The 53,021-nt window shown below is 32.6% G+C and carries 47 protein-coding genes and 7 tRNA genes (1 of these 54 only partly in view); 1 reads left to right on the forward strand and 53 read right to left on the reverse strand.

The window, feature by feature from the left end; genetic code table 11:
• The 47 genes from B5D16_RS08025 to B5D16_RS08255 all read right to left on the reverse strand — a co-directional run.
• Positions 1-650 carry the beginning of a polysaccharide deacetylase family protein gene (locus B5D16_RS08025; protein ID WP_078766471.1) on the reverse strand. Its footprint begins 1,054 nt before the window's first position, so the window shows 650 of its 1,704 coding nt (coding positions 1-650); it begins with the start codon at positions 648-650; the stop codon falls past the left edge of the window.
• A 2-nt stretch (positions 651-652) separates the two neighbouring features.
• Positions 653-1,201, reverse strand: coding sequence for a DUF4364 family protein (locus B5D16_RS08030; RefSeq protein ID WP_278286376.1), 549 nt, complete (start codon positions 1,199-1,201; stop codon positions 653-655).
• Positions 1,201-1,812 carry a ribosome biogenesis GTP-binding protein YihA/YsxC gene (yihA, locus tag B5D16_RS08035; RefSeq protein WP_078766472.1) on the reverse strand — a complete coding sequence of 204 codons (612 nt, stop codon included), beginning with the start codon at positions 1,810-1,812 and terminating at the stop codon, positions 1,201-1,203. The genes B5D16_RS08030 and yihA overlap by 1 nt, the downstream gene beginning before the upstream one ends.
• A gap of 3 nt (positions 1,813-1,815) precedes the next feature.
• The gene (gene lon / locus B5D16_RS08040; RefSeq protein WP_078766473.1) at positions 1,816-4,137 is read right to left on the reverse strand and encodes an endopeptidase La; all 2,322 of its coding nucleotides are present in this window, start codon (positions 4,135-4,137) and stop codon (positions 1,816-1,818) included.
• Between the two features lie 25 nt (positions 4,138-4,162).
• A complete protein-coding gene (gene clpX, locus B5D16_RS08045; RefSeq protein WP_078766474.1) occupies positions 4,163-5,467 on the reverse strand; it encodes an ATP-dependent Clp protease ATP-binding subunit ClpX in 1,305 nt (434 codons plus the stop codon).
• A gap of 60 nt (positions 5,468-5,527) precedes the next feature.
• A complete protein-coding gene (clpP, locus tag B5D16_RS08050; RefSeq protein WP_078766475.1) occupies positions 5,528-6,109 on the reverse strand; it encodes an ATP-dependent Clp endopeptidase proteolytic subunit ClpP in 582 nt (193 codons plus the stop codon).
• A 26-nt stretch (positions 6,110-6,135) separates the two neighbouring features.
• The gene (tig, locus tag B5D16_RS08055) at positions 6,136-7,416 is read right to left on the reverse strand and encodes a trigger factor (RefSeq protein ID WP_078766476.1); all 1,281 of its coding nucleotides are present in this window, start codon (positions 7,414-7,416) and stop codon (positions 6,136-6,138) included.
• 152 nt (positions 7,417-7,568) lie between these two features.
• A complete protein-coding gene (locus tag B5D16_RS08060; RefSeq protein WP_078766477.1) occupies positions 7,569-8,645 on the reverse strand; it encodes a DUF6612 family protein in 1,077 nt (358 codons plus the stop codon).
• A 183-nt stretch (positions 8,646-8,828) separates the two neighbouring features.
• Positions 8,829-8,908 (reverse strand) — tRNA-Leu (locus tag B5D16_RS08065).
• Positions 8,909-8,964: 56 nt separating this feature from the next.
• Positions 8,965-9,037 (reverse strand) — tRNA-Lys (locus B5D16_RS08070).
• An 18-nt stretch (positions 9,038-9,055) separates the two neighbouring features.
• Positions 9,056-9,127, reverse strand: a tRNA-Gln gene (locus B5D16_RS08075).
• A 21-nt stretch (positions 9,128-9,148) separates the two neighbouring features.
• Positions 9,149-9,222: transfer RNA gene (locus B5D16_RS08080), tRNA-His, on the reverse strand.
• Positions 9,223-9,300: 78 nt separating this feature from the next.
• Positions 9,301-9,374: transfer RNA gene (locus B5D16_RS08085), tRNA-Arg, on the reverse strand.
• 23 nt (positions 9,375-9,397) lie between these two features.
• Positions 9,398-9,468, reverse strand: a tRNA-Gly gene (locus B5D16_RS08090).
• An 8-nt stretch (positions 9,469-9,476) separates the two neighbouring features.
• Positions 9,477-9,551: transfer RNA gene (locus B5D16_RS08095), tRNA-Pro, on the reverse strand.
• Between the two features lie 170 nt (positions 9,552-9,721).
• Positions 9,722-10,012, reverse strand: a complete 291-nt coding sequence (locus B5D16_RS08100) for a hypothetical protein (protein ID WP_078766478.1) — start codon at positions 10,010-10,012, stop codon at positions 9,722-9,724.
• Positions 10,013-10,093: 81 nt separating this feature from the next.
• A complete protein-coding gene (locus B5D16_RS08105; protein ID WP_078766479.1) occupies positions 10,094-10,948 on the reverse strand; it encodes an HAD family hydrolase in 855 nt (284 codons plus the stop codon).
• 100 nt (positions 10,949-11,048) lie between these two features.
• Positions 11,049-11,696: a DUF6652 family protein gene (locus B5D16_RS08110; RefSeq protein ID WP_143405084.1), complete on the reverse strand. Its 648-nt coding sequence runs from the start codon at positions 11,694-11,696 to the stop codon at positions 11,049-11,051.
• 37 nt (positions 11,697-11,733) lie between these two features.
• On the reverse strand, positions 11,734-12,624 hold the full coding sequence (locus B5D16_RS08115; RefSeq protein WP_159444342.1) for a sensor histidine kinase: 891 nt from the start codon (positions 12,622-12,624) through the stop codon (positions 11,734-11,736).
• Positions 12,625-12,759: 135 nt separating this feature from the next.
• Positions 12,760-13,542, reverse strand: a complete 783-nt coding sequence (locus tag B5D16_RS08120) for a hypothetical protein (protein WP_078766482.1) — start codon at positions 13,540-13,542, stop codon at positions 12,760-12,762.
• Positions 13,535-14,455: an ABC transporter ATP-binding protein gene (locus tag B5D16_RS08125; protein ID WP_078766483.1), complete on the reverse strand. Its 921-nt coding sequence runs from the start codon at positions 14,453-14,455 to the stop codon at positions 13,535-13,537. Before B5D16_RS08125 ends, B5D16_RS08120 begins: the two co-directional genes overlap by 8 nt.
• 282 nt (positions 14,456-14,737) lie before the next feature.
• Positions 14,738-15,433, reverse strand: coding sequence for a response regulator transcription factor (locus B5D16_RS08130; protein ID WP_078766484.1), 696 nt, complete (start codon positions 15,431-15,433; stop codon positions 14,738-14,740).
• Positions 15,434-15,705: 272 nt separating this feature from the next.
• Positions 15,706-18,450, reverse strand: coding sequence for a leucine-rich repeat protein (locus B5D16_RS08135; RefSeq protein WP_078766485.1), 2,745 nt, complete (start codon positions 18,448-18,450; stop codon positions 15,706-15,708).
• A gap of 255 nt (positions 18,451-18,705) precedes the next feature.
• The gene (locus B5D16_RS08140) at positions 18,706-19,488 is read right to left on the reverse strand and encodes a ZIP family metal transporter (RefSeq protein WP_078766486.1); all 783 of its coding nucleotides are present in this window, start codon (positions 19,486-19,488) and stop codon (positions 18,706-18,708) included.
• A 38-nt stretch (positions 19,489-19,526) separates the two neighbouring features.
• Positions 19,527-21,608 carry a heavy metal translocating P-type ATPase gene (locus B5D16_RS08145; protein ID WP_078766487.1) on the reverse strand — a complete coding sequence of 694 codons (2,082 nt, stop codon included), beginning with the start codon at positions 21,606-21,608 and terminating at the stop codon, positions 19,527-19,529.
• 25 nt (positions 21,609-21,633) lie between these two features.
• The gene (locus B5D16_RS08150) at positions 21,634-21,918 is read right to left on the reverse strand and encodes a DUF6110 family protein (protein ID WP_078766488.1); all 285 of its coding nucleotides are present in this window, start codon (positions 21,916-21,918) and stop codon (positions 21,634-21,636) included.
• 201 nt (positions 21,919-22,119) lie between these two features.
• On the reverse strand, positions 22,120-23,316 hold the full coding sequence (gene ftsZ / locus B5D16_RS08155) for a cell division protein FtsZ (RefSeq protein WP_078766489.1): 1,197 nt from the start codon (positions 23,314-23,316) through the stop codon (positions 22,120-22,122).
• Positions 23,317-23,392: 76 nt separating this feature from the next.
• A complete protein-coding gene (locus B5D16_RS08160) occupies positions 23,393-24,103 on the reverse strand; it encodes a cell division protein FtsQ/DivIB (protein ID WP_078766490.1) in 711 nt (236 codons plus the stop codon).
• A gap of 10 nt (positions 24,104-24,113) precedes the next feature.
• Positions 24,114-25,262, reverse strand: coding sequence for an FtsW/RodA/SpoVE family cell cycle protein (locus B5D16_RS08165; RefSeq protein ID WP_078766491.1), 1,149 nt, complete (start codon positions 25,260-25,262; stop codon positions 24,114-24,116).
• 51 nt (positions 25,263-25,313) lie between these two features.
• Positions 25,314-26,669 (reverse strand): UDP-N-acetylmuramoyl-L-alanine--D-glutamate ligase, encoded by a 1,356-nt coding sequence (murD, locus tag B5D16_RS08170; RefSeq protein WP_078766492.1) that lies wholly within the window; start codon positions 26,667-26,669, stop codon positions 25,314-25,316.
• A gap of 45 nt (positions 26,670-26,714) precedes the next feature.
• Positions 26,715-27,692 carry a phospho-N-acetylmuramoyl-pentapeptide-transferase gene (mraY, locus tag B5D16_RS08175; RefSeq protein WP_078766493.1) on the reverse strand — a complete coding sequence of 326 codons (978 nt, stop codon included), beginning with the start codon at positions 27,690-27,692 and terminating at the stop codon, positions 26,715-26,717.
• An 84-nt stretch (positions 27,693-27,776) separates the two neighbouring features.
• A complete protein-coding gene (locus B5D16_RS08180; RefSeq protein ID WP_159444343.1) occupies positions 27,777-29,774 on the reverse strand; it encodes a peptidoglycan D,D-transpeptidase FtsI family protein in 1,998 nt (665 codons plus the stop codon).
• A gap of 51 nt (positions 29,775-29,825) precedes the next feature.
• Positions 29,826-30,362: a septum formation initiator family protein gene (locus tag B5D16_RS08185; protein WP_078766495.1), complete on the reverse strand. Its 537-nt coding sequence runs from the start codon at positions 30,360-30,362 to the stop codon at positions 29,826-29,828.
• Between the two features lies 1 nt (position 30,363).
• Complete coding sequence (gene rsmH / locus B5D16_RS08190) at positions 30,364-31,299, reverse strand: 16S rRNA (cytosine(1402)-N(4))-methyltransferase RsmH (protein WP_078766496.1); 936 nt, start codon at positions 31,297-31,299, stop codon at positions 30,364-30,366.
• 20 nt (positions 31,300-31,319) lie between these two features.
• Positions 31,320-31,757, reverse strand: coding sequence for a division/cell wall cluster transcriptional repressor MraZ (gene mraZ / locus B5D16_RS08195; RefSeq protein ID WP_078766497.1), 438 nt, complete (start codon positions 31,755-31,757; stop codon positions 31,320-31,322).
• A gap of 380 nt (positions 31,758-32,137) precedes the next feature.
• Positions 32,138-33,106: a prolipoprotein diacylglyceryl transferase gene (gene lgt, locus B5D16_RS08200; protein ID WP_078766498.1), complete on the reverse strand. Its 969-nt coding sequence runs from the start codon at positions 33,104-33,106 to the stop codon at positions 32,138-32,140.
• A 9-nt stretch (positions 33,107-33,115) separates the two neighbouring features.
• Positions 33,116-34,213, reverse strand: a complete 1,098-nt coding sequence (ychF, locus tag B5D16_RS08205; RefSeq protein WP_078766499.1) for a redox-regulated ATPase YchF — start codon at positions 34,211-34,213, stop codon at positions 33,116-33,118.
• Between the two features lie 280 nt (positions 34,214-34,493).
• The gene (locus B5D16_RS08210; RefSeq protein ID WP_078766500.1) at positions 34,494-35,081 is read right to left on the reverse strand and encodes an NAD(P)H-dependent oxidoreductase; all 588 of its coding nucleotides are present in this window, start codon (positions 35,079-35,081) and stop codon (positions 34,494-34,496) included.
• A gap of 93 nt (positions 35,082-35,174) precedes the next feature.
• Positions 35,175-35,372, reverse strand: a complete 198-nt coding sequence (locus B5D16_RS08215; RefSeq protein WP_078766501.1) for a helix-turn-helix transcriptional regulator — start codon at positions 35,370-35,372, stop codon at positions 35,175-35,177.
• Positions 35,362-36,057, reverse strand: coding sequence for a DUF6773 family protein (locus B5D16_RS08220; protein ID WP_078766502.1), 696 nt, complete (start codon positions 36,055-36,057; stop codon positions 35,362-35,364). The genes B5D16_RS08215 and B5D16_RS08220 overlap by 11 nt, the downstream gene beginning before the upstream one ends.
• Positions 36,058-36,176: 119 nt before the next feature.
• Positions 36,177-37,244, reverse strand: coding sequence for a GNAT family N-acetyltransferase (locus B5D16_RS08225; protein WP_078766503.1), 1,068 nt, complete (start codon positions 37,242-37,244; stop codon positions 36,177-36,179).
• A 310-nt stretch (positions 37,245-37,554) separates the two neighbouring features.
• Positions 37,555-39,936 (reverse strand): diguanylate cyclase domain-containing protein, encoded by a 2,382-nt coding sequence (locus tag B5D16_RS08230; protein WP_078766504.1) that lies wholly within the window; start codon positions 39,934-39,936, stop codon positions 37,555-37,557.
• A gap of 215 nt (positions 39,937-40,151) precedes the next feature.
• On the reverse strand, positions 40,152-41,447 hold the full coding sequence (gene eno / locus B5D16_RS08235) for a phosphopyruvate hydratase (protein WP_078766505.1): 1,296 nt from the start codon (positions 41,445-41,447) through the stop codon (positions 40,152-40,154).
• Between the two features lie 243 nt (positions 41,448-41,690).
• The gene (locus B5D16_RS08240; RefSeq protein ID WP_078766506.1) at positions 41,691-41,864 is read right to left on the reverse strand and encodes a FeoB-associated Cys-rich membrane protein; all 174 of its coding nucleotides are present in this window, start codon (positions 41,862-41,864) and stop codon (positions 41,691-41,693) included.
• A gap of 18 nt (positions 41,865-41,882) precedes the next feature.
• Positions 41,883-44,285 (reverse strand): ferrous iron transport protein B, encoded by a 2,403-nt coding sequence (feoB, locus tag B5D16_RS08245; protein WP_078766507.1) that lies wholly within the window; start codon positions 44,283-44,285, stop codon positions 41,883-41,885.
• An 18-nt stretch (positions 44,286-44,303) separates the two neighbouring features.
• Positions 44,304-44,525: a FeoA family protein gene (locus B5D16_RS08250; RefSeq protein ID WP_078766508.1), complete on the reverse strand. Its 222-nt coding sequence runs from the start codon at positions 44,523-44,525 to the stop codon at positions 44,304-44,306.
• Positions 44,526-44,544: 19 nt separating this feature from the next.
• The gene (locus tag B5D16_RS08255) at positions 44,545-44,757 is read right to left on the reverse strand and encodes a FeoA family protein (protein ID WP_078766509.1); all 213 of its coding nucleotides are present in this window, start codon (positions 44,755-44,757) and stop codon (positions 44,545-44,547) included.
• Between the two features lie 205 nt (positions 44,758-44,962).
• Between B5D16_RS08255 and B5D16_RS08260 the strand changes: the two genes are divergently transcribed.
• Positions 44,963-45,337, forward strand: a complete 375-nt coding sequence (locus tag B5D16_RS08260) for a metal-dependent transcriptional regulator (RefSeq protein ID WP_078766510.1) — start codon at positions 44,963-44,965, stop codon at positions 45,335-45,337.
• Between the two features lie 73 nt (positions 45,338-45,410).
• Here B5D16_RS08260 and B5D16_RS08265 read toward each other — a convergent pair whose 3' ends face one another.
• The 6 genes from B5D16_RS08265 to B5D16_RS12470 form a co-directional block, all read right to left on the reverse strand.
• Positions 45,411-47,087, reverse strand: coding sequence for an EAL domain-containing protein (locus B5D16_RS08265; protein ID WP_078766511.1), 1,677 nt, complete (start codon positions 47,085-47,087; stop codon positions 45,411-45,413).
• Positions 47,088-47,286: 199 nt separating this feature from the next.
• On the reverse strand, positions 47,287-48,345 hold the full coding sequence (locus tag B5D16_RS08270) for an IS30 family transposase (protein WP_078766512.1): 1,059 nt from the start codon (positions 48,343-48,345) through the stop codon (positions 47,287-47,289).
• Between the two features lie 61 nt (positions 48,346-48,406).
• Positions 48,407-49,501, reverse strand: coding sequence for an ArdC family protein (locus tag B5D16_RS08275; protein WP_078766513.1), 1,095 nt, complete (start codon positions 49,499-49,501; stop codon positions 48,407-48,409).
• A gap of 13 nt (positions 49,502-49,514) precedes the next feature.
• Positions 49,515-51,749, reverse strand: a complete 2,235-nt coding sequence (locus B5D16_RS08280; RefSeq protein WP_078766514.1) for a VirD4-like conjugal transfer protein, CD1115 family — start codon at positions 51,747-51,749, stop codon at positions 49,515-49,517.
• A 4-nt stretch (positions 51,750-51,753) separates the two neighbouring features.
• Positions 51,754-52,785 carry a DUF3801 domain-containing protein gene (locus B5D16_RS08285; RefSeq protein WP_078766515.1) on the reverse strand — a complete coding sequence of 344 codons (1,032 nt, stop codon included), beginning with the start codon at positions 52,783-52,785 and terminating at the stop codon, positions 51,754-51,756.
• Positions 52,778-53,021 (reverse strand): hypothetical protein (locus B5D16_RS12470; RefSeq protein ID WP_200803966.1); only part of this gene is annotated, 244 nt, incomplete at its 5' end. The genes B5D16_RS08285 and B5D16_RS12470, both read right to left, overlap by 8 nt.

Here is a 53,021-nt window from a genome sequence, read left to right on the forward strand (position 1 = left end):
ATGTATCCATGTGCTCCTTTTATATCTTCCCAATTAATTGCAATACCCTTGCTATTAATTGTTCTAGTTTCAATATGCTTAGCCACTCCTAATGGCAAAATTTTAACTGCATCTGAAAACTTACCTGTATTTGAATCATCTTTTGCTTTAATTCTATAATATGTATACTTATTAACAGGTGCATTTTCATCAACAAATTCAAGGTCGCTTGTAGAACCAATATACTTATATTCCTGATTTCTGTCTTTTGACGCATAAATATCGTATTCATTTGCGCCTTCAACCTCGCTAAATGTAATTCTTACAACGCCTGATTCTATAACATCAACACTTGTAATAGCACTCTTTCCAATCAAATCATGCTCGCGTCCATTATCATCATAAGTTTCTTCACTAACTTCTTCTGTGGAAATTTCTGTCTCTGAAGTTGAATCATCAATATTAGAAAAAATCTTTTTTCCTGAATTCTTAACATTTGCATCTATACTCAATGAACTAACATCAATTTCTGCTTCATATTTATTATCGTTTGAAGCTACATTTTTCTTTACAATCAAGCAATATCCACCGAAAATAAGTGATGCTACTACAGCTGAAGAAATCATTCTTTTTGAAATTGTCTTTACCATTCTAGTTCTTCTTCTTCTCATAATTACTCCTTAGTTTCCGTATCTTCCTGTCCTTCATTTTTCTTCATTAATTCCCTAAAAGCTGTTTCATAAATCTTCTGACTAGCTTCCTTCCAATTACTACACATAAGTGAAGCAATTTCCTTACTAGGTGCTGAAAGATTTAATTCAATCAAAAGCGTATCCCCTTCTTTTATCTGATTATGTACTATATACTCTCCATTTGTACTCCTATAATAATCTGAAATAGTACCAACTTCGCTACGAAGCTGATATTTATTCTTTATAAGGTACATATCTACATCATCTATTATAGCATTAGTTATCTTGTTTTCAAAGAAACCTATGGTCTGCTCACCTTCAGTTGTTAAATGATAGTATGATGTATTTCTTTTTGTATCCATACTAACAAATCCTGAATCTATCAATGAATTAATAGATTCCTGAAGTGAAAAGTATGACGTATAATTTCTTTCTAAAAAGAAATTTGAAATCTGCTCATTAGTTAATGGAAAATCAACTTTGTTTAGCATATATAATATTATTAGTTTATACTGTGTTGCTGAGTCCACTACCTATTCTCACTTTCTAATATTTCATTATCATTTGCGCCCTCAATAATATCCCATATCTCATCTCTGCCCTGCTTTGTAACCGCAGAGAAAGGAATAATTTTAGTACCTGGCTTAACTTTAAGACCCTCTTTTATAGCCTTAATCTGTTTTTGTAATTGACTTCGTTTTATCTTATCTGCCTTAGTTGCTATAATTATTGGATTATAACCATTATATACAATCCAATCATACATATCCTTATCATTCTTTGAAGGATCATGTCTAATATCTATAAGAAGTAAAACTTCCTTTAAGCACTCAGACTTCTTAAGATAATTTTCAACCATCTTTCCCCATTTAGCCTTAACTGACTCTGAAACCTGCGCATACCCGTAACCTGGTAAATCTACAAAATAAAGTTCATCATTAATATTATAAAAATTTATAGTCTGTGTCTTTCCAGGTTTTTGCGAAGTTCTCGCTAAATTTTTTCTATTTAATAACCCATTAATAAGGGATGACTTACCAACATTTGACTTTCCAGCAAATGCAAACTCTGATTTATCATTCTCCGGCAATTTACTTGTAATTCCACAAACTGTCTCTAGTTCAACTGATTTAATAATCATTTATCAATCCTCTATTAACGCATTATTTAATACTTCATCCATATTATGAACATAAACAATTTCAAGACCTCCTGTTATTTCCCTAGAAATCTCAGAAACATCTGTTTTGTTCTTATAAGGTACCAATACCTTTGTAATTCCTGCGACCTTAGCAGCAAGAAGTTTTTCCTTCAATCCACCAATTGGAAGAACTCTACCTCTAAGAGTTATTTCACCAGTCATGGCGATATTAGCTCTAACAAGCTTACCTGTAATAGCTGAAATCATGGCTGTTGCCATAGTAATACCAGCTGATGGACCATCCTTAGGAACAGCACCTTCTGGAATATGAATATGTATATCGTGTTTTTCAAAGTAATCCTCAGGAATATCATATCTTTCTGAGATACTTCTAATAAAACTTAAGCCCGTAGTTGCTGATTCCTTCATTACATCTCCAAGCTTACCAGTTAACATAATGTTACCTTTGCCAGGCATAACATTAACTTCAATCTGAAGAGTCTCACCACCAACTGATGTCCAGGCAAGACCTCTTACAATACCAATCTCATCAGTTAAATTAGCCGGATCAATATCATAAATTTCATTACCTAAGTACTTAGTTAAATTATCAGTAGTTACTTCAACACTTTCTTTATGATTCTCTACAATCTCTCTTGCAGCCTTTCTACAAATCTGTGCAATCTTACGCTCAAGCGTACGAACACCTGATTCTCTTGTATAATGAACTATAATTTTCTTAATAGCATCATCATCAATAAATAGCTGCTCTGATTTAATTCCATTAATCTTCTTCTGCTTTTCAATCAAATGCTCTTTAGCAATATGATCTTTTTCATTAGCAGTATAACTATTAACATCAATAATTTCCATTCTGTCAAGAAGTGGTCTTGGAATGGTTCTTACATCATTAGCAGTTGCAATGAATAAAACTGCAGATAAATCAATTGGAATCTCTATATAATGATCTCTGAACTTAGAGTTCTGCTCAGGGTCTAAAACCTCAAGCAGTGCAGCAGATGGATCTCCCTTATAATCACCACCTAACTTATCAATTTCATCAAGAAGCATAAGTGGATTCTTAAAGCCCGCCTGTCTTAAACCATTTGCAATACGACCTGGCATGGCACCAACATATGTCTTTCTATGACCTCTAATTTCAGCTTCATCTCTAACACCACCAAGACTGATACGTACATACTCCTTATCAAGAGCCTCCGCAACAGACTTAGCTATGGAAGTTTTACCTGTACCTGGAGGACCAATAAGACAAAGGATTGGACTATAACCGCCCTCTGGCTGAAGTGCTCTAACAGCAAGGTATTCCATAATTCTTTCCTTTACTTTTTCAAGACCATAATGATTACTATCAAGTACCTTCTTAGTATTTGTAAGATCAATACTATCCTTTGATGTCTTATCCCATGGAAGTTCAAGTAAAGTTTCTATATAACTTCTAATAACGCTCGCTTCTGAAGGGTTATTAGACTGAGTTCTAAATCTGTTAATTTCCTTGTTAATTCTTTCCTTAACTTCATCACTTGCTTTAAGCTTACTTACTTCCTCAGCAAATGCATCCGCATCAGAAACAACATCAGTTTCGCCAAGTTCTTCTCTTATAAGTTTCATCTGCTCACGAAGAACATACTCTCTCTGATTGTCATCAATCTGTTTCTTAACTCTCTCCTGAAACTGATTCTTAATAGTAATAACCTGAATTTCATTTGAAAGAGTTTTATTAATAACCTCATACTGTGTTGAAATATCCTCAGCTTCAAGGAATTCCTGCTTTACAGCGTAATTAATCGGAAGATTAATTGCTGTCTGAAGTAATAATTGTGATAAATCATTAGTATCTACAAGGCTTTTAACTGTCTCCTGTGTAATCTTTTCATTAACCTTGGCATAATCTGCTATAAGTTCCTTAATAAGCCTCTTCATTGCTTCTAAAACCACAGAATCAACATTATTCGAAACATCTGCAAGTTCACATACTTCTGCCCTGATAAATGGATCATCTAAAATGATTTCAAGAAGTTCAGCACGAAGTTTAACCTCAACTAAAACTCTTGTCATCTTATTAGGCATTTTAATAACCTGCTTAACTTTAGCTAATACACCTACTTTATACAAATCATCAAACTCAGGAGTATCATCAACCTGATTTTTTAAAGTCACAATGAAAAGATCTACATTTTTCATCATGGCATTCTCCGCAGCCTTAACTGATTTATTATCACTAATATCAAAATGAACAAGCATTCCTGGTAAAAGTGTAGTATTATTAAGAACCGCAGTACCTACAATTTCTCTCTTATCTTCCATACAATCCCCCTAGACAGCTCCTGTCTTAAGAAGCAGTATTCTTAGTACGCTTCTTCTTTGTAACATCCTTAATTTTAGCTTCTAAATCAAGTTCAAGTTCAGGCTCCTTACCTTCTGTAACTGTTTCCTTTGTGATTACACAACGACTAATCTGATCATTAGATGGAACTTCATACATAATTTCCATCATAGTTTCCTCTAAAATAGATCTAAGACCTCTAGCACCAGTCTTTCTCTCAAGTGCCTTCTTAGCAATTGCTCTTAATGCTTCATCAGTAAAATCAAGTTCAACATCTTCAAGTTTGAACAATGCCTGATACTGTTTAACAATCGCATTCTTAGGCTCAACTAAGATTCTTACAAGTGCTTCCTCGTCAAGGCTGTCAAGTGAAACTACTACAGGTACACGACCAACAAATTCAGGAATAATACCAAATTTAACCAAATCCTCTGGCTGAACATCCTTAAATCTGTCAGTATTAAGTCCGTCCTTGCTTTCGTTAATATCTGCAAGGAAACCAATTGACTTCTGGTCCTGACGTGTCTCAATAATCTTTTCAAGTCCAGCAAATGCTCCACCACAAATAAACAAGATATTAGTAGTATCAATATGATACATCTCTTGCTGTGGATGCTTTCTTCCACCCTGAGGTGGCACTGAAGCAACAGTACCTTCTAAGATTTTTAGAAGTGCCTGCTGAACGCCTTCACCTGAAACATCTCTTGTAATTGAAACATTCTCTGATTTCTTTGTAATCTTATCTATTTCATCGATATAAACTATACCGTATTCTGCTTTTTCAATATCACCATCAGCTGCCTGAATAAGCTTAAGTAAAATATTCTCAACATCTTCACCAACGTAACCTGCTTCCGTAAGTGTTGTAGCATCTGCAATAGCAAATGGTACATTAAGCATACGTGCAAGTGTTTCAGCTAAAAATGTCTTACCTGAACCTGTAGGTCCAAGCATTAAGATATTTGACTTTTGTAATTCAACATCAACCTCTGATGCTCTGTTAATTCTCTTATAATGATTATATACAGCAACAGCTAATGCTCTTTTAGCATCTTCCTGTCCAATAACATATTCATCAAGAAATGCTTTTATCTCCTTTGGCTTTCTTGATAAATCTGGTTTGTAATCTTCCTTCTCATCGAATTTAGCATCTTCAAACTCTTCTTCAATAATCTCTGCACATAACTCAACACATTCATCACAAATGTACAGATTACCAGGTCCAGCGATAAGCTTTCTTACCTGACTCTGTGTCTTTCCACAGAATGAGCATGAGTATGAAACATAGTCATTTCCTCTTTTATTAGCCATATTTTCCTTCCTTCTTATATAGCACTTTAAGGGGTACGAAAAGTACCCCTTAAAATAATATTATCTTTCAATTATAACCTTATCAATAAGACCATATTCTGCTGCTTCTGCTGCATCCATGAAATTATCTCTATCAGTATCTTTTTCGATAACTTCTAATGGCTTACCAGTATTAGAAGCTAGAATCTCATTTAACTTTTTCTTTGTCTTTAAAATATGTTCTGCAGCAATCTGAATTTCTGTAGCCTGGCCCTGTGCTCCACCAAGTGGCTGATGAATCATAATTTCAGCATTAGGAAGAGCCATTCTCTTTCCTTTAGCACCACCAGATAATAAAAATGCACCCATACTAGCTGCCATACCAACACAGATTGTTGATACATCACACTTTATGTAATTCATTGTATCATAAATAGCCATACCTGCAGTAACTGATCCTCCTGGACTATTAATATATAAATGAATGTCCTTTGAAGGATCTTCTGATTCGAGGAAAAGAAGCTGTGCAACTATTACGCTTGCTGAAGCATCATTAACCTCTCCATCAAGAAAGATAATTCTTTCTTTAAGCAGTCTTGAATAGATATCATATGATCTCTCTCCTCTGCTTGTCTGTTCTATGACATAAGGTATTAAACTCATTTTAATTCCCCCGTTCTTCTAGTTATTTATTTTGCCTGTTCAACGATTAAATCTACAGCCTTCTGAACAGCCAAATCAGACTTCATCTGTTTGATTTCGTTTTCACCCATATAACCTTTAAGTGTTTCAAATTCCATCTGATAGTTTTCAGCCATCTTCTGTAACTGTTCATCAACATTTTCATCTGAAATTTCAATCTTTTCAGCTGCAGCAATTGCTTCAAGAACAAGTCTTGACTGAATTCTCTTAAGAGCCTGTGGCTTCATCTGTTCAGCCATTGTTTCAGCTGTAAGGCCTGTCATCTGCATATACTGCTGAATTGTGAATCCCTGTGCCTGCATGTTCTGAGCCATCTCGTTAACCATCATACGAGCCTGTTCATCAACCATAGCATCTGGAATTTCCATCTTAGAATCTTCGATAATCTTTTCGATAATCTTGTTTTCCTTTTCAACCTTAGCAGCGTTTTCCTTACGCTCTGTGATTGTCTTCTTAACGTCTTCCTTATATTCATCAACTGTATCAAATTCTGAAATATCCTGAACGAAGTCTTCATCAACTTCTGGAAGTTCTTTCTTCTTGATACTTAAAATTTCAACTTTAAATGTAGCTGGCTTACCAGCAAGTTCAGCTGCCTGATACTGCTCTGGGAATGTAACGTTAACATCAACTTTATCTCCTACATTCTTTCCAATAAGCTGTTCTTCAAATGTATCGATGAATGAATGTGATCCAATTGTAAGTGCATAATCTTCACCCTTACCACCATCAAATGCAACTCCATCGATGAATCCTTCGAAGTTAATATTAGCAATATCACCATCTTCAATTGCTCTATCTTCTACAGGAACGATTCTTGAATTCTGTTCTCTAACTTTATTAATTTCAGCTTCAATATCTTCATCTGTAACTTCAACAGGTGATGTTTCAACTTCAACGCCCTTATATTCACCAAGTTCAACTTCTGGTTTTAATGCAACTGTTGCAGTAAAGATAAAATCTTTACCTTTCTCAATCTGTGTAACATCTACTTCTGGACGAGAAACAATTTCTAATCCACTTTCAGTAGCAGCCTCATCATAAGCCTCTGGCATACAAATGTTTGCAGCCTCCTCATAGAAAACCCCAGCGCCATACATCTTTTCAACCATGTTCTGTGGAACTTTTCCTTTTCTAAATCCTGGTACGCTAAATTCGCCCTTCTTCTTTTCATATGCTTTTTTAATAGCATCCTCAAATTTAGCTGCATCTACTGTAATAGTAAATTTTGCGGTATTGTTTTCTAATGTTTCAACTGTGAAACTCATCGGTAATATCCTCCTTGATTTTAAATACGGCATTTATGCCCTCGCCTTATGGTCTACGGCAATAAACAATTATATCATATATTTGTTATTATGTCGACTAAAAGCAAGTATTTATTTTAATTATTATTTTGTACATATGTTACATAAACATCTTATTCTTCACTACTATCAGTGATACCATAAAAATCATAAAGTGCATCTTTTGCATCCTGCCAATCTTCATCAGTCCAATTGTCCATATCTTCTACATCAAGACCAATTGACTTAAGATCAATATTCTCCAAATACTTTTTCATAGCTTCGTTTGATGGAGTCTTTTCAATGTTCTCCACAGCACTTTCTATAACTTCATCTGGTACAGAAATGATACCAACTTTATTGAATTTACTATATCGTATATCAATAATATATTTATTTACCTTGTATGTAGAACTATTATCAGCACTCTCGCTAATAAGCATCTTCTCCATAAGTTTTGATAAATCCATAGTAATTCTTACCGGTCTGCTGCTCTTCTTGCTAAACCATGCTGTAATTTCGATATCTACTGGTTCTTCCTTATCAGCATTTGCTACGGAAATAATACTGTTCACATCTTCATTACCCATACCTTTTAGAGCTTCATTTAAAAGATCACTAGAAAGGATTCCGCTAACTTTAGTACATCTAATCTTGCCAACTTTCTCCATCTTCTTAACTCTAAACTTTTCACGGTTATTTGAAAATGTTGAAACTAAAGACATCTGTGCCTTAAGCTGTCCGCCATTAGCCGCAGAAACATTTTTATACCATTCCTGTTTTGATTCATCATCTTCTTTAAGTGGAGTATTTCTTGAATATACTATATTATTATCAGCATTTTCCATAGAATATACTTCTACTTCATTTTGACTTTCTTCACCATCAAAATCTAATTTATCAATACCCTTCATGTGAGTAATTACAGGATTACTTGTTGTCTCAATATTACAATCCATATGTTCAATAATATTTTTTTCTTCATCATCAACTGATGTAACCAAATCATATGTAATTCCCATATGAATTTTTGCAGATTTTATATCAGAAACTGCAAGCTTAGCATTATCCAAAATAGCTCCAGCTTCAAGATTCTCCGTACTACCACAAGAAGTAATATAAAAAACAATAAACAAAATCAAACAAATAATTGAAATAATAATTAACAAACATCTTGTATTTAATTCAACCAATTTTTCTCTCAAGCTCATCTTTTTCCCATCTACTTTCTTTTATTCTTTATATATTATATTACCCTATATTATTTCCTATCAATAGGCATACATACCTACTTTTATTTTAAATAAAAATGCAGAAAATTTCAACCTATTATCGAACTATTATTAAAAAAACAGCAAGCAAGAAGCCCGCTGTTTTTTCTCAATAGACTTAAATGCGGATGACAGGAATCGAACCTGCACGGTCTCCCACTAGAACCTAAATCTAGCGCGTCTGCCAGTTCCGCCACATCCGCATGTGTCTAATCACAAATAAAAAATGTAACAACCTCAAATGAAATTGTTACATAAGTGAGGCATCGGGGACTCGAACCCCGGACAACTTGATTAAAAGTCAAGTGCTCTACCACCTGAGCTAATGCCCCATACTTTTAAATTGGAAACTGGGCTAACTGGATTCGAACCAGCGAATGCAGGAGTCAAAGTCCTGTGCCTTACCGCTTGGCGATAGCCCAATGGTCAGTTAAATTACTGAAGGTGGATAGAGGGATTCGAACCCTCGGCCTCCAGAGCCACAATCTGGCGCGCTAACCAACTGCGCTATACCCACCATGTTAGCTTGGGTAACCATCGTAATTGATTTTATTGAAAACCGATTACCCGTGATAATTATTATCACTGATGTAAACGTGCTCGAAGGGATTCGAACCCCCGACCCACGGCTTAGAAGGCCGTTGCTCTATCCAGCTGAGCTACGAACACACATGCCATAATTGGCATACAAAAGCGGGTGATGGGAATCGAACCCACGTATCCAGCTTGGAAGGCTGGTGTTCTACCATTGAACTACACCCGCATAAAGCATCGGGGTGACAGGATTCGAACCTGCGACCTCTTGATCCCAAATCAAGCGCTCTAGCCAAGCTGAGCCACACCCCGTATTATATTTAATACGGCGTCGTTTTTCACAACGCAAGAAGTATTATATAATAGGTGTGCTCACTTGTCAACAACTTTTTACAAATATTTTAAAAAAGTTTTTTAACACGGCTAAAAGTCGCTAAAATGCGTGTTTTATTATGCATTTTTATTTTGTAATTTTCAAAAAATTATCCCTGAAGACCTGCTGCCTGTCTAATCATATCTTCTACAACGATGTCATAAATCTCACCAATAGAATTACAATACTCTAAAACTTTCCAGGGCTCATTTGTATGAAAATGAATTTTAACAAGATCTTCATCTCCTGCAGCAATCAAACTATTACCTTCAAAATGCTCTGTAATGTAATCTGCGATTTCATCTTCATCTAAATCTTCATCTCTGCGATCAATTAAAAGCTGTGTATCATAACGATATGCAAACTGATCATCTTCTGCATCAATACTCTGAATTCCCATATTCTAGTTGCACGGATAAACCATGCTACCTCCTTTTTATTTTATTAAACCATCTCTACCTAGACATCAACATAAATCAATCTATAACTTACTTTTTTGTTTTTCATTTAAATTAATAAGTTTTTCATTTATTACCATCTGGTCAATAATATCCTTAATCAACACATCCAGTTTTTCACCTTCTGTGTAGTTAGCTGGTACCGCAAAATTAACTCTGTCATCAACCATAAGCTTCTTTGATATTTCCTTGCTATTCTTGTTTGATTGATAAACCGCAATTGAAAAACCACCATTTGATTTTACCAATCTCATACATGGAACATCAGTTAAACCATCCGCAATATATATCATGTTTCTAAATGGTACTCTTCTATTATTTTCAGGTGTATATTCATTAAGTGTTTTATCATCACTTAGATCCGTTACACCCTTATTAATTCTAAACAAAAACTGTGTTTTCGTGGTATAGTTTACCACATTCTTAGGCCAACATGCAACCCCATTTACATCATACAAAAACTCACAAGCAAATACATCTTTAAATTTCGAGAATATACTAGAGCCCTCGATGATTTCATACAAACCTGATGAAATAATATAGTGTTCTACAATAACACCTTTTTCTTGTCCATACTTGTTTATCCTGTCAAACCACTCTGTAACGCCATTATAAAATTTAAGCGAACTTCCAAGTTTAACAAAATCTTCTCGATGAATGCTTATATCATGTTTCATTGCTTCTGTAATCATAAGTCTCATATATGCAAGAACACCATCCATCTTTTCTTTCTTTGATAGTTTTTCTGACATTTCCCAAAAATCAGAAGGTTTTAATCCAACATTTGGTATAAACGAATACTCTTGCATATTTTTAGTACATAAAGTCTTATCAAAATCATACATAATCGCAATAACTTGTTTATCTTTTTTTCCCATAAAAATCCCCCTGGCAAATACTACAGAACTCTTTGTTAGTAGTAATTTGATACTAACGCAAACTACATTGTTATATAATTATTATATAGCAATCAACTAATTAAACAAATGCTTTTATTATATTAATAGCTATAAAACATCCAATACCCATAGCGCAAAGACTTAACAATGATAACAAAAAGATTGTTAATTTAACCCACTTACGCTCTCTAAGTATAGCAAGTATCATAATTGTAACAACATCTATACAAAACAAAAACTGTGTAACTATAGCTATTTTAGTTATAATTTTAGGTAGGACTCCATCCTTTTTCGCCTTTAATAAATATGCTATCGAAAATGGTGCCATAGCGACTATTACACACCAACCATAAACAGTAAAAGTAACTGTAACAACCGGTGCTACAAATGCCATAATTATAACTGGAGAGAACATAAACAATAAACATATGCAAATTATAGCAGCTCCAATAATATAAAACGGAATTAATATATATTTAATTAAAACTGAGCACCCTAAAAATACTGTCCTATCTAACTTCTTATAACTTATTAATACAATAATCAAATTAATAATCAAAAGTACAATTGGCAAAAACACAATTGCCATCCTTAGCAGTTTAGCTATGTTCCATTCATCCAATACCGAAAGTATAAAAATATGCGAATAAATCAGAACTGCCTCGATTATTGCCCATATATACAGCAAATGAAACTTCTTTTCATCATTTTTACTAATTATTTCCATACTTTTTTGCATTTAAACTTTTAAATGCTCTCCTTTCCTATCCTCTTAAAGAAATAATAATTTCAAATTTGTCCCCTTCCTTATTAGCATCTATTCCTCCTCCAAGAAGATTGGTAAATTGCTTTACAATAGCTAGCCCCAATCCAGTACTCCCTTTTGTTCTTGAAATATCTGTAGTATAAAACTCATCAAAAATCTGAGTAACATCAAGTTTATCATCTTTAGAAATATTTGAAAATGTTATTACGTTTTTACCATCTTCACTTTTAACATCAACTTCTAACTCACCTTCACCATGTTTTAGTGCGTTACTTATTACATTATCAAAAATCCTTAGAAGCATACCTCTATTACTATGAACAACCAGTTTTCTACTATCATATTTCAAACTAATCATTCGATTTTTAGCTTCAAAATCATCAAAATAATGTGCAATTGCCTCTTCTAAAACTCCAATAAGATTTAAATCTTCTTTTTTTATTTCTTCATCTTTTGAAATAACCTTTGAAAACTCGAAGAATTGCTCAATCAATTCTTCCATTCTATGCAATCTTTTCTCAATAACTTCAAGTTCTCTTTCTTTTTCCTTTTCATCTAAATCAGAATTTCTAACAAGATTAATATACCCCATTGCTGATGTTAGAGGCGTTCTAATGTCATGTGAAATATTTGTTATCATCTGATCAATGGTATGACTCTTTCTTTGGTAATATATACTATCACTTCTCTTTTCTTTTAGCACTTCATTAATCTCATTAATAAGATTTTCTGAAACTCCTCCATACTCACTATGTAAAAGTTGATTGGTTTCAGTGCTGTTTATATATTTTATCTGTTCAGCCATACTCTCTTGCGACTTTTTTGCTTTCAGATTAGCAAATACCAACAGCAAACAGATTATTATCAAAATAATTATAACTATAATCATATAATATCCTCGCATAAATGCACTAAAGTACACCTATTATTTAAACATTTTTTATACTTCATTACGTATTATATCATATAAAGCCAAAATCAAAAACAAGCGCCAGAATTAATATCTAGCGCTTGTATATTTACATTAAGCCAACTCTCTTTTATCAAACATACTTAAACCTAATAAAAATAAAACTATTGTAATAATAATTGCTCCTACTAAGCATCTAGGGAAAAATGCCTTTCCTTCTGTTTCGAAAACGAAGATATTAAGCATTGTACTAACTTCATAATTATACGCCTTAAGAACAGTTTTTTCTAACCCATCAACCACACATAACAAACCTGCAACAACATTTATTACTAATGGCAAAGCAATTGTTACAGAGTTAAATAAACTTGCTTTTTTTAATAAAAATGCCAAGAAAACGAAGAATGCAATTACTGCAACGAAAATTGGAATTTCCATAACAAACTTTTCCATATAATCACCTACTGATGATGAATACTTTGAACCATTAATTAATCTATTCACGACATAGAAACCAACATTACCAACGATAAATATTATCATACTAACTACTTCAGCAAATATAAATTTTCTAATAAAGAAATTCTTTTTATTACACACAGATGTAATTGAATTTTTAAATGTACCTTCTGAAAACTCAGGGATTATAATCATAAACACTGGCATAATCAAAAGAAAATAATAATTAAAATTCATGCGAAGCTGTAACACATCAAGTTTCACGGATTTCATTTTTGCTTCTAAACCATCAATTGGTGGCATCATACCAAATGATATACCGCCATCAGCCTTTAATCCAATTGTAAGAGCATAAATTAACATTGTTAATGCCATACAAATATATAATCCCTTACTTCTTAATAATCTATATAAATCTGCTTTAAAACTCTTAATCATTGCTAACCTCCTTAACTAATCCCTTAAAGTATTCTTCTAAACTTACTCCTGATTCACCAACACTACTTACAGCAACATTATTTATAACTAATTCCCTATTAATAACTGCTGCATTAATGTCTTCTTCATATATTCTAATCAAATCATTATCAACAACTTTATACTTTGATATTCCTAATTTATTTTCAAGAATACCAACTGATTTTTTAACATCATCAACCTTAACGACAAGACATCTGCTACATTCATCATCAAGTTCTTCTTTTGTAATTTCTTTAATCACACTGCCATGATCAATAAACATAAATCTATTTGCTACAGCATATAACTCAGATAAAATATGACTAGAAATCATAATTGTTAAGTTTCTTTCTTTATTAAGCATTTTAAATGTATCTCTAAGCTTACTAATGCCAATAGGATCTAGACCATTTATAGGCTCATCTAAAATTATAAAATCTGGATCATCCATAATTGCAAGTGCGATGCCAAGTCTCTGCTTCATACCTAATGAATAAGTCTTAAACTTCTTATCCTTCGCTTCTTCTAAATCAACAAGTCTTAAAGATTCAAAAATTTTATCATCACTAACAATGCCTTTTAATTTGCAATAATATTTTAAATTCTGCCATCCTGTTAAATTTCCAAAAAATGCAGGATTTTCAATCAAACATCCGACTCTTCTTTTAGTCTTCTGTGAATTTTCTTTTCCTTGACCAAATACTTCATACAAACCACTTGTTGGATTTGTAAGTCCTGTTATGGTTTTCATTATGGTTGTTTTACCAGCTCCATTTCTTCCTATAAGTCCATATATATCGCCACGAAAAACCGTCATGTCCACATTATCAAGAGCCTTAAACTTACCATATTCTTTTGTAAGCCCTTTTGTTTTTAATGCTACTTCTTTCATCTTATCCTCCTATTTCAAAGCAAATGCTCTTCCCTCTTTTCATGAGCCCTTTGCTTTTGTTTTATCTTATGTACTAATCATAACCACCATTTCTTTATAAACCCTTAATCTAAATCTTAAAAAAGTCTTAAGAATTTATAATCAAATCCTAAACCTGCATCATACAAGCAAATTAAGCGATCAAAAAAACAAAATGTACAGTACATACATCTAATTTTTCAATCGCTTAATAATCATTTTGCTTAATCTATTAAAATATAAAAATCAATCTATACTCCGATACTACTTCTTTAGACGATAACCAATTCCCCATACAGTCTCAATATAATCAGCATCAGGATTACACTTTTTTAATTTCTTTCTGATATTACTTATATGAACATTCAAGGCATTATCATCATCATTGCCCTCATAATCCCATACTATGTCATAAATCATCCCCTTAGTACAAGTCCTTAATTTATTCTCCAAAAACAAACATAGAATATCAAATTCAATCTTTGATAAATTCATCAAAACATCATTGCAACTAGCCTCTCTTAAACTCTTATTTACAACAACATCTTTATACTCTAATATTTCATAAGCTTCTTCATTTGAACTATTAGAATTTATCTTATCATACATACTAATTCTAGCAGCAATTCTTGCTAAAAGTTCATCGTTATCAAATGGTTTTGTCACATAATCATCAGCTCCAAGTGAAAACAAATCAACTTTTTTAGCCGGATCTGCAATTGCACTAGATATAATAATTGGAACATTTTTCTTATTCTTTAATTCTCCAATCACTTCATCCCCGCTTTTACCTGGAAGCATCAAATCCAAAATAACTAAATCTATATTATCATTAAACGCCAAGATTCCTTCAGTACCTGAATATGCACATATTGTTTCATATCCATTAGTTCTAAGTAAAACCTTTAACATATCATTAATTTCAACATCATCTTCAATAATTAAAATTGTCTTTTTCATGCAAACTCCCTACACCTTAAAACTACTTATAATTCGCCCCCATTATAACACAAATCCCCTAAATATAAAAGTAGGAAGAACCGTTGTTCTTCCTACTTTTATGTTTCTCTCTTTTGTAGTTTTTTATACTACTATGCAATTCCTAATTGCATTTAATTTTTAATAACCATATTCAATTTTTAAATCTTATTCAACTTTCATTTTAAAAACCTTTTTTAGTTATTTATATTATACCACTATTTAATTTTCTATTCAACTATTCATTAATTTTTTTATATTTTTTTTACTTTAACTTTCTTTCCTTGACCTTTCTTTTTTATAACCTTTTTATACTTCTTAAACTTAGTACCTGGAACCTTAATCACGCACTTCTTTGCAACGTCCTTAAGTGCGTTTTTCCCAACTTTTTTAAGCACAGTTGTATTAACTGTAATGTTTTTAAGTTTCTTACAACCAGCAAATGCTTCCACACCAATATAAGTAATTCCTTCAGAAATAACTACACTCTTTAATTTCTTATTGTCCTTAAATGCACCATCACCTATTCTAGTGACTGCATAAGTAACACCCTTACTTGTTATTGTTGAAGGCACTATATACTTGGTATTGTTTGTGTTTAATGATTCCACAAACTCAACTGTTCCCATAGCATCATCCGTTCCAACTGATAATACTTTGTACTTAGCCTTCGAAGCCTTATCTGTAATAATATCCGAGACTTTTACAGTTGCTGGCTTAACTTCCTGTTTACCACTTCCTTCTTCTTTATACTTCTTGTTTTCAGCTACTAATTTTGAATTCTCGGTCTGTAGCTGTGTAACTTGCGCATCTGATTTGGCTTTAGCTTCTTCTGCTGCCTTTTTTTGTTCTTGGAGATTACCATTAGCAGCATTTGCTGCTATAAGCATCTCATCTATCTGCGCCTTCTCTATCATTGCTTCTGCTTCAACAAGTTTAGCATAAGCTTCTTTCGTAACATATATCTTTACCTCTGCGTCTAATGCATCATATGCTGCTCTAGCAGCTTCAACTGCTTCTTTATCAGTAATCTTTATTGCGTCCTTTGGTGGTAATGCATTGATAGCTGAATTTACTACCTCTGCATCTGCTTTTTTCTGATTTATAACTGCTTCTTCATCAAGCAAATCACCAAGTGCTTCATTAACTGCTGTTAATTTTTCAACTACTGCGATTTCAACAATTGTCATTTGATCTTCTGTCATAGCATCAAAATATTCATTTGCAGCAAGTATATCTGCCTTATCATCAAGAGTTACATATTTTGCTTCTGGTAATTTATTTACCATATCCTCAAATGCATCAACAGCATCGATAATTTCTGCTGTCTCTTCATCATATGTTAACTCTCCATTTTCATAATTAAACCATACTTCCTGATCTCTAAAATCTTCTCTTCTATTAACTTCTTTGCCTTCACCATCATATTCAATTTCAACAATATTATAAAATACTCTTAATCCAAAGCCTCTATCACAATCTTCTTTAATACTTACTTTAACGACATTATTATCATAATCTGTTTCAACACTAACAGTATTCATATCAATATTACTATTAGCTTCAACACCAGTGATATTTATTTGTCTTTCAAACCATTCATCCATATAACCTGTAGTTATAACATAGAATGTATTTCTATCGTTATTAAATAAAGGCTGATTACCCACACAATATCTTTCTTCCGCTGATTTTTTAACATATGTTGAAACTTCTGGAATACCAACATCAATTTTTACTTGAGATTTAATTTTTCCATTATCATATCTTATGATAAAAGTTCCACATGTATTAAAATGAAATTCAAATACATTTGCTGGGAAATATTCTACATCCTGCTGAGTAGCCTCATCCCATCTAGAAGCTACAGCTGGTGCAAATGAAACAACATCTCCATCAACAAGATTTCCATCTTCATCCATAATAGAAATGTTATCCATATCTTCTTCGCCTAAAAGATTAATAATTTCTTTATCCTGAAGTTCATCATAACTCTTAATACCTAAACATTTATGATTTATATCTTTTAATCCTGCACCCTGAGTTTTACCATAGTCTCTAATGAAATCTTCATAGTTTTCATACTGATTTTCTGTTCTTGCTTCTAATCCATTAGGTCCCCAATTAGCATCAGAAACAACCAATCCATCCTGCTCCCCATCAAAATGGAAATGATATTCCATGCGTCTCATATTATCCGGATTATTTGGATTATCATCAACATATTCTAAAACAACTACTATTGCGCTTCTATACTCTCCTACCAATGTTTCAGGAATAGTAATTTCAATAGGTTCACACTGCGTTTCAACTAAATCAATCTTCTCTTTTTTTAATTGTGGTCCAAATTGCACATATGCATCTATTAAATCTTCGCGATTAATCTCTCTATCTGCAAATCCATTTTTAAACATTAAATATAGTTTTTCACCATTATTATAAAAATAATTTATATCAGAAATTGCTACAAGATTATCTTCACTTAATTCATTGGCCTTATATAATGCAACATCAGGTAATTCTACATGTATGGTAACATATTCATTCTCTTCATCACCAATTTTAATGAAGTAATCACCAACATGATCAAATCTAAATGTATAAAGACCACTTACATTATCTACTAATACATCATGTTGTGCCTGATCATCATAACGTATATAACCTTTAAACCATTCCACATCATCTGTTACATTATGGTTATTACCATCCATTATTTTTATCTGTGTATCACCTGCAAGAGGATTTACAAAACCTTCATTAAAGTTCGCAAGTGAAAAAACCTCATCTCTATGAACGTCAACCCAAAACTCCCTACTATACCACTCTTTATTCGACTCAAAACTAGCATATCCTTTGTCCGCCCACTGAGCTCCTGTTATTGCAAGCCCAGTATAATTATCATTATTATCAAATGCACTAACCTCACTAACCTTACACATATCAAAAACCAACACAAATGTAAGCATCGTAGCTAAAAATCTTTTGATTTTCTTCATACACTACACCTCCTCATCTAGCATAGATATATGTATCCCCCATATTTAACATATATCTATTCAAACAATACCTCCACTGTTACAACATCTCTATTTAACTCCTTTTTTAACTATTTTATGTGCATTTATAATAAATATATCTTAAATTTAACATATTTTTTGTAAAAAGTCACTATATTTTTCATTAATTTATTATTTGTCAATCTTAAAGGATTTCGTAAAAAAACTCAGGTTACCCTGAGTTTTTTTACTTCTCTATCCTAATGCAACATCTAATGCCATCATAACTGTAAAGCCAAATGCAAACATTATAACACCAATGTTAGAATGTTCACCTTCAGACATTTCAGGAATCAATTCTTCCACTACTACATACATCATAGCTCCCGCAGCAAAACTTAATAAATATGGCATGGTTGGTACTAGTACGCCAGCAGCAATAATAGTTACAAAACCTGCAATTGGCTCAACTGCACCAGATAGTGTTCCCCACATAAAAGCTTTAAATTTTGATTCACCTTCAGAATGAAGTGGCATTGAAATAATAGCTCCTTCAGGGAAATTCTGAATTGCAATACCAAGAGATAAGGCAAAAGCACCACCAAGGGTAATATTACTATTCTTAGACAGTAGTCCAGCAAAAACAACACCTACAGCCATTCCTTCAGGTATATTATGAATAGTAACAGCAAGAACCATCATCGTCGTACGTTTAAGTCTACTATGAATACCTTCCTGTTTTTCAGCATTCATGTGCAAATGCGGAACTAAACTATCAAGTAAAAGTAAAAATATAATTCCACTCCAAAATCCAGCAAATGCAGGTAGAAATGCGAGTCTATTCATAGATTCAACCATATCCATGGCTGGAATTAACAGTGACCATATGGATGCTGCAATCATAACTCCACTTGCAAATCCAATTAAAGCCCTTTGAACATTTCTTTTAAAATCATTCTTCATAAGATATACCATCGCCGAACCTAAACTTGTTCCAGCAAATGGAATTAGTAATCCAACAAGTAAGTTATAATTCATAAATTAGCATCCCCTATTTTAAAGTTATTTTTTGATTTTTATTTAATATCATAATCCGTCATGCTATTTAACCCAATAGATATTGTTGATGCATTATGTACCAAAGCAGATGTTGTAGGAGCAATTACTCCCGTTACTCCAAGAGCAATCAAGCCACCATTAATTCCAATTATTTTTATATAATTAGAATCAATTCTATCCTGCATCTTCTTGCTTATTTTCTTTAAAGTTATTAATTCGTAGAGACTATCAGACATTATTGTAATGTCAGCTATTTCTCTTGCTATAGCAGAACCGTCACTAATTGCAATTCCAACATTTGCTGCGGATAAAGCAGGCGAATCATTTATGCCATCTCCAACCATTGCAACTTTATTTCCAAGTTCTCTTTCCTTAGTAACAAATGCTGCTTTTTCTTCTGGTAATACTTCAGCATAAAACTCGTCAACACCTATTGATTTAGCAACCACTTCTGCTGTTCTTCTACTGTCTCCAGTCATCATTACAACTTTATTAAAGCCTACTTTTCTTAGCTCACTAATTACCTCTTTAGCTTCGCTTCTAATAGGATCTTCAATACAAATAATTGCAATTAAAACATTATCTATTGCCATATAAAGATGTGAATATTCCATAGGTCTTAAATCATATTTTTCTCTATATTTTTCATCAACCTTACACTTCTCATCTTCAACAACAAAATGATGACTTCCAATAACCACCCTTTTACCATCAATGGAAGATACTATTCCATGTGCTACAATATATTCAACCTTACTGTGCATTTCTTCGTGAATAAGATTTTTCTCCTTTGCAGCTACAACAACTGCATTTGCTATGGAGTGTGGAAAGTGTTCCTCTAGGCAAGCTGCAATTGTAAGTAGTTCATCTTCCGTATATTCATCCGTGTATGCTATTACCTTCTTAACTTTAGGACATGCCTTAGTTAGTGTTCCCGTTTTATCAAATACTATTGTAGTTGCTTCATTTATCTCCTCAATAAACTTTCCACCTTTTATTGCAATATTGCACTCTCTAGCTTGTTTTATTGTTGTTAAAACTGTAATTGGCATTGCGAGTTTAAGAGCACAAGAAAAATCAACCATAAGCACAGACATGGTTTTAGTTATATTTCTAGTTAATAGATAAGTAATTCCAGTACCTAATAAAGTATAAGGAACAAGTCTATCAGCTAAATGCTCAGCCCTACTTGATGCTTTAGACTTTATTTTCTCAGTTTCTTCAATCATCGAGATTACTTTTTCATAGTGAGTAGCACCACAATTCTTTGTAACACGAATTACAATATCACCTTCTTCTAACACCGTTCCAGCATAAACAGATGAACCTAACCCCTTTCTAACTGGTTCGCTTTCTCCTGTTAAGGAAGCTTGATTCACCACACCTTCACCTTCTAAAACCTCACCATCTAAAGGAATGAAATGGCCCATATGAACTCTAATCTTATCGCCAATATTAACATCATTAATTGAAACCAGTACATCTGTTTTTTCAGTAACAAGCCATACTTCATTTACATTTATAGACATAGTCTTTGCCAAATCACTAACCGATTTCTTATGTGTCCATTCTTCTAAAAGTTCACCAATACCTAATAAGAACATAACTTGCGACGCGGTTTTAAAATCTCGTCTAAATAAGGATATTGTTATTGCAATAGCATCTAAAAGAGGTACTTCAACTCTGTTATTTAATACACATTTTATCCCTTTTAAAACATAAGGGACTGCTTTAAAACAAGAATAAACATATCTAATTACCGATGGCACAAATATCTTACCTAAATACCTTCTTGTTATTTTAACAATTAGTTTTTCCTTATAGTTTACGCTCAGCTCCCTACTAGAATTTTCAACAATATCCTTAGGAATTTCAACATCTTTTATTGATATTGAAGCAACTCTTTTATAAACATCCTCAGCTCTACCATCATAATAAAAGGTAATGTCGCCAGTTGCTTCATATATTTTAACTTTAGTGATGTTTTTTATCTTAAGCAGCACATATTCATAAATATCAGCTTCTTTAAAAGTAAAGCCATTATCTAAAACATGAATTCTGCTTCTTCCACAAATTTCATGTTTAACCTTAAATTTCATTTATTATTCTCATCCTTATTTAGAATTAATTAACTGTATTATTAATCTCTTCTGACTCACTAAGATTATCAAAAACCTTTTCATCAGAACTTTCTCTATCTTTATTAATCTGTTTTGCCTCTGCTAAAATATCCTCTGCATTTTCCTGAATATTTGTTGCAGTTTTAACTGTAAAATCTTTCACTCTTAATGCGGCCGCTGTACAATGACTATACACTTTCTTTGCATCCTTACTTGTTAAAAGTTTAAATCCGGCCGAACCAAATGCTGTTCCTGCAGCAAATACTGCAATTTTCTTAATACTAAACATATCATTTCCTCCTAATCATATATCTTTCCGTTAGCATATGCTAACTACTATCTATTATTATACTACTATTACAACAAATGTCAAAGCATCCCAATGTAATAAGAAATTCTTTCACTATAATATCAAAATTTATTTAATATCAAAATTTACACATAAAAAATGACCTCATCCTTATGGATAAGGTCATTATATATCATATTCTTATTTCTTCTTTAAGAAATCTGGAATTTTAATCTGTGTTTCTTCAATAGAAGGTTTAATTGGAGCCTGCTGATGTGGCTGTGGCATCCTTGTTGTAGGCTGTGAATATGATGGTCTTGATGAATGATGCTGTGGCTGTGGCTGTTTAGCTGCTCTCTGTGGAATAGGCTGCTGTGAGAATCCAGCCGGCTTCTTAGCTGTTGTAAAGCTCTGGAAACCTGTCTGAACCTGCTGTGGAGCTGCCTGCTCTCTATCAAGTCCTGTAGCCATAACTGTAATTGTACATTCATCTGGATATGTATCATCATATCTAGCACCGAAGATAATGTTAGCATCGTCGCCAGCAAGTTCCTGAACAAAGCTAGCTGCTTCATTAGCTTCCATAAGAGAAATATCACCTGAGATATTGATAATAACATGTGATGCACCTTCAATAGTTGTTTCAAGTAATGGACTTGAAATAGCCATCTGAACAGCTTCACTAGCCTTTTCATCACCTGTAGCATGACCAATACCGATATGAGCGATACCCTTATCTGTCATTACTGTCTTAACATCTGCAAAGTCGAGGTTGATAAGAGCTGTGTCGTTAATAAGATCTGTAATACCCTGTACAGACTGCTGTAAAACTTCATCAGCTTTCTTAAGTGCCTCAGGCATTGTTGTTCTTCTATCTACAATTTCTAATAATTTGTCGTTAGGGATAACAATAAGTGTATCAACAGCATCTTTTAATCTATCAATACCCTTAAGCGCATTCTCCATACGCTTTTTATTTTCAAATCTAAATGGCTTAGTTACAACACCAACTGTAAGGATTCCCATTTCTTTAGAAATCTTTGCAACTACAGGAGCAGCACCTGTACCAGTTCCGCCACCCATACCGCATGTAACAAATACCATGTCAGCTCCTTCAAGGAGTGATGCAATATCTTCAACACTTTCTTCAGCTGCGCCTTCGCCAACTTCTGGCTTAGCACCTGCACCTAATCCCTTAGTAAGTTTTTCACCAATCTGAAGAGTTGTTGGTGCTTTACATCTATTAAGTGCCTGAATATCTGTATTAATACCTATAAATTCAACGCCTGCTATATTCTCGTCAATCATTCTATTTACTGCATTGTTACCAGCACCACCTACGCCGACAACAATAATCTTAGCTGCAATATCAGCTTCATTTGTTTTTATTTCGAGCATAATGTCCTCCTAAAAAATCATATATAGTTATATTGTATAATTTTTTTCAAAAAATATCAACATAAAGTTTTTATCCCTACTTGACCTTCATTGCATACCCTTGGCCGTCTCTGTCAACCTCCTTCATATCAAGAGTCCCTGACTTTCCCTCTAATTTATCAGACATATCTGACAAATCAGATAACTTCTGATTAATATCGTCAGAGCTACCAAGCAAAACCTTGACATTTCCGATATAAAGTGTACTTTCAAACTCCTCAGATATATAAATCTTATCAACAGAAAGCTTATACTTTCGTATGTTCTGAGTAAGATCCAATATCATGTTAAATACATCCTCATTATTAACAGGGAGCTTCTCATTCAATACAAAGTTGTCAAAGTTAAGACCTGTAATAAGTGGAACATCCTCAATAAGTTCTGATGAACTTTCAACGATTATTCCATCTTTGTCAAAGTATATATAAGAACCCATGTATTGCATGTACCCCACGATATCCTTCTCATAAATCGTTATTTTTACCTTAGTACTACTTATCATATCAATATCATAAGTTGCAACAAATGGTATACTTTTCTTCTTTTCAAATTTAGACTTAATCCAAAAAACTAACGTATTAACATCATAAGACTTATCAAAAATATAATCTTTAATCTCGTCTGCAGTTGCTCTTTTATTTCCCTCAACTTCTATTTCCTTGATAACACAATACTTTTTAATGCAGAAGAAAGCCAAAAGAATAACTACTAGCAACGATAATAAAGCCCATTTTCTTCTTCTACCCAAATTAATTCTCCTATCTCTTAAATACTCTTATTTTTCTTGATACAGATAAAACCATACCCATTTCAATCATAAGAAATACAACTGATGTACCACCATAACTTAAGAATGGTAATGTAACACCTGTATTTGGTATTGTATTAGTAGCAACGGCAATATTAAGAATAACCTGAATTGCTATATGCGCCATAACTCCAATAACAAGAAGTGAGCCAAATAAATCATCTGCATTTCTTGCGATAATGTAGAATCTATGCAACATAAATATAAACAATACTATAACTGCAGCTCCACCAAAAAGACCTAATTCTTCACATATAATCGTGAAAACCATGTCGTTCTGAGGTTCTGGTACAAATCCCTGCTTCTGAACGCTATGACCTAATCCTTTACCAAAAAATCCACCTGATCCAATGGCATATAACCCCTGGAGAATCTGATATCCACCAGATTGTGAATATTTTTCCGGATTATGCCAAGCCTGAAATCTATCACTTCTAAAACTTGTACCTGATGATAAAACAACAACAAGTATAGCACCAGCAACTATAATTACACCAATAGTAAGAAATGTTGGTTTACTTGGTGCTGCAACCATAATCATTATGAAACTTATACCTGCAATAATAATAGCAGCACTTAAGTTATTAGAAATTTGTTTAACATAAAAACAAATCGCACCTATAATACCTAACAAAACTGCATATGAACCTAAATCATTAAGGGCTCTTGCACTTCTTGATAAAATCGTTGCAAGCGAAATTATAATTGCTATTTTTACAATTTCCGATGGCTGAATACTAATAGGACCAACCTTAATCCATCTTCTAGCACCGTTTACATCTAAACCAATTGATGTTCTTACCATTGCCATAACAATTAAAGAAACAAATAATATAAATCCATACCAATTTTTTAATATTCGATAATCAATAAATATGGTCACAGCCATACATAAAAATCCTAATCCAAAAGCAACAAGCTGCTTTTTAAAATAAAAACCAGGATCACCATACTTGCGCATAGCATTGTATGAGCTTGTACTATACACCATTAACAATCCAAATCCCACAAGAAACACGATGGCTATAAACAGACTAATGTCAAAATAACTGCCCTGTCTTATACGACTGACATCATTATTATAATCATCTCTTGACATGTTATCCTCCTTCCATCGCTTTTCTCATAGACTTCTGCATATTATTTAAAGCTATTTGAGCTTATTTACATATTCTTTAAACAAATCCCCTCTTTGAGTATAACTCTTAAACATATCCCAGCTAGCACATGCAGGACTAAGTAGAACAACATCTCCAGCTGTAGCACTTTCACTACTTACCTTAACTGCCTCTTCTAAAGAAGAAACCATAACAATATCATCTACTCCAACCTTTTTAGCTTCAGCTTCAATATCATGTTTAGTTTCACCTAGTAAAACTAATTTTTTAACTCTACCAACTAAAACCTTAGCCATGTCAGCAAATGAAACATGCTTATCATATCCACCCGCAATAAGAATAATAGGTTTATCCATGGCTTCTACAGCCTTAATTGTTGCATCAGGATTCGTTCCCTTTGAATCGTTATAATATACAACATCATTAATTGTATCTACATATTCGATTCTATGTGCAACAGCCTTAAAGTTTTTAACTGTTTCAACAATAATGTCCATAGGAACTCCAATTGCATCACTAACTGCAATTGCAGCCATTGCATTCTCTGCATTATGAACACCAACTATTTTCATATCATCAGTTGAAAGTAAAACTTCACTCTTTCCTTCCACTGATTTAACTATATTCTTTCCATCAAGATAGAAACCATCACTTAGTATTGATTTGCTACTAAAGTAAGTAATCTTACACTTAAGTTTCTTAGCTTCTTCTCTTAAGATATCATCTTCATAATTAAGTACGCATACTTCATCTTCAGTCTGGTTCTTTGTAACCATCATCTTACATGCTGTATAATTTTCCATAGTTTTATGTCTATCAAGATGATCAGGTGTTACATTTAAAACACATGAAACTGCTGGATGAAACTCCTTAGCACTTTCCATCTGGAAACTACTAATTTCAGCAACCGTAACTGTATCATCGGTCATCTTATCTGCTTCAAGCGTATATGCATTTCCAATATTACCAACAACGAAACTTGATTTGAAATAATTTGCTAAGATTTCACCTACAAGCGCTGTTGTTGTTGTTTTCCCATTTGTACCTGTGATTGCAATTAGTCTGCCCTTTGCACAAAGATATGCAAGTTCGACTTCACCAATCACTTCCTTACCAGCATTCTTAAAATCAATAATAAAATCCTTATCAATTGGGACACCAGGACTAATAACCATTACGTCGTTATTATCAATTAAATCCTTACTAAATTCTCCTGTCGATATATTAACATTAGCTAGGTCACTATCAAGTTTACCCTTAATAGTCTCCTCATCTAATTTTCCATCATATAATGTAACAATTGCATCCCTGTTTACTAATAGTCTTACAGCACCAATACCACTAATACCTGCACCAACTACTATAAACTTCTTACCTTTAAATTCCATAACTACTCCAAAATTATAATTTATTCTCAAATGCTTATAATATCACTATATTGAAAGATATGCAAGTAAGCACAATATTGTTGTTGTTACAGCAAATGCACAAACAACCTGTGTTTCAGCGTATCCACAAAGTTCAAAATGATGATGGATTGGAGCCATTTTAAATAATCTCTTTCCACCAGTCTTTTTGAAATAAAGCACCTGGAGTATAACTGAAACAACTTCCGCAAAATATATAAAAGCTATAATCACAATAACTATAGGCATCTTCAAAATAAATGCTGTACCACTAACGAAAGCACCAAGAGCAAGAGAACCTGTATCTCCCATAAATACTCTTGCTGGATAAGTATTAAATAGCAAAAATGCTACCAAAGCTCCAGCAAATGCAAAACATACACATTCCACACCTGCGCCCTTCTTAATAGATACAACTCCTAAAAATACTGCAATCGGAATTGTAACTGAACTTGCAAGGCCATCAAGACCATCAGTGAAATTAGAACCATTTGCTGTACCAATAATAACGAACATAACAAACGGAACAAACAAAAATCCAAGTTCAAGATCAAATCCTGTATAAGGAATATTGACTTTAGTTCCAACTTTCGCAATCTTTACAAGGTACGCAGCGAAAAGAGCTGATCCTATAAACTGAAAGCTCATCTTCTGAATTGCTGTAAGACCAAGGTTTCTTTTCATAACAACTTTAATAAAGTCATCACCAAAACCAATTAGTCCATATATAAGCGTAATTGCTAAAATAGCAAGGCTGTTTTTTACATGTATATCATCTAAAACAAAACATGATATCAAAACTGATACACATAAAGCAACAAGGAAAATCATACCACCCATTGTAGGTGTTCCCGCTTTACTTTTATGAGCTTCTGGTCCTTCCTCCCTGATGTACTGTCCAAATTTTAGTTTTTTCAAGAACGGAATTACTATAGGTCCTAAAATCACTCCTGTTACAAACGCTACAAGAAATGATAACTCTACAGTCTTAACCACTTCACTCATTTTATGCCTCCTAGATGTTAATAGCCTTTCGCCACTAACTAATTACTTTCTATTTTTATAAAACAATTATCAATTATATACTTTTTATTCAACATTCGCAACTTCACCCTGATTATCTGCAGGTTCACCAGCCGCATCAGCTTCACCATTTGCATCAGGATTATCAGCTGCATCATTCTGAGCATTATCCTGTTCATCTGTATTATCAGCACCAGTTGCACCGCCGTAATTACCTTCGTTATCAACGATACCACTGTTTTCACCTTCTATAATATTGCTTTCATAATTCTCGTCATCTGACTTCTTATTTGCCTTAGCTCTATCAGCCTCTTCCTTCGTTTCAGTCTTTGGAATATTTAAATATGGCAATACTTCTGACATAATTTTGTTATAGAAGATAGTTGCATAAGCACTATTATCAGGATCTTTTTCAGGAGTATCAACTACAACGTAACATACAACCTGAGGATCTTCGATAGGAACAGCACCTATAAACGAAAGTACATATTCACCACTACCTCTAGGTGATTTTTCAGCTGTACCTGTTTTACCACCAACTGTATAACCTGGAACTTCTGCTCTAAAACCAGTACCTGAAAGAACCGTTTCTCTAAGAGCTTTTCTTTCAAAATCACATGTATCCTGTGTAATAGTCTGTTTAATTAATGTCTTCGAGAAATTCTTAATAACATTTCCTTTCTCATCAACTATTTCTCTTACTACTCTAGGCTGATAATAATTTCCGCCATTAACTAGTGAACAGAATCCAGCCTCAATCTGCATCATATTTACTGTAAAGTTCTGACCAAATGCATTTGTTGCAAGTGTTGAACTATTAATATCTTTTTCATCATAGACCAGGCCTGGAGTCTCTCCGGAGAGGTCAATTCCGGTTCTGACTCCAAATCCAAATCTGGTCTGATAATTTGAGAAGGTTGATGCACCTAGCTTAGCACCTATTTGCATCAACGCGTCATTACATGAATTAACAATAGTACCTTCTAATGTAAGTGTTCCATGTGTACCTGAACAATGAATGTTCCATCCACCAACATTTTCTGAACCATCACAATAAAAAGTATCATTAGTACTAACAAGACCTTCTTCTAATGCAGCTGCCACAGTAAATGGCTTAGCTGTTGAACCCGGTTCAAAACTATCGTTTATACAATAGCATCTCCATAACTTATTAAGTTCATTAAGTTGGTCCTCGTCAGACATTTTCTTTAACTCTTTCTTAGAGAAAAAGTCTGATAAATCTCTAGGATTATTTAAGTCATAAGACATATCATCCGCCATCGAAAGAATCTCGCCTGTATTTGGATCAGCTATCATGACAGCGATTCTTTTTGCCTTTGTTTCCTTCTTATAATCCTTGATTTTCTTTTCAACTATCTTCTGAATTTCCATATCGAGAGTTGAAGTAATGTTGTATCCATTGGTTGCGTTTCTGATAACTTTTTCCATGTTGTTATCAGAGTTTACATATCCATATTCTCTACCGTCAACACCATTAAGTTCGTCGCAGTAGTATCCTTCAATGCCCCAGTCAGCTGAGTTACCTGAGTTTGTAAAACCGATAACCTTACTTCCTAATTCATTATATGGATATTTTCTAACATATTCCGTTTCAAACCACACACCCATTATATCTGGGTTATTCTTTGTATCCTTTTGTAATTCCTGAAACGGTTTAACTTTTTCATACTCTATTCCTTTTAAGGCTACAATATATCTACTATCCTTATTAGCATTAATTGTTTCTCTAAGTTCTGTTTCATTTAAATCAAAACTCTTAACTAACGCAGAAACAGTAGCTTCTAAATATTCCTTTTTTTCAAGCATCATCTTTGCATCCAAAATCAAGTTATAAACCTTGACGCTTGTTGCAAGTGTGTATCCATTTCTGTCAATAATATCACCACGCTTATAAGGAATCTTTCTACTTGTATTATTCTGCTGATTTAATACTGTAATTGTATAATCATCACCCTTATCTCTATTTATTTTTGCTATTATAACGCATAACGCAAACAAAACTGCCAGTATCCCTAGATACAAAACAGTTAGTGTTCGCGACATTTTATTATTGAATACGTTTCTTCTACGTCTACGCATTTTTCCATCCCACTTTTATTTTTCCGGAATATCCTCAAGTTGCTTCATATATTCCGAAGATGATTTCTTATAATAATTAATCTGGTCTGGTTTGGCCTCAACCATACCAAGTTTCTTCTTAGCAGTCTTAATAATATAATCAGTATCTACATAACTATTAACATTATAATTATATACTTCATTTTCAGAAGTCAAAATATTAATCTCCTGCTCTAACTGATTTATACTATTCTGTTTCTTAGTAACGTCATTATTAACCTTGATGCTTAATATACCAAGATAAATTGTAACTGCAACTAAAACGCATATAACAAAACAGTATGGAAGGCTATAATGTGCCATCGCCTCTCTGTATCTAATGCCCTTCTTAGTATCAGCAACTCTTTTACCATCTCTGTATACTCTAGATCTTCTTGGAGCTTCCTCATACTGTGGAGCAGTAACTACGTTACCATGTATATAAGAATCATTTCTTCTACGATTTCTTGAAGAATGATTTCTATTTTCAATTTGTCTTCTCGAATTACTTCTTCTGTTGTTATAATCTGCCATATTATATCCCCTTTTCAAAAATTCTTAACTTAGAACTTTTTGATCTTTTATTTTCTGCTATTTCCTCATCACTTGGAACGATAGGTTTTCTTGTAATTATTCGTCCCTTGCTAACCTTCCCACATACACACACCGGAAAATTTGGTGGACATGTGCATGGATTTTCATTTACTTTAAACTTTTGCTTAACAATTCTATCTTCTAAAGAATGAAAAGTTATAATGCAAAGTCTTCCCCCTATGTTAAGTGAATCAATCATACCGTCTATTGATTCTTTTAAAACATCAAGCTCATGATTCAATTCAATTCTGATAGCTTGAAATGTTTTCTTTGCAGGATTACCATTCTTCTGTAATTTTTTAGGAATGGCTCCACTTATTATCTCTACAAGTTCTCCCGTTGTCTCAATCTCTTTCTCTCTTCTTGCGGCTACGATATGTTTTGCAATATTCTTAGCAAATTTATCTTCACCATAATCTCTAATTATTCTAAATAGAGTTTGTTCATCATATTCATTTACAATATCTTTAGCTGTAAGTTTTTGTCTGTCATCCATTCTCATATCAAGTGGTGCATCTGCATTATATGAAAAGCCTCTTTCTGTGTTATCTAATTGATAAGAAGAAACTCCAATATCAAGTAAGATTCCATCAACTTTTTCAACATTTAAATCATCAAGTACTTTTCTAAAGTTTGTGTAATTATCTCTTACAATAGTTACCTTATCTCCAAACTCTTTAAGTCTTTCGCTTGCAGCCTTTATAGCATCCTTATCCTGATCTATACCAATGAGTCTTCCCTTATCTGAAAGCCTAGAAGCTATATGATATGAATGACCGCCGCCACCTAAAGTTCCATCAACATAAATACCGTCAGGTTTAATATTTAATCCTTCAATTGTTTCATCTAACAATACCGATTTATGTTTAAACTCCATAGCAGCTCCTTCTTTTCGGCTTATAATACGAAGCCGTTCTCAAACATTTTCTCTGAGATTTCATCAAGCTCTTCTTCACTGATGTCATTAACCTCATCATATTTATTAACATCCCATATTTCGACATAATTATTTACACCAATAATCATCACATCTTTTTCTAGGGATGCGAACTCTCTTAATACCTGAGGGATTAATACTCTTCCCTGTTTGTCTGGTTCAAGAGAGTTAGCACCCGCGAGGAAAAAACGAGCAAAATGACGGGCATCTTTCGAAGTCTGTGGCAATGCGCTTAACTTATCACAAAAGTCTTTCCAAGCGTCAGTTGTATAAATTCTTAAACAACCATCCATGCCTTTTGATATAACAAATTCTTCACCTAACTCTTCACGATACTTTGGAGGAATAACAACTCTACCTTTTGCATCAAGACTGTATGTATACTGTCCAATAAACATATGTAGTTTTCCTCCTTCCCTGAATCGTGAATCCACTTAATCTAATTCATACTTTTTTGGTTTCAATGTGCCTTTTAAAACATATTATGTTACATGTTCCCCATTCTTCACCACAATTCGACACTTTTCACCACTTATTTGATATTCTACATTAGTTTTTTTCATTTCGCAAGGGTTTTTTCCTTGATTTTCCTTGATTTTCCAATAAAAAAAGTGGCTCCCACAAAAGGACCCACTATATATTGTGGTGGGGATTTTCGCCCACCACAATCCAATTAAATTTTGTTAAAAATAGACAAAGCACATTAGTAAAAATTACCAATGTGCTTTATACTCATTTCCCAGCAAATAGATTTTATGTAAATCATTGCTATCTATTATTAATCTTCTGAAGTTTCTTTCACTTCTTCTTTAGAACCTTCTTTAACAACTATTTCTTCTGTTCCAAATCTATTCTTACCAATTAACGTTTTACTTACCTTAGAATTGAAAACCATAAGTAAAATTCCACATACGAACAATACTCCTGATAAAGCCTGTGAAACAGCAATCCCTGTATTTCCAATCTGTAACTGATCTGTTCTAATACCTTCAACCAAAAATCTAACCACACCATATCCTATAAGATATGTAAAGAACATCTGTCCATCATATTTCTTCTTACTAGCAACTATAATTACTATAATTAAAAGAATAAGATTTCCAAGTGATTCATAAAGGTATGTTGGATGTACCTGAATATATCCAAGAGCATCGATTGATTTTCCTGTTATCTTCTCCATTCCTTTTGCAACAACATCCGGAACGTCAGACGATGAAAAATACTTATCAAAATATATTCGCATAGCCAGTGGATTCTTAGTTGTGCAGGCTGTTCCAAAACACTCTCTGTTAGTGAAATTTCCCCACCTACCAAGAATTTGTCCAAGGAGCAAACCTTCCATGGCAACATCTGCGACAAGTAAAAACGGAATCTTTTTTATCTTCACGAAAACAAAGCAAACTATCGCTCCAGCTATAATTCCACCATATATCGCAAGTCCACCTTCCTTAAGCATAATTATTTCCTTAGGATTTTTACTATAATAATCCCATCGGAACAATACATAGTATGCCCTTGCTCCAACTAGGCAAAAAGCTATTATGCCTAAAGCCAAATCAAGAAAATCTTCAACATCATATCCGATTTTTCTAACATAATTCAAACTAATAAGAGTCCCCAGAATCATACCAAGTCCAATGAACATTCCATAGAAAGCAATATGAAAACTTCCAAAATCCACACCAATCGGCATATCATGAAACTTAATACCAAAATTTGGGAATTCTACACTTAATTGTGCTAACATGTTTTACCTCTATACATTAAATCTGAAAAGAATAATGTCGCCATCATTTACCACATAATCCTTACCTTCAAGTCTAATAAGTCCTTTTTCTCTTGCAGCTGCATAAGTTCCACAATTCATTAAATCATCATAGCTTACAACTTCAGCCTTAATGAAACCTTTTTCAAAATCAGTATGAATCTTACCTGCTGCCTGTGGAGCCTTTGTACCTTCCTTAATAGTCCAAGCTCTTGTTTCATCTTCACCAGATGTTAAGAAACTAATAAGACCAAGAAGTGAATAACTAGCCTTAATAAGTTTATCAAGACCAGATTCCTTAATACCTAAATCTTCAAGGAACATCTGCTTTTCATCATCATCGAGTTCTGAAATCTCCTGTTCAATCTCAGCACTAATAACGAAAACTTCACTACCATTTTCCTTAGCATATGCTCTAACTTTCTGAACGCCTTCATTTGAAGCACCATCATCAGCTAAATCATCTTCAGAAACATTTGCTGCATAAATAACTGGCTTATTTGTAAGAAGATTATATTCACTCATAAATGCAATTTCATCTTCATCATCTGTAGCAAATGAAGCTGCAAGATTACCGCCCTCAAGGTGAGCAATAATTCTTTCAACTAAATCAAGTTCTTTAGCTGCAGACTTATCATTCCTTGCGACTCTGATGAGCTTGCTTCTTCTTCTATCTAAAATTTCAATATCAGAAAATACTAATTCAAGATTAATTGTTTCAATATCTCTAAGTGGATCGATGCTACCATCAACATGAATAATGTTTGTGTTTTCAAAACATCTAACAACGTGAACAATTGCATCTACTTCTCTGATGTTTGCAAGGAACTGATTTCCAAGCCCTTCACCCTTTGAAGCTCCCTTTACAAGACCAGCAATATCAACAAATTCGATAACAGCTGGAGTTGTCTTCTTTGAATTATACATTTCTGTTAATTTATCTAGTCTTTCATCCGGAACTGTAACAATACCAACATTAGGATCAATTGTACAGAATGGATAGTTAGCTGATTCAGCACCAGCCTTTGTAAGCGAATTAAAAAGTGTACTCTTTCCTACATTAGGAAGACCAACGATTCCTAGTTTCATATCATTATCCTCTTTCTTGAATTTATAAGGTTAATTTTCTTCAAGAAAACCACCTTAACACAACTGTTTAATACTATCACAAAAACCTTGGTTTTTCAATGGATTTAGAGTAATTGACAGAATTAAACGATCTTATATTTTCCTCACTGTAGAAATATATTGTTCAAATTCTTTTCTTCCGTCCGTGATTGTTTTACCAGTAGCTCAAAACGAACCATGCTTGTCTACGTTTTACCAAACAACAACTCTCCTTATGTTATATATTTTACTCTTCTAAGTTTCAAAATTTTATACCCATTTCATAAGCCTTGGAAAGATGTAAAGGAATGTTCTCACTTCGTGCCTCTTCATTCCAATGCGTTACATTATCAAAAATAACCATTTCTTTTTCTTTCGCTCTATCACGAATTCTATCTCCCAACATTACTGTTTCCATCGCACTCTTTTCCCCTGTTTCAATAAGAGATTTCATTGATTTTCCTGCGCAAACTATAAATAATGCTTTTTCAAGAACCTTCATCGTAGGATCTGGTTTATAAGCAAATCCTGTTGTCCAAATTCGATCAAACCAACCCACAAGTTTTGCAGGTGCTTCTGTCCAAAATACAGGATATATAAACACAATCGCATCACTGCTCTGTATTTTTTTCTGTTCAATCAAGACATCTTTTGATTTTATTCCATCAATTCTGTAATATGTTTCTCGTAAATATTCTTCTTCACTTATATCCGTTTTGAAATTCATATCATATAAATCAGATATAATAATCTCATGACCTGCATCTCTTAACCCCCGTTCAAAAGATTTATATACATCATTCGTAAAACTATCCTTTGAAGGATGGCAATATACAATAAATACTTTCATACTAATACCTCTACTAAATTCAAATTTGTTAATCTAAAATGTCTTTTATCGAATCTTCATAATTCTCTTTTTCCATGTTTATATTCCCCCCTACTAGCTTTCCGGCCAAAACAAATCATCAAGTGATTTATTTAAAGCCTTACAAATCTCAATACATAAAGAAATACTAGGGTTATATTTCCCTGCTTCAATTAATCCAATTGTTTGTCTCGTTACACCCACAGCATCCGCTAATTGTTCCTGCGTCATATCACATTCCACTCGGGCAATTTTCATTCTCTTATTTTTCATCTCTATCATCTACTTTTTCTATATTTTTATCAGCTTTCTTTTCAGAAAGTTTCATGATTCCTATAAACATAAAATAGAAAGGAATCCCCCATCCTGCTGCTAATAATACTACCCCAATTAATCCCTTAGGATAAAAAGCACCATCACGTATATAAAATCCTGTTCCTGTTACAAACCCAAAGAATATCGAACCAAAGAAAGTTCTTATAGCTAAATCTTTTTTTACATTCTTTTCTTTCTGCTTACTTCCAAATACTAGTATTCCTCCTGAGACTGCAGAAATCGTAATGTAAATAGCACATGGCAACCAGCTTACAATGTATGTAAGCACCCAAAAATAATATTTTTTATCAATCAAAAATATATATAATAATTCACCAATTATAACAATCCAAAACATCATCATAAAAGCTTGTGATTTAGCTTTATTAGATAACTCTTTTAAAATATCATCTTTTTCCTTTACAAACAATGTTCCAAAGCGAAGTTCTTCAAAAAGCCACATTACAACACCACCTACCAAAATACATATCTCTAATACATAAACCATAAATGGCAAGCCACATGCTATCTTAACAATTAGAAACACTAACTCTATTATACCTAAAACCGGAAACATTCGTGCACCTAATTCACTTGATTTTTTATGAAGTCGCTCATCAACAACTTTATTATTCTTAAACATTTCTTTCCCTCCATTAAACTTTAAAACTAATTACATGAATCGTCCTTTCATATTTTCGATTGTATCATTTTACATTGCATAATGCAATATATATCTTACATTTTGTAATATAAACATTTTTATCTTTCATACTCTACAAGACTCATATCATCTTTAATTTTTTGTACTTCACCAGTTTTTACAAATCCGCATTTTTCATAAAAATGACAATTACCTTCTTCCTCAAGTATAGTCCATAACTTCCATATTTTCACACCATTATACATATCAAATAACTTTTTAATAGCAACTTGTCCAATATGAAGATTCTGATATTTAGGATGAACAAAAATTGGACTTATGTAAACTACATTCTTATCAATAGTAAAACCATTATCATTATTAACTCTACCATAAGAAGTACAAACACCACCTACTCTTGCACCATCTTTTACAATAAAGTAAAATGTTCTATTTTCATCATTGACCTTTTCTCTCACCCTACCAACACTCTCAATTGCTGGTGATAAATCATCATGATATTTTTCATACAAAGGCATAAAACTATCTACTTGTAAACTATGTAACTGTTCAACTTCATCTTCTCTCACTTCTTCAAGAATCACCTTATTTTCGAGTTCAGTTGTTGAAACATCTGGCAAATTAAAGTTATCCTTAATCATTTTTGCAACAACATCTGGTTCAAGATTAGTATTATCAATTTTCATGTAATTAGCAAATGGTATCTCACCTTCATTACTTACAATTCTGTACTTTGTTTCTTCTCTGATAATTCTATCTTCTGATATTGCCAAATCTCTTTTTGACGCTTTATTTCTAAGTCTATTTTCTGTTTTATTTCTTTCTAATCTTACAGCTCTATCTGCAACAAGTTCTACATAATATACAGTTCCACCTGTTTCCTCAAACTTACGTGCTACAGATGCTATATAATCCCAATCTTCTTTCATGTCAAATGCCCACATAAATGTAAATATCATCCCCTGATATTTAGTCTTTAAAAATTCATCCATTATGGTCTCTCGTAATTTGCTGACAACTGCACCATTAAACTTGCCAAATATTTCAATTACTGGTTCAATCATCATATGATTATGAAAAAGTCTAAAATCCGTAATTTTCATAAGTTCCTGCCCTACAGTCATCTTTCCAACTGCTCCACTTCCGATTAACACTATTAAGTCCATAATTTTTCTCCTTGAAATTTATTATAAATGTATTTATTTTTGGAAACAAAAAAGACCATTTATCTAAAAAAGATAAATGATCTTTATAAACTAAATAATAATATCATATCTTTCTTAGCAACTACTATTTTCATATACCAAAATATCACCATACTTACAAATTATAAGCACAGCGTCAATAATAATATATGAATATCTAGTTACTAACTTACACATAATAATTTTTCCCTTCGTCTTATTTTGACATATTATATAACTTTGAAACATAAAAAACAAGACCAATTATTTCAGTTATCTAAAATGATACTTTTTACTTAACTATATTATCTCGTCTAGTCTTTTTAGCTTCATATAAACATTCATCTGCTTTGCCTGTAAGTTCTGCTACAGAGAATACAGCTCTACAAACAAATGTGTAACAACCTGTAGAAAATTCCACATAATATGGTTTTTCACATTTCTCATTAAATAACTTGCTTCGTAACTTCAACTCTTCTAATACTTTTTCAGTATCGTCTTCATTTTCGCAAATCATAAAAGAAACAAACTCATCGCCTCCAATACGACCGCACACAGCATTTTCACTTCCAAAACTATCAAATGTTTCTTTCATAATCTTAGCAGCATTCATCAATGCGAAGTCACCATCCTGATGTCCAAACTCATCATTAATTTGCTTTAAATGATCTAAATCCGAAAAGAACAAAGCAGCTTTCTTACCAACATTTTCATTTATCGCATCTACAACATTTTCAATAAATCCACGTCTGTTGTATATTCCTGTAAGAGCATCCATCGATGATACAAAACTTAACATTTCATTTTTATCTCTAAGCTCTTTCAAAGTATCAAACAACTGCTGTTTAGCTTCGTTTTCCTGCTTACTAATCTGCATATAAGCAAGAGCCGTACTAATCTGAAGTGAAACTCCATAAAGCATACCTATGGAAGTATCATCTATTTCGCAAAGCATAATTCCATATTGATATTCCTTTGCAAATAACAAAAATACAACATAACTATGTTTTGATGAATCTGGAAAAAGCGAAGCAAATCCATTCTCTTTTGTTACAACTGGTCGTTTTCCCCTATCATATACTTCTACTTTTCCATTTATATGTTTCGCCACAAGTTCCAAACAATCTGGACATACAAATTCCATTTTTCTATCGCACTTTAATGGTTCTGGAAGAAGATAAAGATAAGCACTCTTTGCTCCCTGATCAATAGCCGTCTCTATAGCTAAACAATTAAATGCATTCTCATCATCAGCTTTATCAATCATATATTTTATAGATGTAGGTGCTGCCCAACTCTTTGTAAGCAACATCATTATATCTTCTTCATCTTTTCTCATAACAAAAGATGTAACATAATTATCTGTTAGTTCAAGAATTCTACCAAGGAGAACAAGTACGTCAGTCTCCTTTTCTCTTTCCATAAAGAAACGCATTATTTGCTGGAAAGATCTTAAAAATCCTGAAAATTCAATATTTTTACACCCTTCATCAGCACATAGATTTTGAACTTGTAAAAGCAGTGAATCAGCGAGTTCACGTTTTTCATCGTCATTTAAATCATCCAATTCTAAAAGATTGGAAATCAAAAATTCAAAATATGCTTTTCCCTTATTTCTACCTTCTTCAGATACTACACTCTTATATGAGCCAACAGTTGCAATTGAAACAGCCTTTTGTATCTGTTCTTTATCTGATAGTTTTTCTATCTTTTCTAGAACATCAACAAGTTCTAATTCCTTATCAACATGATGTATCTTACAACCACAGGACTGACGTTTTAAAAACTTAGCAGGAATCTTCATTTTTATCGGATTTGTAGGATCCTTGCATAATGCAACTGCACATTTAAGCGCTCGATATCCCATATCCAAACCATCCTGATTAGCAGTTGTAAGCGGTGGATCCATACGTTGAGCAAATTCTACATCATCATAGCCTGTTACCGCAATATCTCTTCCAGGAACAAGTCCTCTTCTTCTACAAACATTATATATACTAATAGCCATTTCATCGTTAGCCGATACAATAGCTTCAACACCTTCGTTATTATCTAAAAGTTTTTCAACTAAATCATCTACGTTAGAAGAATAATCCCCATATTCTACCATCTCACTTGTAACTTCAAGTTCGTGAGCCTTCATTGCTTCTAGATATGCACGCTCTCTCTCATTAGAATCCGTATTATTTATAGGTCCACTTAAATAAACAATCCTCTTATAGCCATGATCAGAAAGTAAATGTTCAACAATATTATACATACTTCCAAAATTATCACTAATAATAAAACTGTCACAAGAGTCCTCGTCATACTCTTCAAGTATAACAAGCGGAACACTTCTATATTTCTTAGCAAATTCTTCTCTATTTTCATTTTCAAGATATATACATAATGTTCCATAAGAAATAATAATAGCATCAAGACCAGCAATTAGCGAATAATCATAAAGGGAATTATATTGATAATTATATGAATTATAATCATCTTCATCTCCTTCCCAAAAATCTAATGCATTACCCTGCGCGCCAACAAAAAAGGATATATTAACATTCTCACCCTTAGCGGCTTCACTTATCCCTCGTATTAATTCCATCGGATGCTGAGTATGAACATTGCCAATCATAACCCCAATATTAAAAACCTTCTCCTTAGACATACCTTCAATTAAATCCAATTAGCCTTATCAAAAAATCGGATTATCTCCCTTCTCCCAATACATATTTGGGTTATTAATCATTACGTAAAAACCAATTTTATCCGTTCTCATATATAGTAATATTATAACTCAAATAAACGACTATTTATAGTCTTAAACAAATTTTTTTTAAATTTACGCATATAAAAAAAGCCGGTTAGAATAATCTAACCAGCTTAACTTTTACATGTTTATTATTTTACATTAAATGCACCCATCTGTGGATAAACTGCTGACTCTCCAAGTTCTTCTTCAATTCTAAGTAACTGATTATATTTAGCAACTCTTTCTGAACGGCTTGGTGCACCAGTCTTAATCTGACAAGTATTAAGAGCAACTGCCAAATCTGCAATTGTCGTATCAGCTGTTTCACCAGAACGATGTGATGAAATTGCTGTATATCCAGCCTTATGAGCCATCTTAATAGCTTCAAGTGTTTCTGAAACAGATCCAATCTGATTTAACTTAATCAAAATTGAGTTACCTGCTCCAAGTTCAATACCCTTTGATAGTCTCTCTGTATTTGTTACAAACAAATCATCTCCAACTAACTGAACCTTATGACCAATCTTTTCTGTCATCTTCTTCCAACCTTCCCAGTCCTCTTCATCAAGGCCATCTTCAATTGAGATAATTGGATATTTATCAACAAGCGATTCCCAATGAGCAATAAGTTCATCAGATGTAAATTCCTTACCTGACTTAGGCTGTTTATAGAATCCTTTGCCTTTTTCACTTTTCCACTCTGATGATGCTGCATCCATTGCAATCATAAAGTCTTTACCAGGTTCAAAACCTGCTGCCTTAATAGCTTCAAGGATCTTTTCAATTGCTTCTTCATCACTCTTTAACTGATTTGGAGCAAATCCACCCTCATCACCAACAGCTGTTACATCACCCATATCCTTAATTAGGCTCTTAAGTTTGTGGAATACTTCAGCACACCATCTAAGTGCTTCCTTAAATGTAGGAGCACCTACAGGCATAATCATAAATTCCTGTGTATCAACTGCGCTATCAGCATGAGCTCCACCATTTAAAATATTCATCATTGGAACTGGAAGCTTATTACCCTGTACGCCACCTAAAAATCTATAAAGTGGAATATCAAGCGCGATTGAAGCTGCACGTGCTGCTGCAATTGAAACAGCAAGAATAGCATTTGCTCCAAGATTTGACTTATCCTTAGTACCATCAGCCTTGATCATGGCAGCATCAACTGCATATGTATCAGATGCATCAATACCAACAAGCACATCATTAATAGTTGTATTTATGTTTTCTACAGCTTTCTGTACACCTTTTCCTAAATATCTTTCCTTATCACCATCACGTAGTTCAAGGGCCTCAAACTCTCCTGTTGAAGCTCCACTTGGTGCTGTTCCTCTGCCAACCGTTCCGTCGATAAGATATACTTCTGCCTCAACTGTAGGATTTCCTCTTGAATCAAGAATTTCTCTTCCGACTACTTTTTCAATTTCTAAATACATTTTCTAATCTCCTTCCGAATTGTGTTTTATAAGGATGAGCACTATGACTAATTCAATAATCCCTAAAAAACAAAATAATAATCATACGTTACTCATCCCGCAATGTCAGTTAGCATACGCTAACCACATTTATTTATAACATATCAGACAAATCTACTCAAGCAATAATTTAATTAAATTTGCTTAATGAAAAATTTTCTAAACAAAAAGCGCTACAAGCATTGCTCATAGCGCTTTAAAACTCTATTTATTTTTCCTTATGCCTGAACACATATTACAATGTGCACAGTTCCCGCCGCAAGAAGATATTCCTCGTTTTTTATCATTTATCAATTTACGAATGATAAATACAACCATAATTATAAGCAGTATAGAAATAATAATTGTTCCTAAATTACTTACTAACCACGAAATCATCTTACGCCTCCTTATATCTTAAGTAGCATCACCTAACACTGTTAATTTATCTGCTTCTTTATATTTCTTAAAGAATAACATATATAGAATTACTAGTAAAGCAGCAAATGCAAATACTAAACCAACAGCATTTGCCTTGCCTGTAGCAAGTCCACCAAACTGATTAATCATAAATGCTATCACATATGCAAAACCACACTGGTAAGCAATTGCAAAAATAGTCCATTTTACATTATTCATTTCACGCTTAATCGCACCGATTGCAGCGAAACATGGTGCGCAAAGTAAGTTAAATACTAAGAATGAGAAACCAGTAATTTCTGTAAATTTAGCAGCTAATGCCTGCCATGTAGTCTGATCACCGCCACCATATAAAATACCCATTGTACCAACAATGTTTTCCTTAGCAACTAAACCTGTAAATGATGCAACTGCTGCCTGCCAATTGCCCCATCCAAGAGGAGTGAAAATCCAAGCAATAGCATTACCAATTTTAGCAAGAATTGAATATTCTAGTTCTTCTTCTGCTAACATTTTAAACGAATCATCCTTAAATCCAAATCTAGATGTAAACCATACAATTATAGTTGAAAGAAGGATAATTGTACCAGCCTTCTTGATGAATGACCAACCACGTTCCCACATTGAACGAAGTACGTTTGGAAGAGTTGGTAAATGATATGCTGGAAGTTCCATAACAAATGGTGCAGGATCTCCAGAAAACATTCTTGTCTTTTTAAGAATAATACCTGAAATAACAATTGCACCCATACCAATAAAGTATGCTGATGTTGATACCCAAGCATCACCACCAAAAATAGCACCAGCAATCATAGCTATAAATGGAACCTTAGCTCCACATGGAATAAATGTTGTAGTCATAATAGTCATACGTCTATCACGTTCATTTTCAATTGTTCTACTAGCCATAACACCAGGAACACCACAACCAACACCTACAAGCATTGGAATAAATGATTTACCTGAAAGGCCAAACTTTCTAAACACACGGTCAAGAACAAATGCAATTCTTGCCATATATCCGCAAGCCTCTAAGAACGCTAACATAAAGAATAAAACGAGCATCTGTGGAACAAATCCAAGTACCGCACCTACACCGGCAACAATACCATCTAAGATTAATCCCTTAAGCCATTCTGCAGCATTTGCTTTATCAAGTGCTTTTTCAACAACTACAGGAACGCCCGGAACCCATGTACCATAATCAGCTGGATCTGGTTCATCACCCATTTCTTCAATTGTTTTTAATGCTTCTTTATAATCCTCTACACTTGCTTCCTCTTCTGTGATTTCAAGTGTTTCTTCATCTTCTACTTCATATGTAAATTTATCTGTTGGTTCACCATTTTCTTCAACATATACATCATAACCATCTACAATAGCCGCTGCATCAGCATACTTTTCACTGTCTTCTGCATATCCACCATCCATTCCTAACAAGTGGAATCCATCACCGAACAAGCCATCATTTGCCCAATCTGTTGCTGGAGCACCAACGCCAACCATTGCAACCCAATATACCAAATACATTATAAGAGCAAATATAGGTAAACCTAAAAATCTATTTGTTACTATCTTATCAATTTTATCTGAAGTTGTTAATGAACCTGCATTTTTCTTCTTGTAACAAGCTTTTATTACTTCTGCTATATAAACATAACGTTCATTTGTAATAATACTTTCGGCATCATCATCAAGTTCTTTTTCAGCGGATTTAATATCATTCTCGATATGATTCTTTAAATCACTTGAGATATTCATTTTACTTAAAACTTTATCATCTCTCTCAAAGATTTTAATAGCATACCATCTTTGCTGTTCTTCTGGCATATTATGAACAACAGCCTCCTCAATATGAGCGATTGCATGCTCAACAGGTCCTGAGAATGTATGAAGTGGAATTGTCTTAGCATTTTTGGCCGCATACATTGCTTCTTCTGCTGCTTTTAAAACTCCATCACCCTTAAGAGCTGAAATTTCAACAACCTTACATCCAAGTTGTTTTGACAATTCATTAATATTAATCTGATCACCTTGTTTTTTTACAATATCCATCATATTAACAGCAACTACAACAGGAATACCAAGTTCTGTTAACTGAGTTGTAAGATAAAGGTTTCTCTCTAAGTTTGTACCATCTATAATATTTAAGATTGCATCAGGTCTCTCACCAATTAAATAATTTCTAGCAACTACCTCTTCAAGAGTATATGGTGATAAAGAATAAATACCTGGAAGGTCAACAATTGTAACTTCACTATGTTTCTTTAATTTTCCTTCCTTCTTTTCAACTGTAACACCTGGCCAGTTACCGACAAACTGATTTGATCCAGTTAACGCATTGAAAAGAGTTGTCTTACCACTGTTCGGATTACCAGCTAACGCAATTTTCAAACTCATCTTTCAAATTCCTTTCTACTATTCTACTTCTATCATCTCTGCATCTTTTTTTCTAAGAGATAATTCATAATTTCTAACAGTCACTTCAATCGGATCACCTAAAGGGGCAACCTTTCTCACATAAATTTCTGCATTTTTTGTGATTCCCATATCCATGATTCGACGTTTAACTGCGCCCTCACCATGGAGTTTTTTAACTTTTGCAGTCCCGCCTATTTTTACATCTTTAAGTGTCTTCACTTCAGATTCCTCCTTTATATCAAATCATTATTTTCTTAGCCAATTCCTCACTTATAGCAACTCTGCTCTCTTTTATCTTTACAATTAAATTATCACCAAGTGAACTTACTATGCTCACTTCACCACCAACGTTAAAACCCAAATTTTCTAAATGTTTCTTAACTTCAGGGCTTCCTCCTATTTTTTTTATAATCTGAGTTTTGTTTCTATCTGCATAAATTAAAGGCATCATTTTTCCTCCTTTATATCCAGTTAGTTTAAGCTAACCTCGTGATTTAAATTATGTTAGCAAATACGCACTAACCACCATTAAATATAGTTAGTTTTTGCTAACCACATATATTATAGTTAGACGATGCTAACTTGTCAAGAAAATTTGAAAAAAAAGCCTTTTTATGATATGCTATCAGTAATTAATTAACAAAGGAGAAGTACTAATGGCATTACAAGAATCTGGGGAAATGTATGTTGAAGCAATATATGTATTATCACAAACATCCTCTACTGTTAGAAGCATTGATGTTGGCGAGTATTTAGGTTATTCCAAGCCATCAGTAAGTCGAGCTATCGGGGTATTAAAAAAAGAAGGTCTTGTTGAAACAGATGATTCAGGATTTTTAAAATTAACCAAAGAAGGCAAACTTCTTGGGAAACATATTTATGAACGCCATACTGTATTGACACAAGTACTTATAAATCTTGGTGTTGATGAAAAAACTGCTTCCGAAGATGCATGTAGAATAGAACATTACATAAGCGATAAAACATTTAACGCTATAAAAAAACACATAAAAAAATATGGTTCAAAATAAAAAGCAATGAGTAATATACTCATTGCTTTTTATTATATAAGTTATTATCTAAAATTTTATAATTCGCAAAATATCATTCAAGCAATTCTGGATGCTCCCTACTTATCAATTCGAAACATTCCACTTCTTTTCCTTGAATCTCTTGAATTGTCAGTAGATATACACGCTCCCCTTCTGATGATATATTTGTCAACCTCACCGAATGCCACACCGGCTTATCTCCATTAAGTATTATTCTAAAAAATCCTTGAACAAAACCCTTTGGGCTTTCATCGACTCGTTGGAATACATTATCAAGATTTAAAAATTTTAAATATCTTTCCTGATCTACCGAAGCTACTTGTGCTTCACAAAATTTATAAACACTCTTTTCCAACGAAGCTTCTCGATCATACTCAGGCAACTCACTTGATACATGTATCCTATGTGCTATATCGCTTTCTGGATAAAATAATACGACCACCTCATAAGTTTCAAAAAGAGAATTACTATATTTTAATATCCTTTTGGCATTCTGTATTTCGTTCTCCGAATCAAAAGTAGGTAAGTACAAAGCAATCATAGCCCTGTCAGTTGTTTTAGCAATACACTTAACACTCACCCTAAAAAAGGTATCCTTATAGCCGCGCTCTAGTTTCTGTATATCTCCTTTATTTATTGCATCATCTATCATTTTTTTCATAATCAAATATTGATCACTTCTACGATCAGTATATTCCTGTTCAACCTCTTCTATATTATTATAGCCTAATCTTTTTAAACTCTTTAAATACGCATTACTAACGTATGCAAATTTCATACTCTTTTTTGTTATTTCAGCTAAAGCTAATGGAATTCCACCTTCTAATTTATGTATTCTAGTATCATCATCATCTAATTCCATTTCTGTCAATTCTTCAAGTGGACGCGTACTTACAAAATTCAATTGTCCTATCTTGCTCCAATACTGTCTATCCTCAAAAGATTCTACATTTGAAATATCCTCATCAATCAACTCAATCAAACTTGATTTGGATATAGGTTTTGAATAATAATAACCTTGAAGGGCTTCGCATCCAACCGATGACAAAAATTCCTGCTGTTCCTTAGTTTCCACACCTTCTGAAAGAGTATGAATACCCAAAGTTTTAGCCATATTGATAAGTGATGCTAACAATCGTCTTCCCTTCATTGAAAAATTCTCAAGAAAAAGCATATCAAATTTCATAACATCAAAATTATAATCCTTAAGAACATTCAATGAAGAATAACCACTTCCAAAGTCATCCATCCAAATAGAGAAACCTGCTTTCATAAACTCATCTAATGTTTCACTAAAAACCTTTGTTTCATCCATCATCAAACTTTCTGTAATTTCAAGATTAATAGCATTATGTGGAACGTCATACCTTTCAAGAGTATTAACTACCTTTTCATAAAAATCCTTATGTTTAAAATCCTGTCTAGAAAGATTTACTGAAAAAGTATTAATTAATGTTCCGCGACTCTTTAATTCTTGATATAATTCACAGGTCTGACGTAACACTTCCATATCAAGATCAAATATCAAATTATTTTTTTCTAATGCTGGTATAAACAATGCTGGTGAAGCCATACCATTATCCGGTTCAATCCATCTTGCCAATGCTTCAGCACACATAATCTTCTTTGTAACCGAACGATAAATCGGTTGATAAAAAGCTTGTATATACCCTTTTTCAAGAGCCTCAGAAAAATGCTCTATAAAATAGTTTTCTTCATTATAACCCATAGTGATCCTCCCCCATAAATAGGACCCATAATTCAATAAGTCAAAACTAAATAATACTATACCTTCTATACTTTCTACTATACCACATAATTTGATTTATGAACACATATATATTTAAACAATATTTTAACTGAAAATAGCAATGTTTTTTGCATATATTTTTAAAGTAGTTAAAAACCGTCGTATGAATTGATTATTTTTATGATGCTATGTTTTTTAATTCTTCCTGGTATAATTCCTCTGATGTTTTGAAGTTAAACATTCTCCTAGGATAGTGATTCATCCAATATTCAATCTCTTCAACCTTCTCTTTTGTTATATTATCAAAATCTTTACCTTTAGGAATCCTTCTTCTTATAAATCTGTTTCCATTTTCATTAGTTCCTCTTTCCCAAGATGAATATGGATGACAATAGTATATCTCTATTCTTTTCCCCTCATGTATTGATGATTTAATCATATCATCATAATCAGAAAACTCAGAGCCATTATCTACAGTTATAGTTTTAAAGATTTCCGAGAATTTTTTACCAAAGTATTTTTCTATGTTATTTAATTCTTTTACTACAGATTCAGATTTTTGATTCTTCATAAATCTAATAATCTCTTTTCTAGTTTTTCTCTCTGTTAAAACTAATAAACATCCTTTTGTTATACCCTTTCGTCCTTTTACTGTATCCATTTCCCAATGTCCAAATGTTTCCCTATCATCTACTTCCTTTGGTCTATCTGTAATTAATGGGACCTCTTTTTTTAATGTTTTATATTTTGCAACAGAAATAGCTCTCTTATTTCTTTTTCTTTTTACAGGTAAATTACTTAGAGATAATCTAGCAAATAAATCCATATCTATATAGTTGTATAATGTCCTAACACATATATGAAATTTAAATCCAGCCTTTTTTGCTTCAGCTATCGCTACTTCAGGACTATGATTATTTTCAACTATGTCTTTTTCAATAAAATCTGCATACTCTCTTTGTTTATCAATTTTTAAATATTTTGGACCTCTCTTTGAGACATTTATATCTGTTATTTCCTGAGCTTTATTATAACTATACTTATTAGTAGTTGTAAGATCTGAATTAGTATGTTCATACATACCTTTTTTTAATTCTCTGCATATTGTACTTTGGCTAAATCCTAATATCTTAGATATTTCTCTACCAGAATGTCCGTTATTATATAGAGCTTCAATTTTAATTCTATCTTCTCTTCTCAAATGTCTATATGGTCTTTTTACTCTTGCTGCAATCATTTTATCATCTCCCAGTAAATACTTAATATCTACTGTATTATAGCACCTTAAAAAGAAAAAATTATCTAGTTTTTGAAATAACCTTAAAGTTTTCTTTCGGAATCAATTCATCCATTTTTTTATATGCTAATTTTAAATCATTTTCTGTATTTCTAGCTAACTCTTTATATTCATCTATTTTCTTTTCAATATCCATTTCTTCTATTTTTAATCCCTTATCTTTTATTAATTCAATTCCTCTATTATATTTTTCAACCACATAATCAGCTATATCTTGACTTTCTCTAATTGCTTTAATAAGTTCATTTGGTTCTTTTTCCAAAACCTCAATCCAACTTTGAATATAAGCTTTATGATTATCATCTATGTCTTTATTTGGTTCAATTCCAATATCCTGATATATGAATGCTGAAGATATTTCTGCTCTTAATTCTTCCCTTGCATAATCTTCACTACCAAACAGATTTTTTATGTTTCTATTCAATCTTGATTCATGACCTGTCGCATGGGATGTTTCATGTAAAAAAGTAGATAAATATTCTTCTGCAGTTCTAAAGCTATACATGTTAGGTAATTGAATATAATCTCCTACAGGACTATAAAAAGCACTATTACCGCCAGTTCTAAATCCCAAAGGTTCCATTTCAGATAGAATTGCATCTCTTATTTCTATAACATTACTTTCATCAAATACTTTATGTTCCATTAATTCCTTAACTGGTATTCCATCAATCTGTTCAGCATTGAAAACATGACTAACTCTTATGATAGGTTTTATTCTTTCATCATATTCTTCTGATGTCATTTCACCTCTATTGACTTTCATCTTGAATTCATGTACTTCATCGGATGTTAATATTTTTTTCTCTTGAACATCATAAATAGAATAAAACTCTATAGGTATTCCTTTTTCGCCTTTTTTTACTTTCCATCCATTCTTTTCAGCTTGTTTAAATGTGCAGAATCGATTATCTTTATAATTTCTATTTTGCGATACCATCATTAAAATCATTCTATTTAATCCCTTATAAGCCTTTTTGGTATCTGCATTTTCAGGAAGTTCAATCATCCAGCCTTGTCGCCATGGTATCTTATCTTCTTTTAAGGCATTTTTAAACATATCTATTATTTCTTCTCTTGCTTTATTCGTGTTCATATAAACTCCTTATCTAGCCTTTTAAAACTATTGAGGCTTCATATAACTGTTCTATTTCATCTAAATCTCTATCTAATGAAATAATATCTTTAATCTGTTCTGGACTATAATCTAGTTTATATAAAGATTTTAGTATTTCTTTTCTTCTTGCATCCAATATATCTGATGCATATAAACCTATTAAATCCATATTTTTAAATAAGTTCTTTTTTTCTCTAGTTGTTCTTTTATTTTCTATAAATTCTTCTTCTGAAATAATATTTTCAATTTCTTCATCAGATAACTTAATCAATTCATTAATATCGTCTTCAATTGTTTTATCATTATCTTCGTCAAAATCATAATTCAAAAAGCTTAGAATATTTACTGTTGTTTCAACCACTTTACCTGATTCTTTTTGTGCTAAATAATAATCAATTTTTTTCTTATTATCAAAGATTAATTCATAATAATCGTTTGCTTCTTCTCTTTGTTTGCGTATTAATTCCATATATTTTACTGGTTCAAATGAACCATACGACATAGCATACGAATTAATCTTATGGTTCCAAGGATACCATTTAAAATCCATTAAAGCTCTTTCACCTCGTACAAAGACGATTTCTTTATTATTTGGTAATAATCTTATTTCATTTGGATCCATTAAATCACGAGCTATTACATCCACTGAATTGCTGCTACTTCCATGAGAGCCTTTACTTTCTGAAGAAGATTTTTTATAAATTGTCCATTTACCTAATAGCTCGGATATATATTTAAATGTACCATGTTCATTGCCACCTAAATAAATGAATGTATCACAGTTTCCTACAACCCCTTCCCATGTATCATTTTTAAAAAGTTCTTTCATTTGAGCTAACGATTGTAAGAATATCGCACAATATATACCTCTACTTCTAACTGTTGCAAGTTTTTCCTTAAACCCAGAAGGCATTTTTATATTTGCAAATTCATCAAGCCAAAAGCCTACATCTAACGGTAATCTATCATTATCATAAAATCTAGCTTGATAATACAATTCTTGAAATAATAATGTATAAATCATCCCCGGCACAAAGTTATAAGTTTTATCATCATCTGGAATAGTTATAAATAAATGTGATTTTGTAATACCATCCCCATTTTTTCCAATGCCAAATTCTTCAATTGGTATGTCATTATCTTTTAATAATTCATGCAATTCTTTATTTCTCCATGTTGAAAATCTAGAATTGCATGAAATAATAATTGACCTTAATGTATCACCTGCTCCTTTACTCATATCCTCATAAGAATATCTTGCATCATCATCTACTGGAAGTTCCTTAAATAAACGTTCTAACATAGATGGTTGCATATCTCCTGTTCTCGGATCAGTTATTACATCTGCTCTATGAATAAAATCCAAAAATGTTACAAGATTCATTTCGTAATGAACCTGATCATCATCTTCTCTAGAACCATAATTTGTCCAATCAATATCACAAGGAGTATGTTGCCATATAAACGAGAAAATAGACTTAATATATAGATGTTCAGCCTTATCCCAAAACGGATCTCCACCTGTCATTTCAGTTTCAGGCTTTGTATTATCTAAAATGTTTGTAATTAACATTTCAAGAGTTGTAGTATCTCTGATATAAGGAAAAGGATTAAAATGCATTGATTTCGACATATTAACCGTATCAATAAAATAAACTCTTGTATTTTCTTGACTAGCAAGATAATTACCGTATTTTTTTATCAAGCTACCTTTTGGATCTGTATAAATCATACTACTATGATTTACTAATAAATTAGGAGTTAAAATACTCGCAGACTTACCAGTTCCAGAACCACCTGCAATAAAAGTATTATTATTAAGTAATGTAGATTCATCATATCTAAACCTTATATTTTCAGACAAAATCTTATTATTTGATTTATCTTCCCTGTCTTCAAATTTTTTATTAAAAGCTTTAACGTTACCCCATTTAGCAGAACCATATTCTTCTCCAGGCATAAAATTATAAGTACTATCTGCCAACTTATATACAAAGAATAAAAACCAAACTACAATGCCACCTAATATACAAAATATAGTCTTATCATTAAAATAATCCTTTTTTGGATGTTTTATGTAATACATTAAATAATCCATGGCATTATCAAAATTTAATCCTTTAGTAATAAATAAAGCTGAAGCACAAAAACAAATATAAATTATCATTACCAGAAAAATAGAAAAAACAATAATAGTATTTCTTCTTTTTACATTTTTTCGTTGCATATTATCACTTCCTATTTTTTATTTTTGAGATATTATTTTTATTAATCTTATCTTTAGATTTAATAGAATTATTACTAATTTCCTTATCAAATTTATTCCACCCTGGGCTAAAATAATTACATAAATCCTTATTAGATATTATTTCAGTTTTTTTAGTATTTCCCTTACTTATTCTTTGCACAGCTGAAGTAGAATCTTTATGTAAAAATGTAGTAGCTGTCTTATTATCTTTAGAAATATAAATATCTTCATTTTTTACGGCCATCATCAAAAAGCTTCCTTCATCATATGAACCAGGAACTTTGAAATAAAAAATATTTTTACCTTCTGATTGATACAATTTTTCCATATCTAATGATATTTTTTCATAATCATTATTATTAGATAAAATCTTATATTTTTCTATTTTAGAAGCTGTTTTCAAATCATTAATATCCTTCTCAATATCTATATTTTCAGATTTTTCTTTTTTTTTAGAGGTTTCCTGTTCAACTTTTTCAGCCATTAATGACGATGTTTTATCAAATTTCTCTTTTTCTTCAATTGATGCATTATCATAATATTCTTCTTCTGTAATCTCGCTTATTTTTTGAAGACTGTTAAATTTATAAATTTCACATATATCATTTATCTTATCTATATCTTGCGGATTAACAGCAATTTGTATATGATTATCTCCATGATTCAAATCTGGAAGCACAGCAAAAGGAACTCTATGTTTCTTAAAAATTTTAAAAAAATCCTCAAGTTCTTTTTCATCTTCACTAGGAATATCTATAATTCTATAATTACCACCTGTTATCTTTTCCATAGTTCCAATTGATACTGAATTATATGGTCTGTTAATTCCAGGAAGTGACAAATCCCAAAAATGTAATTTCATCCTTATTTGAAGAGCTTTTAATGCACTTTTACTTATCGTTTTCCCTGCTAATTCACCTGCTCCTTTGATTAATAGTGCAACATCCTTTAAAGCTTCTCCTGAAAATCTTAAAACTTGAATAACTTCTGATAAATCTGCATTAATATCACTCATTACTTAACCCTCCATTTCTTAATAATTCTCTAGCTTGTTTCATTCCTTCAGCCGAATATTCTGGTCTTGCTATTTGCCAAACTTCATCTTCAGCAAGTCCATCTTCTGTTATTGCTTTTGTTATTTCTAATCTTTGTTCCTTTGTAAATTTACCGTTAAGTAAATATTCCAATAGATTTTCTTTTTTCTTTCTGATATTTTTTTTCTTTCTAGGTAATTCTATGTTAGTCTTCTGT

It is taken from the genome of Eubacterium uniforme, from assembly GCF_900167115.1.
GTDB lineage: Bacteria > Bacillota > Clostridia > Lachnospirales > Lachnospiraceae > Eubacterium_S > Eubacterium_S uniforme.

What these genes read in the sequence shown, in the direction of transcription:
- yihA (WP_078766472.1), bottom strand. Translation starts at nt 1,812, where the DNA reads ATGATTATTAAATCAGTTGAACTAGAGACAGTTTGTGGAATTACAAGT.
- lon (WP_078766473.1), bottom strand. Translation starts at nt 4,137, where the DNA reads ATGGAAGATAAGAGAGAAATTGTAGGTACTGCGGTTCTTAATAATACT.
- clpX (WP_078766474.1), bottom strand. Translation starts at nt 5,467, where the DNA reads ATGGCTAATAAAAGAGGAAATGACTATGTTTCATACTCATGCTCATTC.
- clpP (WP_078766475.1), bottom strand. Translation starts at nt 6,109, where the DNA reads ATGAGTTTAATACCTTATGTCATAGAACAGACAAGCAGAGGAGAGAGA.
- tig (WP_078766476.1), bottom strand. Translation starts at nt 7,416, where the DNA reads ATGAGTTTCACAGTTGAAACATTAGAAAACAATACCGCAAAATTTACT.
- B5D16_RS08060 (WP_078766477.1), bottom strand. Translation starts at nt 8,645, where the DNA reads ATGAGCTTGAGAGAAAAATTGGTTGAATTAAATACAAGATGTTTGTTA.
- B5D16_RS08100 (WP_078766478.1), bottom strand. Translation starts at nt 10,012, where the DNA reads ATGGGAATTCAGAGTATTGATGCAGAAGATGATCAGTTTGCATATCGT.
- B5D16_RS08105 (WP_078766479.1), bottom strand. Translation starts at nt 10,948, where the DNA reads ATGGGAAAAAAAGATAAACAAGTTATTGCGATTATGTATGATTTTGAT.
- B5D16_RS08110 (WP_143405084.1), bottom strand. Translation starts at nt 11,696, where the DNA reads ATGGAAATAATTAGTAAAAATGATGAAAAGAAGTTTCATTTGCTGTAT.
- B5D16_RS08115 (WP_159444342.1), bottom strand. Translation starts at nt 12,624, where the DNA reads ATGATTATAGTTATAATTATTTTGATAATAATCTGTTTGCTGTTGGTA.
- B5D16_RS08120 (WP_078766482.1), bottom strand. Translation starts at nt 13,542, where the DNA reads ATGATTAAGAGTTTTAAAGCAGATTTATATAGATTATTAAGAAGTAAG.
- B5D16_RS08125 (WP_078766483.1), bottom strand. Translation starts at nt 14,455, where the DNA reads ATGAAAGAAGTAGCATTAAAAACAAAAGGGCTTACAAAAGAATATGGT.
- B5D16_RS08130 (WP_078766484.1), bottom strand. Translation starts at nt 15,433, where the DNA reads ATGAAAAAGACAATTTTAATTATTGAAGATGATGTTGAAATTAATGAT.
- B5D16_RS08135 (WP_078766485.1), bottom strand. Translation starts at nt 18,450, where the DNA reads ATGAAGAAAATCAAAAGATTTTTAGCTACGATGCTTACATTTGTGTTG.
- B5D16_RS08140 (WP_078766486.1), bottom strand. Translation starts at nt 19,488, where the DNA reads ATGAATTATAACTTACTTGTTGGATTACTAATTCCATTTGCTGGAACA.
- B5D16_RS08145 (WP_078766487.1), bottom strand. Translation starts at nt 21,608, where the DNA reads ATGAAATTTAAGGTTAAACATGAAATTTGTGGAAGAAGCAGAATTCAT.
- B5D16_RS08150 (WP_078766488.1), bottom strand. Translation starts at nt 21,918, where the DNA reads ATGTTTAGTATTAAGAAAATTGCAGTATTTGCTGCAGGAACAGCATTT.
- ftsZ (WP_078766489.1), bottom strand. Translation starts at nt 23,316, where the DNA reads ATGCTCGAAATAAAAACAAATGAAGCTGATATTGCAGCTAAGATTATT.
- B5D16_RS08165 (WP_078766491.1), bottom strand. Translation starts at nt 25,262, where the DNA reads ATGTCAAGAGATGATTATAATAATGATGTCAGTCGTATAAGACAGGGC.
- murD (WP_078766492.1), bottom strand. Translation starts at nt 26,669, where the DNA reads ATGGAATTTAAAGGTAAGAAGTTTATAGTAGTTGGTGCAGGTATTAGT.
- mraY (WP_078766493.1), bottom strand. Translation starts at nt 27,692, where the DNA reads ATGAGTGAAGTGGTTAAGACTGTAGAGTTATCATTTCTTGTAGCGTTT.
- B5D16_RS08180 (WP_159444343.1), bottom strand. Translation starts at nt 29,774, where the DNA reads ATGTCGCGAACACTAACTGTTTTGTATCTAGGGATACTGGCAGTTTTG.
- B5D16_RS08185 (WP_078766495.1), bottom strand. Translation starts at nt 30,362, where the DNA reads ATGGCAGATTATAACAACAGAAGAAGTAATTCGAGAAGACAAATTGAA.
- rsmH (WP_078766496.1), bottom strand. Translation starts at nt 31,299, where the DNA reads ATGGAGTTTAAACATAAATCGGTATTGTTAGATGAAACAATTGAAGGA.
- mraZ (WP_078766497.1), bottom strand. Translation starts at nt 31,757, where the DNA reads ATGTTTATTGGACAGTATACATACAGTCTTGATGCAAAAGGTAGAGTT.
- lgt (WP_078766498.1), bottom strand. Translation starts at nt 33,106, where the DNA reads ATGTTAGCACAATTAAGTGTAGAATTCCCAAATTTTGGTATTAAGTTT.
- ychF (WP_078766499.1), bottom strand. Translation starts at nt 34,213, where the DNA reads ATGAAACTAGGAATCGTTGGTCTTCCTAATGTAGGAAAGAGTACACTT.
- B5D16_RS08210 (WP_078766500.1), bottom strand. Translation starts at nt 35,081, where the DNA reads ATGAAAGTATTTATTGTATATTGCCATCCTTCAAAGGATAGTTTTACG.
- B5D16_RS08215 (WP_078766501.1), bottom strand. Translation starts at nt 35,372, where the DNA reads ATGAAAAATAAGAGAATGAAAATTGCCCGAGTGGAATGTGATATGACG.
- B5D16_RS08220 (WP_078766502.1), bottom strand. Translation starts at nt 36,057, where the DNA reads ATGTTTAAGAATAATAAAGTTGTTGATGAGCGACTTCATAAAAAATCA.
- B5D16_RS08225 (WP_078766503.1), bottom strand. Translation starts at nt 37,244, where the DNA reads ATGGACTTAATAGTGTTAATCGGAAGTGGAGCAGTTGGAAAGATGACT.
- eno (WP_078766505.1), bottom strand. Translation starts at nt 41,447, where the DNA reads ATGTATTTAGAAATTGAAAAAGTAGTCGGAAGAGAAATTCTTGATTCA.
- B5D16_RS08240 (WP_078766506.1), bottom strand. Translation starts at nt 41,864, where the DNA reads ATGATTTCGTGGTTAGTAAGTAATTTAGGAACAATTATTATTTCTATA.
- feoB (WP_078766507.1), bottom strand. Translation starts at nt 44,285, where the DNA reads ATGAGTTTGAAAATTGCGTTAGCTGGTAATCCGAACAGTGGTAAGACA.
- B5D16_RS08255 (WP_078766509.1), bottom strand. Translation starts at nt 44,757, where the DNA reads ATGATGCCTTTAATTTATGCAGATAGAAACAAAACTCAGATTATAAAA.
- B5D16_RS08260 (WP_078766510.1), top strand. Translation starts at nt 44,963, where the DNA reads ATGGCATTACAAGAATCTGGGGAAATGTATGTTGAAGCAATATATGTA.
- B5D16_RS08265 (WP_078766511.1), bottom strand. Translation starts at nt 47,087, where the DNA reads ATGGGTTATAATGAAGAAAACTATTTTATAGAGCATTTTTCTGAGGCT.
- B5D16_RS08270 (WP_078766512.1), bottom strand. Translation starts at nt 48,345, where the DNA reads ATGATTGCAGCAAGAGTAAAAAGACCATATAGACATTTGAGAAGAGAA.
- B5D16_RS08275 (WP_078766513.1), bottom strand. Translation starts at nt 49,501, where the DNA reads ATGAACACGAATAAAGCAAGAGAAGAAATAATAGATATGTTTAAAAAT.
- B5D16_RS08280 (WP_078766514.1), bottom strand. Translation starts at nt 51,749, where the DNA reads ATGCAACGAAAAAATGTAAAAAGAAGAAATACTATTATTGTTTTTTCT.
- B5D16_RS08285 (WP_078766515.1), bottom strand. Translation starts at nt 52,785, where the DNA reads ATGAGTGATATTAATGCAGATTTATCAGAAGTTATTCAAGTTTTAAGA.